Here is a 56,555-nt window from a genome sequence, read left to right as displayed (position 1 = left end):
GGCCGAGCGGGTGCTGACGGTGCAGTGCGACTCGACCGCCTGGGCGACCCAGCTGCGCCTGCTGGCGCCGCAGCTGGTCGCGCGGCTGAACCAGGACCTCGGGCACGGCACCGTGCGTCTGATCAAGGTCCAGGGGCCGACGGGCCCCTCGCGCCGGTACGGACCGCTGCGCGCGCCGGGCAGTACGGGTCCCGGCGACACCTACGGCTGACGGGCCGACGCCGGGCCGGCGGGCGGCCTGCCGCGGCTGCCGCCCACCGGGCGGTGAGGGGCGTCGAGCCGGTCCCGGACGACGCCGGACCCCCGGCCCCGCCGGCCCCGTCCACGGGCGTTCCCGACCCGAGCGGACACCGCCGTGCCGAACCGCCGGTCGTGACCGATCCGGGCGGCACCGGGACACCCGCGAACCCGGCGATCTCGAAGGTGCCGGACCCTCCTCGAACCCGACTGTGCCGACCCGGCCGACCCGGTCGGCCGGCCACGGCGGGGAAGGACCCTCCTCGAACCCTGCGTTCGTGATCGTGCCGGGCGGTGGACACGGTCGACAGCGACGGGACGGGCCGATGGCGGTGGATGAGCGATGGACGATTTCCGGCCGTCGTCCGCGGCGGGGCCGGGCCGTGCCGCGGACGGGTTCCGGGTGCGTACCACCCTCGTAGGGGGCAGGCGGCGGCCGATCGCCGCGCGCCCGGGCCCTTCACCGATCCCGCCCGTGGGTGACCCGCTGTTCCCCCGGGTCCGTGCCGGTCGGGACCCGGGGGGTGCCCGGTCCTTCGTCACCCCTTGCCGAGCGATCTCGGAAGCCATCGATATTTGCTGGTCAGAGGCATATCTGGGCCTGTTCGAAGGGGTCCTCGGCCACCCGGTGGGACGCTGTTCGGAGGGCTCCCGCCGACCGTCTCGGGTGACCGCGCGCGACGGCGGACGGCGACCTGAGCGGTCGGTAGCCGAGGCTTGACACCCGGAAGGGCTGAGTGCCGCTGTGAGCCTCTTTGGGCCCGGGTCCGCATATGGGGAGTCGGGCGAGACCGGTTCAGGGCGGCACATGCGGACTCAGGTACCGCCAAACCCCCATCACTGTCAGCGCTACCGGTAGACTGGAAGCTAATCCCGCCCCACTAGTGGGACGCACCGAGCAACGCTGACCAAGGCTTACCACCGCAACACGCCGCAGCCGCTCCGGCCACCCGCCGGGAGTTCGGCTTGTGCTGTGCCAGAAAGGGCGCTTCGTGGCCGATTCCGGCAACCCCAACGAGAACATCCCGTCCACCGACGCCGGCGCGAACGGCGAGGTCACATCCTCGTACGACGCCAGTGCCATCACCGTCCTCGAGGGTCTGGACGCGGTCCGCAAGCGACCTGGCATGTACATCGGCTCGACCGGTGAGCGTGGACTCCACCACCTCGTGTACGAGGTGGTGGACAACTCGGTCGACGAGGCGCTGGCAGGCCACGCGGACACGATCGAGATCACGATCCTCCCGGACGGCGGTGTGCGCGTCGTCGACAACGGCCGCGGCATCCCGGTGGGCATCGTCGCCTCCGAGGGCAAGCCGGCCCTCGAGGTCGTGCTGACCGTGCTGCACGCGGGCGGCAAGTTCGGCGGCGGCGGCTACGCGGTCTCCGGCGGTCTGCACGGCGTCGGCGTCTCCGTCGTCAACGCCCTGTCGAGCAAGATCTCCGTCGAGGTCAAGACGGACGGCCACCGGTGGACGCAGGACTACAAGCTGGGCGTCCCGACGGCCCCTCTCTCCCAGCACGAGGCCACGGACGAGACCGGCACGTCGGTCACCTTCTGGGCCGACGCGGACATCTTCGAGACCACGGAGTACTCCTTCGAGACGCTCTCGCGGCGTTTCCAGGAGATGGCGTTCCTCAACAAGGGCCTGACGATCAAGCTCACCGACGAGCGCGAGTCGGCGAAGGCCACCTCCGGGGCGGACGAGGCGGGCGCCGACGAGAAGGCCGAGGTCAAGACCGTCACGTACCACTACGAAGGCGGCATCGTCGACTTCGTGAAGTACCTCAACTCCCGCAAGGGAGACGTGGTGCACCCCACCGTCATCGACCTGGAGGCGGAGGACAAGGACAAGGCCCTGTCCCTCGAGGTCGCGATGCAGTGGAACAGCGGCTACAGCGAGGGCGTGTACTCCTTCGCCAACATCATCCACACCCACGAGGGCGGTACGCACGAGGAGGGCTTCCGTGCGGCGCTGACCTCGCTCATCAACAAGTACGCGCGCGACAAGAAGCTGCTGCGCGAGAAGGACGACAACCTCACGGGCGACGACATCCGCGAGGGTCTGACCGCGATCATCTCGGTCAAGCTGAGCGAGCCTCAGTTCGAGGGCCAGACCAAGACCAAGCTGGGCAACACGGAGGCCAAGACCTTCGTCCAGAAGGCGGTCTACGAGCACCTCAACGACTGGCTGGACCGCAACCCGAACGAGGCCGCGGACATCATCCGCAAGTCCATCCAGGCGGCCACCGCGCGCGTGGCGGCCCGCAAGGCGCGTGACCTCACCCGCCGCAAGGGCCTCCTGGAGTCGGCGTCCCTGCCGGGCAAGCTCTCCGACTGCCAGTCGAACGACCCCATCAAGTGCGAGATCTTCATCGTCGAGGGTGACTCCGCCGGCGGCTCGGCCAAGTCCGGCCGCAACCCGCAGTACCAGGCGATCCTCCCGATCCGCGGAAAGATCCTCAACGTCGAGAAGGCGCGGATCGACAAGATCCTGCAGAACCAGGAGATCCAGGCACTGATCTCCGCCTTCGGCACCGGAGTCCACGAGGACTTCGACATCGAGAAGCTCCGCTATCACAAGATCATTCTGATGGCGGACGCCGACGTCGACGGACAGCACATCAACACCCTGCTGCTGACCTTCCTGTTCCGCTTCATGCGGCCCCTGGTCGAGGCCGGGCACGTGTTCCTGTCCCGCCCGCCGCTCTACAAGATCAAGTGGGGCCGGGACGACTTCGAGTACGCGTACTCGGACCGTGAGCGCGACGCGCTCATCGAGCTCGGCCGCCAGGCCGGCAAGCGCGTCCGCGAGGACTCGATCCAGCGCTTCAAGGGTCTCGGTGAGATGAACGCCGAGGAGCTGCGCATCACGACCATGGACCAGGAACACCGCGTCCTCGGCCAGGTCACGCTCGACGACGCCGCCCAGGCCGACGACCTCTTCTCCGTCCTCATGGGCGAGGACGTCGAGGCCCGCCGCGCGTTCATCCAGCGCAACGCCAAGGACGTCCGCTTCCTCGACATCTGAGTCGGTCTCAGCTGACCGCGTCAGAAAGGATCTTCACCAGCAATGGCCGACGAGAGCATTCCCAGCATTCCCGAAGAGAGCGATATCGCGCTGCGCATCGAGCCCGTCGGGCTCGAGACCGAGATGCAGCGCTCGTATCTCGACTACGCGATGTCCGTCATCGTCTCGCGCGCCCTGCCGGACGTGCGGGACGGTCTCAAGCCCGTCCACCGCCGCGTCCTGTACGCCATGTACGACGGCGGCTACCGGCCCGAGAAGGGCTTCTACAAGTGCGCCCGCGTCGTCGGCGACGTCATGGGCAACTACCACCCGCACGGCGACTCCTCGATCTACGACGCGCTGGTCCGCCTCGCGCAGCCGTGGTCGATGCGCATGCCGCTGGTGGACTCCAACGGCAACTTCGGATCTCCCGGCAACGACCCGGCGGCCGCGATGCGGTACACCGAGTGCAAGATGATGCCGCTGTCCATGGAGATGGTCCGCGACATCGACGAGGAGACCGTCGACTTCACGGACAACTACGACGGCCGCTCCCAGGAGCCGACCGTCCTGCCGGCCCGTTTCCCGAACCTGCTGATCAACGGCTCCGCCGGTATCGCGGTCGGCATGGCGACCAACATCCCGCCGCACAACCTGCGCGAGGTCGCGGCCGGCGCCCAGTGGTACCTGGAGAACCCGGACGCCTCCCACGAGGAGCTCCTGGACGCCCTCATCGAGCGCATCAAGGGACCCGACTTCCCGAGCGGCGCGCTCGTCGTGGGCCGCAAGGGCATCGAGGAGGCGTACCGCACGGGCCGTGGCTCCATCACGATGCGCGCGGTCGTCGAGGTCGAGGAGATCCAGAACCGCCAGTGCCTGGTGGTCACCGAACTCCCGTACCAGGTCAACCCCGACAACCTCGCCCAGAAGATCGCCGACCTCGTCAAGGACGGCAAGGTCGGCGGCATCGCGGACGTGCGGGACGAGACCAGCTCGCGCACCGGCCAGCGGCTCGTGATCGTCCTCAAGCGGGACGCCGTCGCCAAGGTCGTCCTGAACAACCTGTACAAGCACACCGACCTGCAGACGAACTTCGGCGCGAACATGCTGGCGCTCGTCGACGGTGTGCCGCGCACGCTCTCCCTGGACGCGTTCATCCGCCACTGGGTGACGCACCAGATCGAGGTCATCGTCCGCCGGACGAAGTTCCGGCTGCGCAAGGCCGAGGAGCGCGCGCACATCCTGCGCGGTCTCCTGAAGGCCCTGGACGCCATCGACGAGGTCATCGCGCTCATCCGGCGCAGCGACACCGTGGAGATCGCGCGAGAGGGCCTGATGGGCCTCCTGGAGATCGACGAGATCCAGGCCAACGCGATCCTCGAGATGCAGCTGCGCCGGCTGGCCGCCCTGGAGCGCCAGAAGATCATCCAGGAGCACGACGAGCTCCAGGCCAGGATCCGCGAGTACAACGAGATCCTCGCCTCGCCGCTGCGCCAGCGCGGCATCATCAGCGAGGAACTGGCCGCGATCGTCGAGAAGTTCGGCGACGACCGCCGCTCCAAGCTGGTGCCCTTCGACGGTGACATGTCCATCGAGGACCTGATCGCCGAAGAGGACATCGTCGTCACCATCACGCGCGGCGGCTACATCAAGCGCACCAAGACGGAGGACTACCGCTCGCAGAAGCGGGGCGGCAAGGGCGTACGCGGCACGAAGCTGAAGCAGGACGACATCGTCGACCACTTCTTCGTGTCGACGACGCACCACTGGCTGCTGTTCTTCACCAACAAGGGCCGGGTCTACCGCGCCAAGGCCTACGAGCTCCCCGACGCCGGCCGTGACGCGCGTGGACAGCACGTCGCCAACCTGCTGGCCTTCCAGCCGGACGAGGCGATCGCCGAGATCCTCGCGGTCCGCGACTACGAGGCGGCGCCCTATCTGGTGCTGGCCACCAAGGGCGGACTGGTCAAGAAGACGCCGCTCAAGGATTACGATTCGCCCCGTTCCGGGGGTGTCATCGCGATCAACCTGCGCGAGACGGAGGACGGATCCGACGACGAACTGATCGGAGCCGAGCTCGTCTCCGCAGAGGACGATCTGCTTCTGATCAGCAAGAAGGCGCAGTCGATCAGGTTCACCGCGACGGATGACGCCTTGCGGCCGATGGGCCGTGCGACCTCGGGCGTCAAGGGCATGAGCTTCCGCGAGAGCGACGAGCTTCTCTCGATGAATGTTGTTCGACCCGGTACGTTCGTGTTCACTGCCACAGACGGTGGGTACGCGAAGCGGACCGCCGTCGACGAGTACCGCGTCCAGGGTCGCGGCGGCCTCGGCATCAAGGCCGCCAAGATCGTCGAGGACCGCGGCTCCCTCGTCGGCGCGCTGGTGGTCGAGGAGACCGACGAGATCCTCGCCATCACACTGTCCGGTGGTGTGATTCGTACGCGAGTCAACGAGGTCAGGGAGACGGGCCGTGACACCATGGGCGTCCAACTGATCAACCTGGGCAAGCGCGATGCCGTGGTCGGCATCGCTCGTAACGCCGAGGCCGGCCGGGAGGCGGAGGAGGTCGACGGTGACGAAGCCGTGGACGAGACCGCCGAAGGTGTCGAGGCCGTCGGTACGGAAGAGGGCGAGCCGTCCTCGGCCGAGTAGCGCGAGGAGTGAGTCGTCGTGAGTGGAGCCACGGGCGCCGGATCGACCGGTACGGAAACGGACGGCGGCCGTGGCACCGCCATGAACGGGACTGACTCCCATGACTCTCATGGATCCCAGGGGGGAACTGTGACCGACACCCGAGGCCAGCAGGCCCAGCAGCACGCGGGCGGGCAGGCGGCCCCGGTGGCTCCGGGCGTGCCGCCCGTGACGCCGTCGGCGGCGCCGTCACCGCTGCCGGGCGAACGGCCGGGGCAGCAGCCCGCGCAGCCGTACCACCCGCCGCAGGCCTACCCGGCGCAGCAGCAGCCGGCGGGCGCGGTCCGCCGGCCGCGCACCGGCGCGCGGACGACGCCGCGCGTGCGCAAGGCGCGGCTGCGGGTGGCCAAGGCCGACCCGTGGTCGGTGATGAAGGTCAGCTTCCTGCTCTCCATCGCGCTCGGCATCTGCACGATCGTGGCGGCGGCGGTGCTGTGGATGGTCATGGACGCGATGGGCGTCTTCTCGACGGTCGGCGGCACGATCTCCGAGGCGACCGGGTCGAACGAGTCCAACGGCTTCGACCTCCAGTCGTTCCTCTCGCTCCCGCACGTCCTGATGTTCACGTCGGTCATCGCGGTCATCGACGTGGTCCTCGCGACCGCCCTGGCGACCCTCGGCGCGTTCATCTACAACCTCTCCGCCGGTTTCGTCGGGGGTGTGGAACTGACCCTCGCAGAGGACGAGTGAGGGCGCCTTCGAACGCCCTCCGACTATCGATTTTGGGACTGGCCGCGTCGTGCGCTAATCTTCAGAGGTCAGCGCGCGGGACACACACCGCAGAGCGCGGCGGGGCTATAGCTCAGTTGGTTAGAGCGCATCCCTGATAAGGATGAGGCCACAGGTTCAAATCCTGTTAGCCCCACCAGCACGAAGACCCCCGGTCCACTCGGACCGGGGGTCTTCGTCGTTCACCGGCCCTGGCCCTTACCTCCGAGGTCATTGTGGTGCCCCGGCGCTCCTGGCTACGTTCTCGTCGTCCTGCCGGAACGAACGAAGGAGCCGGACGTGCCCGCATACGGGTTCGCGCACTTACGTGACCGCCGTCACCACCCGGACATTCTCGAGTACCTCGAAAGGATCCAGCGCACCCTCGAACCGTTCCACGGCCGCTTTCTGATCCACGGCCCGCCGACGGCGGTGGTGGAGGGCAGCTGGCCGGGCAGCATGGTGCTGATCGAGTTCCCCGGCATGGCCGAGGCCCGCGCCTGGTACGAGTCCGCCGAGTACCGGAAGATCCTGCGGCTGCGGGCCGACCACATCGACGGGGACCTCGTCCTGGTCGAGGGCGTCGGTCCCGGGTACGACCCGCGTGAACGTGCCGAGAAACTCCGGGCGCAGACGCCCGGGGAGCCCGCCTGAACCGCGGCGCACGGGCTCCGGGCACGAAGACCCCCAGCCGATGCGGGGCGGGGGTCTTCGTCGTCATGGGGGCCTCAACGGCCGTGATCGGCCGTGGCCGGCCGGTCGCCGGGCCTGCGGTCGCCGGGCAGCCGGTGCGCGGTCTCCTCCGGGACGCGAGCGTGGAGGTCCGGCGGCGGGCCCGCGGCGGCGGGCCGGTTGCCGTGGGCTCCGGCGGCGCGTTCGGCGACCCGGTCCGCCAGCCACATGGCGAGCAGACCGATCCCCACCCCGCACAGCGTCCACAGCACCCGGTAGCCCTCGGCCGCACCGCCGGAGTGCTGCGGAAGCTCCACCAGGACGAGCGCTCCCGCGGTGACGGCCGCGGTGCAGTACGCGGGGTTCCGGAAGCGGATCGCCGCCCCGTGCGCGAACAGGACGAGCGCCACCGCTTCGAGGCCGCGTTCGACCGCGAACAGCCTGATTCCGTGCTCGCTCGGCGGCGCCAGCAACAGCAGCGTGGCGACGGCGGCGCCGATGAGCGCGCCGGTCAGCCGCTGGGCGCTGACGATCGCGGTCTGCTCCGGGCTCGGCTTCATCGCGATCACGGCCGCGATCGGGATCCAGCCGCCGTGCGACAGGTCCGGTCCGTACGCGAGTGCCACGGTGCCGGCGACGGCCAGGGCGCGGATCACCGCGAACCGGATCAGTGGCAGGTCCGGTTTCTTCCACGACGTGTCCCCCGGAAGCTCCGCGAGGGGCCGGGGCCGCTCGGTGCGTCCGCGGATCAGCCACCGGGCGAACGCCGCCACGAGCCACAGCGCCGCTCCTCCGGTCCAGGCGAGCACCTGGGCCCAGGTGCGGCTGGTGATGAGGTCGGATGCGTGGAGGCCGGACTCCAGCCCGATCGCGACGACGAACCAGGCGCCGAGGAGCCAGGCGTTGACGCATCTGCGGGTCCCGGACACGGCGGCCAGTCCGCCCGCCAGCGTGACCCCGAACGCGGCGAGCGCGAGCCCGCCCCAGTCGTCCGTTCCGATGCCGAAGGCCAGCGCGGTCACCCCGGAACCGATCAGAGCGAAGACCGCGATGTCGAGCGCTCGGCGCCCGTAGCCGCCGCCCGGATCGGCCAGGGCCGCGAACAGCAGCCCGAAGAGCGCGCTGAGCAGGTACTGCTCGCAGCCGATCGCCCAGAAGGCGAACAGCGGCACCAGCGCGACGTCCAGGAACATCACCGCGCCCGGCCAGTCGGGCCCGGCGGGGTTGTGCTCGAACACTTTTGACAGCCGGCTCCCGGCCTTCCCCCTGCGAACGGGCTGTGCTGCTCGACTGCTCTCACCGGTCACGGCCGCCCTGCCTCACGTGAATGTCGGATATGTAGATTTCTGCGATGAATTCTCCGTCCCGAGTCGCGTCCGAGGCCGAAGCGACCCGCCGTGGAGCCGCCGAGAGGGGCCGTCCCCGGTACCGGGGCTTCTCGGACCCGGTGTGCCGAAATCCGGTGGGCCGAAATACCGAAGGCCCGGCGACTCTTCCGAGTCGCCGGGCCTTCGCCCTGGGTGCTTTGTACGCAAGTTCGCCGCTACGTCAGGGTGATGGTGAGGGGGGCCGGGCCGCGTGCCGCGAAGTGCGCGGAGGGCCGAGTGAAGGGGGCAGGGGCCGCGGGAGCGGGACGGGCGGCCTGGCTGCGAGGCCGGGAAACGGCCGGGGCCGTGAGGCCCGAGGGGGACCGGAGGCCGCGTCGGGTCCAAGGGGAGCCGAGGGCCGCGGATTCGGGGAGGAGCCGAGGGCGCGGGGCCATGAAGGAGCCGAGGGCTGCGGGTCCGTGGAGGAGAGCCGAGGGCTGCGGGTTCAGGCGGCGGCCGGAGGCGTGAGGGTCATGAGGCCCGAAAGGGCGGTGCCGGTCCCGGTGCCCGGGCCGGAGTCCGTCCCGGCGTCTGGGCCGGTGACCGGCTCAGCGCTGGAGCTGTGCCGCGGGTGTGAGGGCCCCCAGGGGCTCCGTGTCGGGCTCCGCGGGGATTTCGGGCCCGGAACAGGCGCCGGGTTCCGCGAGGCCTTCCGGGCCGCTCGGAGCGGCGGGGTCCGCCGTGTCGTCGCCCGCCGGTGTGCGGTGGCGGCAGGCCGGCGAGGAGCCGTGCGCCTCGGCGTGGATGCGTTGCTTCATCGTGGGGGGCAGGGCCCGGCTGTGGGACCAGGCCCGGGTGGCCGGGGCCGGGACGGTCGCCGGGGCCGCCACCGAGGTCTCGGTGTTGCGGGCCGGTCCGGCCTGCGGTACCGCGGCGGCCGCGGCGGTGGTGACGAGTCCGAGCGTCGTGCACAGCGCCAGGAAGGCGGTGACGATCGCGCTCCACAGCTTCATGACCTTGTTCTGGGTCACGGCCCCTCACTTTCGGGTCAGGCGATTTGCGTACTTTCCTCATGATCTGTATGTGGGCCGTGAAGTGGTGGATCTGAGTTCGTGGCGCGTTGATGTTCGGATGAACACCACCCGGATGGTCGCAAGTGATCGGAAAAGTCCGTAGATGCCCTTGAAAGTCGCAGCTTGTGACGTGTGATCACCGTGAGATCGGAGCGGTCGCTTCCCGTTCCACCACTGGGCCCGGGGCCCCGGTCGAGGGCCGATCCAGGTCACCGATCGATATCGGTCGGTGTGTATAGTCGGGCGCCAGAAGTCCCCTACGTCAACGAAGGACGAGGTCGCGCGGTGAAGAAGCTTCTCCTGGTCGCACTGGCCGCCATCGGCGGGCTCCTCGTGTACCGCCAGATCCAGGCGGATCGCGCCGAGCAGGATCTGTGGACGGAGGCGACCGACTCCGTGCCCACGGGTTCGTGAGGATCGACAACAGTCTCGGAGCAGACCCCGGCCGCCTCGCGGTCGGGGTTTTGTGTTTCCCGGAACCCACCGGGTCACGAGGGCACGTTGAAGAGGACGCGTTCACGAAGGCGCGTTCACGAAGGCGAGCGAATCGGTTGCCCAGGCGAAAATGACGGCGATTCGGCCGCTTCCTTTCGGACGCTCGCCCCGATAGCCCGGTGCCGCGGTGGCCGAAGAGGCAGGATGGTCCGCGCCAGGGGGGCTACGACGAGGGGTGGCGCGTGATGGGGCGGCGCACGGAGGGCCTGCGTGCCGGAGGCCGGTGCGCGAGGTCGTGGCACGGCCGGATGCTCGTGGCCACGGCAGCGGCGGCCGTGCTGTGCGCGACCCTCGCACCCGCGGGCCGCGCCGCCGCTTCCGGGTCCGCCGGCGCACGGACCACCGCCCGGAGCGCGGGGGCGGCCGCCGACGGTACGCCGGGGCCGTACGCCTTCGCCGAGGACGCCGTCACCGTCAGGGGCACGACCGACACGACCGACTCCGTGCTCCTGCGGCCGGGCCGGACGTACAGGAGCTCCGTCGGAGTCGCGGGAAGGGGCGGCAGGCTGTATTACCGTCTCGAACTCGGCACCGCCTCCGCGACGTACGTCTCCGCCACCGCCGTCCCCCGGCCCGGCGCGACGGTCTCCTACTCGGACGGCCTCAAGGTCTCCCTGCAGGACGCCAACGGCCGCAACTGCTCCTTCACGGGCACCGTCCGCTTCGGCGCCACCCAGAGCCCGCACCCCATCGCAGCCTGGGCGTCCCGCGAGGCGAGCGGCCAGCAGTACGCCTGCAAGACGGCGGGAACGTACTACATGGTCGTCGAACGCACCGGAGCGGCGGCCGCGTCGAGCGGTACGACGGCCTCCTCCGGCACGGAGCCGTCCGCGTCCCGCCCGTGGGACCTGGAACTCGGCTATGTGTCGGAACCCGCTCTGAAGAAGGCCTCCGGTCCGACGAGCGCTCCACAGGCCTGGAACTCGGCGTCGCCCGAGGCCCTCGTGGGGGACGCGAAGCGCCGCGGCGGCGGCGCGGGGTTCAGCGGGGCCGCCCCGCTCGGACAGGGAGTCTGGAAGGACGGCATCAGCCCGGGGCAGACCCTCTTCTACAAGGTGCCCGTCGACTGGGGACAGCAGGTCTACGCGACCGCGGACCTCGGCAGCGCGGGCAGCGGGGAGGGCTCGGTCGGCACCGCCCTCGTCATGTCCCTCTACAACCCGGTACGAGGCATCGTCGACAGCGTCGGCTCCGGATACGACGGCAGCCAGCGTTCCGCCGCGCTCGACCCCCTGCCCCCCGTCGCCTACGAGAACCGCTTCGCGCTCAACGACCGTGTGAGCGGGATGCGGTTCGCCGGTTCCTACTACCTCGTGGTCCATCTCGCGGCCCAGGTCGCCGACCGCTTCGGCGACGGTCCGTTCGGGCTGACCCTGCGGGTGCGCGTTTCCGGAGCCGCGGGGACGGGGCCCGCCTACGCGGGGACACCGTCGCCCAGGGACGTGTTCACCGTTCCGGCGGGCGGCTCCGGCAGCGCGCCCGGCGAGGGACCGGCGGACGGCGCCGCGGACACCGGGAACGGCGGCGGGGACGCCGGCCGCGGCGGAGCCATGAAACTCCTCGCCGCGGGCGGCATCGGTACCGGAACCCTGCTGGTCCTCACGCTCGGGCTGTGGACGGTGATCGCGCGCCGCCGCGCGGTACGGACCGCCCGGCCCGGCCCGGAGGACGCGGACACCGCCTCGGCCTCGCTGCCGATGCCGGCCCCTTGGGAGCACGGAGCGACACGGGGCCGGTAGGAGCGGCCTGCGCCGCTTCCGCGTCCCTCCCCGGAGATCAGACCCGGGCCAGTGCCCAGAAGCCCACCGCGAAGCAGGCCAGGGCGAGCAGCAGCATCGGCACCGCGACCGCGGCGGGAGGACCCGGACGCGGCCGCGCGCGCCTTCTGCGGTGTCCCGGGCCCGCAGGGGGAACCTGAACGGACCGAGCGGTGTACGAGGCGGTTGCGGCGTACGGGTGCTGCGGCATCGCGGCAGGCGGGACGGGGGACTGCTGGGGGGAGGGCGCGTACGCGGGAAGGGGCGCTGTCGGGGGAGTCGGGGTCGGGGTCGGGTCGAAGGGCGGCGGACGCAGCGGCGCGGACGACGGCGGCGGGAGCGGGACCGAGGCGGGGGGAGTGGTCGCCTGCGCGTCCGGCCAGGTCTCCTGGGGCCGCGGGGTGCGGGGGTACGGGGACCGGTCGCGGGAAGGCTCGGTCCCCGGTTGCCGCCGGGGATCGGCGGCGGCCACGGGCCGCGGCGGAGGCAGATGGAAACTTCCGGTGTCCGACATCGAGGACGGCCGGGGGGCGGAACCGCGGGCGGGGTCCCGGGGGGTGGCGTCCGGTGCGGCAGGAGAGCGGTCGTCCTCGGACCCGGGCCGATCCTGTACGTCGTCGGGCGCGACCGGAGGCCGTACGTGCTCAAGGCCCGGCTCCGCGACCCCTTCCGTGAAGCCCGGTCGGGCCCGTGGGCCGTCCTTGGCGGGCCGTCGCTCCGCGGTGCCCTGGGCCGGGTCCCGCTGCGCGCCGACGGGACGGGAGGCCGGGAGCAGACTCCCGGCGTCGAGGGCGCGATGCCCGTCACCGGTGCCGGGGTCGCCGTGCCCAGCCCCAGCCCCAGCCCCGGCTCCGGCCTCGGCCCCGGCTCCGGCCTCGGCCCCGGCTCCGGAAACGGACCGGGTGCCGCCCGGAGCGCTCTTCCGCGACTCCAGGGACTCCTGCAACTCCCGGGGTTTCTCCGGGGCGTTCAGCCCCGTACCGGGCGCGGAGAAGGACCCCTCGTCCGGTACGGGGGCGAACGCCGGGGCCGGAAGGACGACGGAGCCGCCCGAGCCGTCCGGGCCGGGGCTGTGCAGTGAGCCGGAGTCGGGGCCGAGGCCTGGTCCGGGGAAGGTTCCGGGGCTCGAACCGGAACTCGGGTCGGGGCCGATCACGGAGGCGGCGGCCGTCGTGTCCGGAAGTCCGCGGGAGGACAGGGTCCGGGAATCCCCTGGCGAGGCTCCCCCCGTGCGCAGGGGCCCCATGGGTCCGAACCCCTCGGGCAGCGGCCCCAGTTGGTCGAAGACCTCGATCAGTTCGTCGTCGGGTCCGGGCTCCGGCAGCAGCTCGACAGCCGCGGCGAGGGCCTTGCGCGCCCCTGTGGCGGTGCGGAAGCGGGCGTGCGGATCCGGTTGGAGGAGCATCGCCACGACCTGCCACAGAGGCTCGGGTATGCCCCGCGGCGCGGACGGCGTGCCGTACTCGGCGAAGTACTCGATCAGCGCCTTGGCGTCGGGCTTGGCGCCCTCCAGGAGGTACAGGGCGACCAGGCCGACGGCGAACAGGTCGGCGGGAAAATCGGGATCGGAGCCCAGCATCTGCTCGGGCGCGAAGTAACCCGGCGTTCCCACCACGTAGTTGGTCTCGGTGAGCCGTGGTTCGCCCAGCCGCATGGCGATGCCGAAGTCGGACAGACGCAATCGCGGCCGGCCCGTGCCGGTCGCTTCGAGCAGCACGTTGGCGGGCTTGATGTCCCGGTGCACCACCCCCTCCGCGTGCACCGCGGTGAGGCCCGCGAGGAGCTGGTCGGTCAGGGTGCAGACGAAGGAGGGGGGCAAGGGGCCGTAGTCGTTGACCAGATGGACCAGGGAGCCCCCGGCGACCAGATCCATGGTGAACAGGACCTTGTCGTCGTCGGCGGCCCAGCTGGCGGGAGCCAGCACATGAGGATGGTCGATCCGCAGAGCCTGTTCCCGGACGAAGCGCAGCAGTGCGTGCGCGTCGCTCTGCTGGAGCACCTTGGCGGCCACATAACGGCGCCGCCTGTGGTCCCAGGCGCGCCACACCGCACCGACTCCCCCGCGGCCGATCGGGTCGACCAGTTCGTACCGGCCTGCGAAGACCTCACCCATGGTCGTACGTCGCTCCCCTTCGGCGGTCGGACGGGAGACCTCTTCCGAGGTGCCCGGCTGCATGACGTGCGGCGGCCGGAAGGCGTCACTGCCTCCGGCGCCGGGCGGTCGGCGGCCGGGCTCGGCTCAGCTCTGGTGGGACTGGTAGTGCGCGACCGCGTCGGACGTACGGCCGGCGCCGTAGACCCGGAGGAACTCTGCCAGCTCCGGGTGGGTCGGGGCGAGAGTGTCCGCCGCGTCGATGATGTCCCCGGCGGCGGCCACCGAACGCAGCAGCGACTGGATCTCGCGGACCACCCGCTTGACCGTCGGCGCTCCCGAACTGGTCGTGGACTGCGTGGTGTTGCTGAGCACCGATCCCCCCTGGGACTTCTTGATCTCGTCCATCCGCTCGGTCGCCTCGGCGGCGCTGACGCTCCCGTCGGCGACCTGCCCCGCCAGGTCCTGCAGGAGCTGGACGCGCTGGACCACCGCGGGATTGCCGATCTTGGCCCGCTGACCGCTCATCAGCTGCGACAACATGGGTGCGGACAGGCCCAGCACCCCGGCAAGACGCGCCTGGTTCAGACCCAGGTCCTCTATGAGCCTACGGAAGAGCGCCCCCAGCGGCTCCCCGTACCAGTTCCGCTGCAGCTCCCGGGCTCTCGCGGTTGCTTCCTGCTGTGCGGCGTCCATTGCGTCTCCCCATCGCTTCCCCAAGTACCGCGGTTCGCGACAGCGAACCACGTCGAGCATCTTACGGAGAGTGGTCGTCCACGGGGACCCCCAATATTTTGCGAGATCCCCTGGGTGACCCGGTACTCTGGTCTGCGGCGCCCGTCGACAGATGGTTCCTGTGGTCGGACGCTCCTCTTACGGGGCCTTAGCTCAGTTGGTAGAGCGCTGTCTTTGCATGGCAGATGTCAGGGGTTCGACTCCCCTAGGCTCCACACACCGGACCGGCCAGACGCCCATTGCGGCGGCTGGCCGGTTTTCGTATGTCCCCCTTCGTCCGCCGCGCGCCCCTGGTGGGACCGCGCCTGGACCGGGCGGGACCGAGGCGGGGGTGCTCCAGTGACGTGAGTCACAGAAGCGACTTTGCAGACATTGCAGTTCTTTGCGCAAACGTCTTGGCCCGCATGTGGTCCGCGGGCCCGCCGTGCGGGCGGTCGCTGCGGCGCCGAGGGGCCGGCGGAGCCGTCGGGACCCTTGTGTGAGCTGGCGAGCGGGCCGCCGGGTGACCGGTTCGACGCATTCCGTCAACAACATCTCCATGGATGCTGCACATGAAGGCCGTTGCAAACGTCATCGCGAGGCGCTGGGGTAAATCCCCCGTGGAGTGTTCGCGGTCCTCGTGCCGCTGTTCCACGTGAAACATCGCCGCGGGGCAGGAGACCGTCAAGTCTCCTGCCCCGCGGCGATGTTGGGCCGGTTCAGCGGCGGTCGTCGCGCTTTGCGGCCTTCTCCTCGGCTTCCTTGGCCTGGACCTCGGGGTCCAGGTCGGACTGGCCACTGCCGTCGACCGACGACAGGCGCCCGGTCTCGGGCACCTCGGTCGCGGCCGGAGGCTCGACGAGCCAGTCGGGATTGGCCTGCTTGTCCCACCACTTCCAGGCGGCGAAAGCGCCGCCCGCCAGCAGCCCCAGCGCGGCCAGCCCCTTCACGAGTCGGCCGGCCCTCGCCCGCCGCTCGTGCTTGCGGAGCAGCTTCTGGATCTCCTGCGGTGTGACCTGGCCGCGCAGGGCAGCGATCGCCGCCACACCGCGCGCCGTGGCCTCGTCCCGGACGGGCTGGGTGGCGGCCACCGCCTGCTCGATCTTCGGCTTCGAATAGTCGGCGGCCTGGCGGGCCGCCCTTCGGGTGCGGACGGCCGCCTCCTGGGCGACCTGGTCGACCTTCGGCGGTACATGCGTACGGGCCTGCTCAAGGCGCGGCGCGAGATGGACGTCGTACTGGACGCGGGCCTGTTCGGCGGCCTGCGACACCTTCGGTGCGAGCCGTACACGTGCTTCGCTCGCGTAGTACGAGGCCCTGTCCTTGGCCGTGTCGGCGTAAGGCGCCACCACTTCCGCGGCGTGCAGCACGCTGTCCTTCGCCGAGCCGGTCGCGGCGCGCACGCTGTCGATGCGGGTCACGGGTTTCCTCCTCCTCGGTGGCGTACGTCGGGGGTACCAGGTACCCCCAAAGACACACAGTTCACCTTTCCACCCCTAGGGGGATCATGCCCGCCCAAGGGGTCCGGGGCATGTGAGGGCGGGCATCCGTGTCACGGGTGCCGACTCCCGGAGACTCCCGGGGCGGAGCCGGTCAGGTGTCGATCAAGTCAGATAGCGGATCAATACGGGGCAACGGGAGCTTGTCGTCGACAATGTCACGGATCGCCTCGTCCCGCCCCCGTCCGGCGCGACTCGACGGGATTTTCTGTCCGTACGACTTTCTGTACGCAGGACGTCCTTATCGCTGAGTCGCTCCCCGAGCCGTTCCGTGAGCGGTTTTCCGAGCCGTTCCACGAGTCGCCGTCCGCACGCGCGTACGGCGGTGGCGGTCGGGGGTCGAGCGGCCCGGTCCGTGCGAGGATCGGGCTGTCAAGAGAAGGCAACGGAAGGCACATCGTGGCCGAGCAGCTTTACGCCACCCTGAAGACCAGCCAGGGCGACATCGACATCCGGCTCCTGCCGAACCACGCGCCGAAGACGGTCCGGAACTTCGTCGAACTCGCCAAGGGTGAGCGCGAGTGGGTCAACCCCGAGACGGGTGTGACGTCCATGGACAAGCTGTACGACGGCACGGTCTTCCACCGGGTGATCAGCGGCTTCATGATCCAGGGCGGCGACCCGCTGGGCAACGGCACCGGCGGCCCCGGCTACCAGTTCGGGGACGAGTTCCACCCGGACCTCCGCTTCGACAGGCCCTACCTGCTGGCCATGGCCAACGCCGGACCGGCCACCAACGGATCGCAGTTCTTCATCACCGTCGCCCCGACGGCCTGGCTGACCCGCAAGCACACCATCTTCGGCGAGATCACGGACGCGGCCAGCCAGAAGGTCGTGGACGCCATCGCCGGCACCCCGGTCAACCCCCGCACGGAACGCCCCGTCGACGACGTCGTGATCGAGTCGGTCGTCGTCGGGACCCGCGAGCGCTGAGCCGGCGCGGGGCTCCCCGTCCTCGTGCCCGGAGCATCCCGCAGGGAACCAAACGCCCCGTTCATCCGTAAGGATGGACGGGGCGGTGCGTTGCACCGGAACCAGCGTGACCGTGTGCGAGCCGCCGTACGCAGATTGAGGGGACCCCATGGACCAGCAGCCGCCCGGCAGCCCGCAGGGCCCGCAGGATCAGGGACCGCAGGACGCCCGGAGCCTGCCCGGCTGCTACCGGCACCCGGACCGCGAGGCCGGCGTTCGCTGCACCCGCTGCGAGCGCCCGATCTGCCCCGAGTGCATGGTCAGCGCCTCGGTCGGCTTCCAGTGTCCCGACTGCGTCCGCGGCGGCTCCGGCACCGGGCACGCCCCGGCGGCCAACCAGCCCCGCACCCTGGCGGGCGGCACCGTCACGTCGGACCCCCGGCTCGTCACCAAGGTGCTGATCGGCCTCAACCTGGCCATCTACCTCATCCAGGTGTCCCTGGGCGACGCCTTCACCGACAGGTTCGACCTCTTCGGCCGCGCCTTGCTCTCCGGCGAGGTCCAGGGGGTGGCCGAAGGCCAGTGGTACCGCATGGTGACGTCGATGTTCCTGCACGCCGTCGCCATGCCCCCGATGCACATCATCTTCAACATGGTCAGCCTGTGGTGGATCGGCGGTCCTCTGGAGGCGGCCCTCGGCCGCGCCCGCTTCATCACCCTGTACTTCGTCTCGGGCCTCTCGGGCAGCGCGCTCACCTATCTGCTCGCCGGCCCCAACCAGCCGTCGCTCGGTGCCTCCGGCGCGATCTTCGGCCTGTTCGGTGCCACCGCCGTCCTGATGCGCCGGCTCAACTACGACATGCGCCCGGTCATCGGCCTGCTGGTGATCAACCTGATCTTCACCTTCGGGTGGAGCAACATCGCCTGGCAGGCGCACATCGGAGGTCTGTTCGGCGGTTTGGTCGTCGGCTACGCGATGGTCCACGCGCCGCGCGAGCGGAGGAACCTCGTCCAGTACGGGGTCTCCGGGCTGATGCTGCTGGCGGTGGTCGTCACGACGCTGCTCAGGACGGCCCAGCTCACCTGAGGGAGCGGGTTCGGCTCCCCCGATGGGGTGTGCTCGGCTCACCTGAGAGAGTGCCCGGCTCACCTGAGAAGTGATGTTGTCCACAGTCCGCGGCCGATCTTGTGCACGAAGTGCGGGAACAGCTGTGCCCCCTGTCACTGACCCGAGTTTTCCCAGGTCGGACAGGGGGCGAACAGATTTGCGGGGGGCGGTGGACCAGTCACACCGGCGTCAACCGCAGATTAGTTATCCACAGATCGTCTTTCTTTTCCACCTGTGGACAAGTGTTGTGGATAACTCAGTGGACAGCTGTGGGCAGAACTCGTGCCCGCGCCGCTTCCCGGTGGGTGAAGACGGTCACTTCCACTGCGTGGAGACGCCGAATCCGGCCGCGATGAAGCCGAAGCCGACCACGATGTTCCAGTTGTCGAGCGCGTCGATCGGCAGGGTGCCGTCCGTCACGTAGAAGACGACGATCCAGGCGAGACCGATGAGGAACATGGCCAGCATGGCCGGTGCCACCCAGGTGTTGCTGGTCAGCTTGATGTTGGTCGCCTGCTTCGCCGGGGGCGGCGTGTAGTCGGCCTTCTTGCGGATACGTGACTTCGGCACGAGGGTCTCTCCTGTCGATGCGCTGCGTGGCCGCGCAGGGAACTGGGGCGGGCTCCGGGGCAGCGTACAAGGGGACACTGAGCGCTCCCCCGGGCGTCCGTTAGCGTAGTGCTTCCGCGGCGCCGAAGGAGATAAGGGTACGTTGAGCAATTCTGCCGACTCCCCCGGGACGGATTCCAGTCCTGGCGGTACGCACCGTTTCCGGCCGGTACGTGTTCTCACGGTGGCCGTCTTCGCCCTCGCGGGCCTGATCTTCTTCACGAGCTTCGACACGGCCAAGGGCACGAACATCCGTACGGACTCGTCCCTGCTGAAGCTCTCCGACCTGATCCAGGAGCGCAGCCACAAGAACGCGACGCTGGACGAGTCCAACGGCAGTCTGCGCCGTGATGTGGACGGCCTCGCCGCCGGCGAGGACGGCAGCAGCGCGGCCGGGGACGCCCGGCTCGCGGCGCTGGAGAAGAACGCGGGCACCCGGAAGGTCAAGGGCGAGGCCGTCACGGTCACGCTCAACGACGCGCCGCCCAACGCGACGGCGAAGCTTCCCGGCTACCCCGAGCCGCAGCCCGACTACCTCGTCATCCACCAGCAGGACCTCCAGGCGGTGGTGAACGCCCTGTGGCAGGGCGGTGCCAAGGGCATCAAGGTGATGGACCAGCGGCTGATCTCCACCAGTGCCGTGCGCTGCGTCGGCAACACCCTGATCCTGCAGGGCCGCGTCTACTCGCCCCCTTACAAGATCACCGCCGTCGGGGACCCGGCGAAGCTCCAGAAGTCGCTCGCCGCCTCCCCGTCGATCCAGAACTACATGGTGTACGTCAACGTCTACGGGCTCGGCTGGAAAGTCGAGGAGAACGGGACGGTGACTCTTCCGGGCTACTCGGGCACAGTGGATCTCCACTACGCGAAGCCCGTGGAGTAGCCGCCGGACCTCGCGGAGCAGTGGGCGAAGCCTGTGGAGCGAGCTGCCGCCGGGGGGCCTTGTGTCGGTGCGAGTGGTCGTCAGGACGATCAGTGAGCTGTGCCTGACCATCGGCACCGTGATCGTGCTCTTCGTGGTCTATGTGCTGTTCTGGACCGGGGTCAAGGCCGACAGCGCGATGAACCACCAGATCGAAGTGCTCCAGAAGCAGTGGTCGAAGGGTGCGGTGACCCCGTCGCCGGAGCCTCGGTCCGGCTCCTCGGGAGGCACGGACAGCGGCGGCACGGACAGCGGCGGCGCGGTGGCGACCGGGAGTCCGAAGGCGCCCGGCCCCTACAGGTACGGCGGCCCGTTCGCGGTCATGTACATCCCGCGTCTTGGTTTCACGTGGAACAAGCCCGTGCTCGAAGGCACGGCCACGCAGGTGCTGAAGAAGGGGCTCGGCCACTACCGGGGGACCGCCCGGCTCGGCCAGGAGGGCAACTTCTCGGTCGCAGGTCACCGGCGTACGTACGGTGATCCGTTCAAGGACTTTCCCGAGCTCCGTCGGGGTGACGCGGTGGTGCTGACGGACGGGACGACCTGGTTCACGTATCGGATCGACAAAGGGCCCTACAAAACCGTCCCCTCCGACGTTGAGGTGATCGACCCTGTGCCACGTAAGTCGGGGTATAAGCGTCCGGGGCGGTATCTCACGCTGACCACGTGCGATCCGGAGTGGGGGCACAGCCATCGGTTGATCGTGTGGGCACACCTCGATTCCACACAGCCTGTGGAGGCAGGGAAACCGGCGGCTCTGCGCCGTTAGTCTGTTGGCGTACGGCGACGGAAGGGACGGCATGTACGGCTGGATCTGGCGGCATCTGCCGGGGAGCGTATGGGTGAGGGCGCTGATCTCACTCGTGCTCGTCCTGGCGGTGGTCTACGTGCTCTTCCAGTACATCTTCCCGTGGGCCGAACCGCTGCTGCCCTTCAACGATGTGACGGTGGACAACCAGTGAGCACGCGCATCCTCGTTGTGGACAACTACGACAGCTTCGTCTTCAACCTGGTCCAGTACCTGTACCAGTTGGGCGCGGAGTGCGAGGTGCTGCGCAACGACGAGGTGTCGACCGCGCACGCCCAGGACGGTTTCGACGGTGTCCTCCTGTCCCCGGGGCCCGGCGCTCCCGAACAGGCGGGTGTCTGCATCGACATGGTCCGGCACTGCGCCGCGACCGGGGTCCCCGTCTTCGGTGTCTGCCTCGGGATGCAGTCGATGCAGGTGGCGTACGGGGGTGTGGTCGACCGGGCGCCCGAGCTGCTGCACGGGAAGACCTCGCTCGTGGAGCACCAGGGCAAGGGCGTCTTCGCCGGACTGCCGTCGCCCTTCACGGCGACCCGCTACCACTCGCTGGCGGCCGAGCCGGACACGGTCCCGGCCGAGCTGGAGGTCACCGCCCGAACGCACGACGGAATCGTCATGGGTCTCAGACACCGTGAACTGCCCGTCGAGGGCGTGCAGTTCCACCCGGAGTCGGTGCTGACCGAGCACGGCCACCGGATGCTCGCCAACTGGCTGCTCGAGTGCGGTGACAAGGTGGCCGTCGCGAGGTCGGCGGGGCTCGCCCCGGTGGTGGGCAGGGCCACGGCGTGACCGCGCTGCGCCCCGAGCGCGACAGCTCCCCCTATGGCGGCGAGGCCGCGTACGGGGGCGCCGGCGCGTTCGAGGCGACGGTCGGAGGGCTCGCGGACCCGCTGACGGATCCGCTTCCCGGCCAGGGAGGGGCCGTACAACAGCAGGGCTACGGCCACGCCGGGTACGGAACCGACTGGTACGCCGCCCAGCAGCAGGAGCAGGCGGCTCTGCTGCAGGCCGCGCAACTGCAGGCCGCTCAGGCGCAGGCGGCTCAAGCGCACGCTCAGGCTCAAGCGCACGCTCAGGCCCACGCTCAGGCACAGGCCCAAGCGCAGGCGCAGGCGTACGCCGCCCAGGCCCAGGCGGTCGCGGCGCAGGCTCCGACGCAGGCGATGTCCTCCACCCCGGCGTCGGCGCCGTCGTACGCGGACGAGTACGAGCGGGCGTACGCCCCGCCGTACCAGGAGCCGGCGATCCCGCACCACCGCGGTGGACCGGCGGCCGCTCCCGTGGCCGCTCCGCTGCAGGAACCGGTCGCGCCGAGGCCGCCGCTGGACGACGAGACGGTCGCGTTGCTCCTTCCCGGGTCGCCCGCGAGGGCGGCGCGGCGGCGTGCGGGCACGGTCGGCAGCGAGGCCGGCCCGGAGTCCGGAGGTCGTGCGGCCCGCCGTAAGGCCGCCAGACGCCACGGAAGGACCGGAGGGGCACAGGAGCCCCAGGAGTCCCTGGAGGCGGCCCAGGAGGCCGTTGGGGGCCCTCGGAGCCGGATGGACGCCCGGCGCGCGGCACGGGCGTCGAAACCCGGCGCGGCGGTTCTCGTGAGCCGGATGGTCGGCGAGGTGTTCATCACCACCGGTGTGCTGATGCTGCTGTTCGTGACCTACCAGCTGTGGTGGTCGAACGTGCGGGCGCACGAGGAGGCGGGCAGCGCGACGAGCAGCCTTCAGCAGGACTGGGCGAGCGGCAAGCGCAATCCGGGGACGTTCTCGCCCGGGCAGGGCTTCGCCATCCTGCACATTCCGAAGCTGGACGTGGTCGCGCCGATCGCGGAGGGCATCAGCAAGACGAAGGTGCTCGACCGCGGCATGGTCGGCCACTACGGGGAGGCGCCGCTCAAGACGGCGATGCCCGACGCCAAGACCGGCAACTTCGCGCTCGCCGGGCACCGCAACACCCACGGCGAACCGTTCCGGTACATCAACCGCCTCAAGCCGGGCGACGAGATCGTCGTCGAGACCCAGGACGACTACTACGTCTACAAGATGACGTCGATCCTTCCGGCGACGAGCCCGAGCAACACGACCGTGCTCGATCCGATCCCCAAGGGTTCGGGTTTCACCGTCCCGGGCCGCTACATCACACTGACCACCTGCACACCGGAGTTCACCAGTAAGTACCGGATGATCGTCTGGGGCAAGATGGTCGAGGACCGGCCGCGGAGCAAGGGCAAGCCCGATGCGCTGATGGGCTGAGGACGGACGCCGGCGCCGTGACGGACGGATGCGGCGTGCGGTGCGCGTGACGTGTACGAGAAACAACCTGAGACAGACCAGACGGGGCAGATGAACAGTGGCAGCGAGGACCGACCACGACGAACGCGCCGGATCGCAGGCCGGGTACACGGGCTCCGGTGATCTGCCCGGCGGGCGCCGGCGCATGGGATGGTTCGCGATGACGGTCAGCGTCTTCGGCGAACTCCTCATCACGGTGGGGCTGGTGCTCGGTCTGTTCGTCGTCTACTCGCTGTGGTGGACGAACGTCGTGGCCGACCGCGAGGCGCACAAGCAGGGTGACAAGGTGCGTGACCACTGGGCGCAGGCTCCGAGCGGTCCGGGCGCTCTGGACACCAAGGACGGCATCGGCTTCCTGCACGTCCCGGCGATGAAGAACGGCGAGGTGCTCGTCCAGAAGGGCACGGCGACGAAGGTCCTCAACGAAGGTGTCGCCGGCTACTACACGGAACCCGTCAAGGCGTCCCTGCCGATGACCGGCAAGAACGGCAACTTCACGCTCGCCGCCCACCGGGACGGCCACGGCGCCAAGTTCCACAACATCGACAAGATCGGCAAGGGCGACCCGATCGTCTTCGAGACCCGGGACAAGTGGTACGTCTACAAGGTCTTCGACATTCTCCCGGAGACCTCGAAGTACGACGTCAAGGTCCTCCAGACGGTCCCGAAGGAGTCCGGCAGGACGAAGCCGGGCCACTACATCACCCTGACGACCTGCACCCCGGTGTACACCTCCCGCTACCGCTACGTGGTGTGGGGCGAGCTGGAACGAGTGGAAAAGGTCGACAGCGCCCGGACACCTCCGAAGGAACTGCGGTAGCGGGCAAGCCCGTTGTGCTTAAGATGCACAGGGCCCGAAGCCGCAACTTTCTCTTGCGGCTTCGGGCCCTTTCTGCTGCTTGGTGACGCCTACCGCAGGCTTGCCAGCGGAACGCCCGCACTCCACTTCTCCAGACGGGAGCGGTCCACGAGCGTGACGCCGTGGGTCTCCGCGATGGCACGCGCGTCGGGCGTGAAGGACGTCGTGGTGACGAAGAGGGCTACGTCGGCCCTGTGCTGGACGAACGAGGCGCCGAGGAACTTCTGCAGTTCACCGCTCCACACCGGGCGGTAGGGCGCGAAGCTCTTGCACTGCGCGACGACCGACCGGCCGTCGGCCGTGTGCGCCGTGACATCCACTCCCCGGTCGCCGGGGCGGCCGTGCACGACGACGTGGGTGCAGCCGTCGCGGTGCAGGAGGTCGGCGACGTGGTGCTCGAACTCGCGCCAGTTCATGGCGTCGATGGACGCCATGATTCCCGTGTACCGGCGCGGACCTCCCGTGCGTTCGAGTTCGGTGATGCGGGTGTCGTGGTCGCACAGCCGCCGCTCGATCCGCTGGACGTCCTCACGGAGGGAGACGAGTTCCTGACGGTGTTCGCCCGAGGTCTCGATCAAGGCGTTGAACATGGGGACGACGGTCTTGCCGAGGATGTGGGTGATGCGCTGGTCGATGCGGTCGTCGAGTGAGCGGGTTTCCCTGTGGGGCGGGTTGTCCACAGGCTGTGTGCGGACCAGGTACTCCATGTCGAGGAGGTACGTACGCACCTGACGCGCGACTTCGCTGTCCCGCAGCAGCATGGCGACGTTGAGGACGGCCCGGCGGGAGAAGAGAGCCAGAGACCTGGTGCGCGACTGGATCCCACTGAGGTTCTTGAAGGACCTCAGTTCATCGCCGGTCAGCAGACGATAGCCGTTGGTCTCCAACTCGGCTCGGTGGTCCTTGGCGAGGGATTTGACCGCTTCGAGACCCACCTCGAAATACGCCGCCACCATCGCCGTCGTCACGTGCATGCCGTCCGGCAGCAGAGTCAGTGCCTTGACCCTGTCGAGTACTTCCGTGCGCTCCAGCGCGCTTTCCCGCAGTGTTCTCGATTCCAGCAGAGCCGATTCGTTGATCACGTGCTGCCCCTTCCGCCTGTGTCGCGGCCTTGCGGCCGGGGGCAGTGCTCCGATTTCCCACCCCGTGTGATCAACGAGTCGTGAAGTATGAAGAAACGGTCGAATATCGCACACCAGGTCGTCGGTGCGAAGCAACGGAAAGGGCCCCGGCACTCAAGAGTGCCGGGGCCCTTTCCGTTGCTTCGGTTGCCCGGGTGGGCGGTTCCTGGGCGGAGGTTATCCGTTGTTCCCGCCGAAGAAGCCGCCGCCGTTGTTGTTGCCGCCGTTGTTGTTGTTGCCGAGCTTCACCGTGGTCAGCGTGACCGTGGTGTTGTCCGGGCTGTCGACGGGGCTGTTGGCGTTCGGGTCCTGGCGGATCACCGTCGCGTCGTCGCTTCCGTCGCTGCCCGGCTGGAACTGGATGTTGTTGAAGCCGGCGCCCTGCAGGATCTGCCTCGCCTCGGCCACCGTCTTGCCGACGACGCTCGGCACCGTCGTCTGCTGCTTGGCCTTGCCGATCTGGATCTGCACCTTGGAGCCCGGGTCGGCCTGCGTGTTGGCCGTCGGGGTCGTCTGGATGACCTTGCCGACGAGGTTCGGGTCGTCGGTGTCCGTGTCGACGCACTCGCCCACGAGGTTGTTGGCCGTCATTTGCGTCTTGGCCACGTCGCAGCTCTGGCCGGCGACGTCCGGGACGGTGGACTGCTTCTTCTCCTTGGAGATGGTCAGGGTGATGGTCGAGCCCTTCTCCACCTCGTCACCGAGACTGGGGTTCTGCTCCAGGACCTTGTTCGGGGCCTCCTCGGACTCCTCGAACTTCGTCTTGACCGTGAACCCGTACTTGTCGGCCCCGAGGATCTTCGTGGCCTCGTCCAGGGTCTTGCCCGTGACGTTCGGGACCACCACCTTCGGCGCCCCGGTGGACACGACCACATTGATCGTGTCGCCCTTCTTCACCGTCGAGCCGAACGTCGGGCTCTGGGAGCAGATGTTGCCCTTGGGCTCCTTGTCGCACGGCTTGCGGGTGGGGGAGAGCTTCAGGTCGCGGTTGTCCGCCATCTGTCGGGCGTCCGACAGCGTGTGGCTCACGAAGTTGGGGACCTTGAACGAGTCGTTGCCCGTCCCCTTGCCCGAGAACGCGTACTTCCCGATCAGGATCGCGCCGATGAGCACCAGGACACCCGCGACGACCAGGAGGATCGTCGAGGTGTTGCTGTTGTTCTTCTTCTGGCGGCGGCGGTCGGGGCGGTCGTCGTAGCCGTAGCCGCCGTCGTCCGGGTTCATGGGCGGCAGCATCGACGTGGCCTGGGCGTCCGCGGAGCGCAGGGCCGTGGTCGGCTGGTCGTCGCCGTAGCCGCCGTAACCGACCGAGCCCATGGCGGCGCTGGCCGCGACGGGCTGGCCGTCGAGGCAGGCCTCGATGTCGGCGCGCATCTCGTCGGCGGACTGGTAGCGGTAGTCCGGGTCCTTGACGAGCGCCCGCAGCACGATCGCGTCCATCTCGGGCGTGATCTCGGGGTCGAAGACCGACGGGGGCTGGGGCTCCTCGCGGACGTGCTGGTAGGCGACGGCCACGGGGGAGTCGCCCACGAAGGGCGGGCGCACCGTCAGCAGCTCGTACAGCAGACAGCCGGTGGAGTAGAGGTCCGAGCGGGCGTCGACCTGCTCGCCCTTCGCCTGTTCCGGCGAGAGGTACTGGGCCGTACCGATGACCGCGGCCGTCTGCGTCATGGTCATGCCGGCGTCGCCCATGGCGCGGGCGATGCCGAAGTCCATGACCTTGACCTGGCCGTTGCGCGTCAGCATGACGTTGGCGGGCTTGATGTCGCGGTGGACGATGCCGGCGCGGTGCGAGTACTCCAGGGCCTGGAGGATGCCGATGGTCATCTCCATGGACCGCTCGGGCAGCAGTCTGCGTCCCGAGTGCAGCAGCTCGCGCAGCGTCGATCCGTCGACGTACTCCATCACGATGTACGGGATGGAGGTGTTGTCGATGTAGTCCTCACCCGTGTCGTAGACGGCGACGATCGCGGGATGGTTGAGAGAGGCGGCCGACTGGGCCTCCCGGCGGAAGCGGGCCTGGAACGACGGGTCGCGTGCGAGGTCGGCCCGCAGCGTCTTCACCGCCACGGTACGGCCGAGCCGGGTGTCATGCGCGAGGTAGACCTCCGCCATGCCACCACGGCCGAGCACGTGGCCCAGCTCGTACCGGCCGCCGAGGCGACGCGGCTCTTCCATAGCTACCTACCAGCCCTCTCCGTCGGTCCCGACCGCACCTTTGTGTGGTCCGGCGGTGTGCTGTCCGGGCATACCGTACCCGGATCGCTTCCTGTGACCTGGCCTAGACCGTCACCCGTGACAGGACCGGTATCGCAACGTGCACCGATGTGATGGGGACGTGAGCGGGGTCACTTCTTGCTGTCGATGACTGCCTTCATCACGTCCCTTGCGATGGGGGCGGCCAGACCGCCACCGGTGATGTCGCCGCGGTTGGCGCTGCCGTCCTCGACGACCACCGCGACGGCGACCGGAGTGCTGCCGTCGGGGAGCTTGGCGTAGGAGATGAACCACGCGTACGGCTTCTCGCTGTTGGCGACACCGTGCTGGGCGGTACCGGTCTTGCCGCCCACGGTGACACCGGAGAGCTGCGCCCTCTTGCCCGTGCCCTCCTTGACGACCGTCTCCATCATCGACTGCAGGATCTGGGCGTTGGACTCGGAGAGCGGCTGGCTGAGCTTCTCGGGCTCGGTCTGCGAGATGACGTCCAGGCTGGGTGCCTGGAGCTTGTCGACCATGTAGGGCTTCATGAGCGTGCCGTGGTTGGCCACGGCGGAGGCCACCATGGCCATCTGCAGCGGGGTCGCGGCCGTCTCGAACTGGCCGATGGAGCTGAGCGCGGTCTGCGCGTCGTCCATCGACTTGGGGAAGACGGAGGCGTTGGAGCGCACCGGGGTGAGCTGCTCGGAGTTGAAGCCGAACTTCTCGGCCTCCGACAGCATCTTGTCCTTGCCGAGGTCGGCGCCGATCTTGCCGAAGACCGTGTTGCAGGAGAACTGGAGCGCCACGCGCATGGTGGCGTTCTTGCAGGGGATGTTCCCCTCGTTCTTCAGCTCGGTCCGGGTGCCCTTCAGGATGTACGGCAGCGGGGTGTCGGTGTGCTGGTCGGCCGCCGTGTACAGGCCGTTCTCCAGGGCCGCGGCCGCGGTGACCACCTTGAAGGTGGAGCCCGGCGGGTAGGTCTCGCGCAGCGCCCGGTTGAGCATCGGGTCGTCGGGGTCGTTCTTCTTCTGGAGCTTGTTCCAGGCCTTCGCGTCGGTGTTGGTGTTCCCGGCGAAGGTGGAGGGGTCGTACGAAGGGGTGGAGGCCAGTGCCAGGATCGCGCCGGTCTGCGGGTTGATCGCGGCGACGGCGCCCTTGCCCCGGCTCAGCAGGCCCTTGTAGGCGGCCTTCTGCGCGGCGGCGTTGAGGGTGGTGACGACGTTGCCGCCCTGCTTCGGCTTGCCCGTGATCATGTCGAGGGTGTTGCGGAAGAAGAGCCGGTCGTCGTTGCCGGTGAGGATGCCGTCGTCGAGCTTCTCCAGCTGGGAGGCGTCGAAGGCCTGCGAGGCGTACCCGGTGACCGGCGCCCACATGGCGCCGTCCTTGTAGGTGCGCTTGTAGACGAAGTCGTTGATGCCGTTCTTCTTCGACTTGGCGTACCCGGTGATCGGGGTGCCGTCGACGACGATGTCGCCGCGCGGGGTGGCGTACCGCTCGATGGCGACGCGGCGGTTGTGCGGGTCGGAGCGCAGGGTGTCCGACTGGACGTACTGGACGTAGTTGTCGCGCAGCAGCAGGGCGAGGACGAGGAGCCCGCAGAAGATCGCGATCCGGCGCAGGGGCTTGTTCACGGGCGGACCACCTGGGTCATCTCGGCGTCGGGGCTGGGGGCGGGTGCGGGTGCCGGGCGCCGGGCGGTGTCGCTGATGCGGATCAGGATGGCGATCAGGGCCCAGTTGGCGATGACGGAGGAACCGCCGGAGGCGAGGAACGGCATGGTCATACCGGTCAGGGGGATCAGGCCCATGACGCCGCCGGCGACCACGAAGACCTGGAGTCCGAAGGCGCCGGACAGTCCGACGGCGAGCAGCTTGCCGAACGGGTCGCGGGCGGCGAGGGCGGTGCGGATGCCGCGCTCCACGATCAGACCGTAGATCAGCAGGATCGCCATGATGCCGGCCAGACCGAGCTCCTCGCCGAAGGTGGCGAGGATGAAGTCGGAGTTGGCGGCGAAGCGGATGAGTTCGGAGTGGCCCTGGCCGAGGCCGGTGCCGAGGGTGCCGCCGGAGCCGAACGCCCACAGTGCCTGCATGGCCTGCTCGGAGTGGATGATGCCGTCGTGGACCCCGGCCTGGCTGAGCAGGTACTCGTGCATCGGGTCGAGCCAGGCCTGCACACGCGTCTTGACGTGCGGTTCGAAGCTGGCCACGCCGACGGCGCCCGCCGCGGACATCAGCAGACCGAAGACGATCCAGCTGGTCCGCTCCGTGGCGACGTACAGCATGATGACGAACATTCCGAAGAACAGCAGCGACGTACCGAGGTCGGTCTCGAACACCAGGATGAGGATCGAGATGAACCAGACCACGAGGATCGGGCCGAGGTCGCGGCCGCGCGGCAGGTACAGGCCCATGAAGCGACGGCTGGCCAGGGCCAGCGCGTCGCGCTTGACCATCAGGTAGCCGGCGAAGAAGACCGCCAGCACGATCTTCGCGAACTCACCGGGCTGGATGGAGAATCCGGCGACCGAGATCCAGATCTTGGCGCCGTAGGTGAGGTCGGCGCCGAGGCCCGGTACCAGCGGGAGCAGCAGCAGGACCAGGGCGCCGACCATGGAGATGTAGGTGTAGCGCTGCAGGACGCGGTGGTCCTTCAGGAAGAACAGCACGCCGATGAACAGGGCGATGGCCAGCGCGGTGTACATCAGCTGGCGCGGTGCCGCGTTGCCCGCCTGGTTGATCGACTGGAGCAGCTTGGACTGGTCGAGCCGCCAGATGATCACCAGGCCGAGCCCGTTGAGGAGCGTGGCCAGCGGCAGCAGCAGCGGGTCCGCGTAGGGGGCGAACTTGCGCACCGCGAGGTGGGCGACGCCGGCCAGCAGGCCGAGGCCCAGGCCGTAGCTCAGCAGGCCGGTGGGCACCTTGTCGTCGATGGCCAGGCCCACGTTGGCGTAGGCGAACACCGGGATGACAACGGCGAACACCAGCAAGGCCAGTTCGGTGTTGCGTCGGCTGGGTGCGCCGATCGATCCGATCGTGGACGTGTGGTGCGTCGGCGTGTTCGTACTACTGCTCATCGTGTGACAGGGCCCCTCACGGCTTCTTACTGCTTACCGCACAGCGAGACCAGCTTCTGCTCCTCGGTGGAGAGGCTGGGGCCGGGTGTGGGAGTGGGTGCGGTCGTGGACTTGGAGGACGAGGGTGCCGAGCTCGACGGGGTCGGGCTCGGGCTGGACGTGGCCTTGGACGTCAGAGAGGTCTTTGTGGTTCCCGTGGTTCCGTTGGCCTTGGCCGAACTGGGCTTCGCGCTGTTCTGGCTCTCGGCGGCGCGGCGCTGCGCGTCCTTGCGGCAGGCGGACGCCTGCACGGCGAGTTCGTCGATCTTGGCCTGCGCGTTGGCGAGGCCGCCTTCGGCGATGGTCGCCTTGACCTGCTTCTGCTGGTACGGCGGCAGGTACTTGAGTTCGATCTCGGGGTGGTTCTTCTCCACCTTCGAGAGCGAGACCCAGGCCAGGTCCTGGCTGATGCCGCGGTAGAGCGCTACGTGGTTGTCCTGGGCGCCGACGTAGTACTGCGTCTGCGTCCAGCGGTAGCCGCCGTACAGGCCGCCGCCGATGACGGCGAGCGTCAGGACGACGTAGAAGGATCTCTTCAGCCAGCGGCGTCCGGTGCGCGGCTTCACGAAGTCCTCGTCCGTGTAGTCGCCGAAGCTGCTGGTGGAGACGTAGCCGGTGGTGTCGCCGCTGCCGGGCGGGCCGAACTCGCCGCCGCCGCCCTGTCCGGGCACGGGCCGGCCGAGACCGGAGGCACGGCCGGCGGGGGTCTGCATGGCGCCGTTGTCGTGCAGCTGGTGCTGGTTCTCGGCGACCGCGCCGACCACGACCGGGGTGTCGGAGAGCTGGGCGGCGAGGGTGTCGCCGTGGTCGATGTCGAGGACGTCGGCCACGATGACGGTGATGTTGTCCGGGCCGCCGCCGCGCAGCGCGAGCCGGATGAGTTCCTCGACGGTCTCCTGCGGGCCCTGGTAGCTGGCGAGGGTGTCTTCCATCGTCTGGTGGGAGACGACGCCGCTGAGGCCGTCGGAGCAGATCAGGTAGCGGTCGCCGGCGCGGACCTCGCGGATCGAGAGGTCGGGCTCGACGTGGTCGCCACTGCCCAGCGCGCGCATCAGCAGGGAGCGCTGCGGGTGGGTGGTGGCCTCCTCCTCGGTGATGCGGCCCTCGTCGACGAGGCGCTGCACCCAGGTGTGGTCCTGTGTGATCTGCGTCAGCACGCCGTCCCGCAGCAGGTACGCGCGGGAGTCGCCGACGTGGACGAGACCGAGCCGCTGGCCGGTCCACAGCAGGGCGGTGAGCGTGGTGCCCATGCCCTCGAGCTGCGGGTCCTCCTCGACCATCATCCGGAGCTGGTCGTTCGCACGCTGCACGGCGGTGCCGAGCGAGGTGAGGATGTCGGATCCGGGTACGTCGTCGTCGAGCGCGACGATGGTGGAGATCACCTCGGAGCTGGCGACCTCACCGGCGGCCTGGCCGCCCATCCCGTCGGCGATCGCGAGCAGGCGGGGACCGGCGTAGCCCGAGTCCTCGTTGCCCTCGCGGATCATGCCTTTGTGCGATCCGGCGGCGAAGCGCAGTGACAGACTCATGCGCACCTCGCCCGTCGGCTCCGGGTACATCCGCACGGTGCCCACCCTCCGGTCGGGAGCGCGCCGGGGTCCCTTGTGTGGACCGCCGTTGCGTGCTCGCTCCGCTCGCTCATTGTCGTACTACTTCCGCAGCTCGATGACGGTCTTGCCGATGCGGATCGGCGCGCCCAGCGGAACGGGCGTCGGAGTCGTCAGCCGGCTCCGGTCGAGATACGTGCCGTTGGTGGAGCCGAGGTCCTCGACGATCCACTGGCCGTCCCGGTCGGGGTAGATCCTGGCATGCCTGCTGGACGCGTAGTCGTCGTCCAGCACGATGGTGCTGTCGTGCGCCCGTCCCAGGGTGATGGTCTGCCCCTGGAGGGCCACGGTGGTGCCCGTGAGGGTGCCCTCCGAGACGACGAGTTTGGACGGTGCTCCGCGGCGCTGCCGACCGCCGCCGGCGGGCGCCTGTTGCTGGCGCTGCTGCGGTGGCGCGGCTTGCCGCGCGGCCTGCTGGGGCCTCGCGGCTTCCCTGCGCGAGCCGCGCTGTGTGACACGCGTTCCGAACAGGTCGCTGCGGATGACCTGCACGGCCACGATCACGAACAGCCACAGTACGGCCAGGAAACCCAGCCGCATGACCGTGAGGGTCAGCTCTGACATTGCCCCCGCTTCACCCTTCGGCTTGCCGGTAAATGATGGTGGTGCTGCCCACGACGATCCGCGAGCCGTCGCGGAGCGTAGCGCGGGTTGTGTGCTGCCCGTCCACCACGATGCCGTTGGTGGACCCGAGATCCTGGATCGTCGAGGGCGTTCCGGTCCGGATCTCACAGTGCCGGCGCGATACGCCGGGGTCGTCGATCCGCACGTCGGCTTCGGTGCTGCGGCCCAGCACCAGCGTCGGGCGGGAGATCTGGTGGCGTGAGCCATTGATCTCGACCCAGTGCCGCATTCGGCCGCCCGCCGCCGGGCCGGCCGGGGGCCGGGCACCCATGGGTGCCATGCCCGGACGGCCGCCGGGCGGCGGCGCGGACGGCATGGGGGGAGCGGCCGAGGGCGGGTAGCCGTAGCCACCCTGGGCTCCGCGGGGGCCTGCCGGGGCGGGGCCCGCGGGGGCGCGCTCGGGGGACTGCTGATTGGTGGAGGAGGCGAGCGTACGGCTGCGGACCCGGTACAGGCCGGTGTCGAGGTCGTCCGCCTTCTCCAGGTGGACCTTGATGGGGCCCATGAAGGCGTAGCGCTGCTGCTTGGCGTAGTCGCGGACCATTCCGGCGAGTTCGTCGCCGAGCTGGCCGGAGTAGGGGCTGAGCCGCTCGAAGTCCGGTGTGCTCAGTTCCACGATGAAGTCGTTGGGGACGACGGTCCGGTCGCGGTTCCAGATCGTGGCGTTGTTGTCGCACTCGCGCTGCAGCGCTCCGGCGATCTCCACGGGCTGGACCTCGGACTTGAACACCTTGGCGAAGGTGCCGTTGACCAGACCTTCGAGACGCTGCTCGAACTTCTTCAGGACTCCCATGGGGCACCTCCTCCGTCGTTGCCGTCCTGGTACAGCTTGCTGTCGTCTTCCTGGCCCTGCTGGACCAGCCGGCCTAGTCGGCCTTGCTGGTACTGCTTACTGATCGTATCCACGCGTCGGGAAATCGGCTGGTTCCCCCTGTCGGCACGGTCGACGGGTTGTCGACGCCTTCCGAAGTCCCCTCCCGAAGTTCCCTGGGAGGCCCCTCTTCGAACTCTTCCCGGCACTGCTTCTGCCATGGATCGTAGAGGCGCTCCAGGACCAGTGTCCCGCACCTGACTGTGCAGCCCGTCCGACTCCTGTGGAGATGCGCTGGACCGGTACGAGGTTGATACGTGAACCGGTTCTGTCTGAAACGTGTGACGTACGCCGGGGCGCGGGCGAGGGGGCGGGCCTGCGCGGGGTGCGGAGCCGCTCGGGCCCGCCGGCCGGGCGGGGCAGGGGCGCCGGGCCTGCGGGTGCGGGGGACGGCCGGGTGTGCGGGGCGGGCGGGAGGGCCGGGGAAAGGGATGTGATTCCACCCCTGACAGCGTGCTAATCTTCTGCATGTCGGAAGGCGCCCGCGGCGAAAGCGGGAGACGGAAGACACACCCAATGCGCGGGTGGCGGAATAGGCAGACGCGCTGGATTCAGGTTCCAGTGCCCGCAAGGGCGTGGGGGTTCAACTCCCCCCTCGCGCACCAGATGAACGGGTCTCTCCCGGTGACGAAAGTCGCGGGAGGGGCCCGTTCCTCGTTGTTGTGGCCGGTCGCGGCCGGGACGGCGATACGACAGGGCCCCGTCGGTGAGGTATCTCACTGCCGGGGCCCTGCTTTTCGGAGCTGTCGGCCGGTCCTCGACCCGGTGCGGGGGCGAGGACTCCGGGAGGGCCGGCCGGCCTTCGTCGGATGGTTCGGGGTGTCCGGCGTCCGATGTCCGGTGCCTGGTCCGGGGACTTCGGGCTTCCGTCCCGGGTGGGTGCGACGGCGGGGACGCCCATCGCCCGGCGCCGGTGTCCCGGGCCGCTTCCGGATCTTGCTGTGGTTGGTGCGGGCGAACCGGAAGGCCGGGAGGCTGGGAGGGCCGTCCGCGTGGTCGTTCCCCGGATACCGCGACGGCGCCTCGGACAATGCCGTGAGCCGGTGGCCTCGACGTCCTCGGCCAGTGGATTCTTTGCCCATCCGTTGCAGCCCTCGACACCGTCGCGGAGCCGAAAGCGGATCTTCTGCCGCTTTGGGCGGTGCCGCTTCTCCGGCCGCCCGAGGCCGGCGGCCGGACGTGCGGCGTCCTGGAGCGCGGAGTTGTCGTACGCGCGGTCGCCGACGTCGCGTCCGGTACCTCGACGAGCGCCGCGCAGACCGGCGGCGGGGCGGGACTGGGTGGGGCGGACTGACGGGGCGTTCGCGAAGGCACGGGCGCCGGGCGCCGTCGCTTCGTCGACGGACTACTTGCTGATCGCGAAGCGCATCAGGGCGTGCTCGTCCCCCTGCTTGATCTTCCCTGTTGAATTGATCACTTCGAGCTTCCAGCCGGCGTCGACCCGCAGCGCCTTCGCCACGGCACAGCCGTTGTCCTGGGTGAGCAGGCTGGGCCATATGTCGGCGACCTGCTGGGAACTTCCGCCGCTCGCGTCGTACACCTTGAAGCTGATGTTGCGCGCCTTCTCGAAGGCGCTGCCCTTCTTGTACGCGGCGGCGACGAACACGATCGACGTGATGTGGGGCGGGATCCGCGCGAACTCGACGGTCACCGTCTCGTCGTCGCCGTCCCCGTGTCCGGTCTGGTTGTCGCCGCTGTGGACCAACGAGCCGTTGCCCATGGGGTCGAGCGAGTCGAGGCCGGCGAGGCGCACCGGGTCGCGGCCCTGCATGGCGATGGCGATCAGGTCGAGATCGGTACCCGTCTTGCGGCGCAGCTTGCCCAGCACTCCACCACTGCTGCCGGCCGTGGGGTCCCAGGACACACCGATGGCCAGATGGGTCACTCCGTCCAGGTCTGCGGGGCCGTCTTCCTTGGTGAGCGTGATCATGTCCGGTCCGTCCTTTCGATCAGGGCTACAACACGCAGAGTGTGCCTGGGCCTTCGTCGGTTCCACAGGTCTGGGGCGGCTTTCGCCGACTTTGCCTGTGCCGCCTCGTCGCGGTCGCCTCGCGCGTGACGGCGCCGGGTGCCGATCGGCGGGCGGAGGGCGGGCGGAAGACGGACGGAGGGCTGATGGAAGGCGGGCGGAAGGAGCCTGAGCGGCCGTCGGTGCCTTCGGACGGCGTCCTGGCCGAGAACGGGGAGAGCCGGTCGACGCTGATCGAGGAGGTGCTCTACGGCTGAGCCCCGCAGGGCGGGTGTCCGCCCTGCGGGGCTCTTGCCGTCGTGCCGCCGGGCCGCGTCCGATGGGTGGAGCGGCCGGCTGCCGACTGCCGGGGCCGTGATCAGGCGGCGAAGCGCGCCGCGAGCTTCTTGGCCCGGGTGGCCGCGTCGTCGAGGGCCTTGCTCCGGGACGCCTCGAAGAGCGGGACGAGGTCGGTCATCGCCGGGTTGTGCGGGGCCATGGTGAGCTCCGGGACGATGAATTCGGTGTCGAGGCCGAGCATGTCGCGCAGTAGGGCCTCCAGGTAGTTCTGCACGTACTCGAAGCCCTCGCGCGGAGTGCCCGGCGCGTACGAGCCGCCGCGGCTGGCGACGACGGTGACCGGGATGCCCTTGACCTTCGAGTCCTCCGTCATGGCCGTGCGCCCGACGAGGACGACGTTGTCCAGCCACGCCTTGAGGGTCGAGGGGATGGAGAAGTTGTACATGGGGGCGCCGATCAGGATCGCGTCCGCGTTCTCCACCTCCTCGATCAGCTTCAGGCGGGCGGCGAAGGCCTCGGCCTGTCCCGGGGTGTGCGTGTCCGGGGCGGCGAAGCCGGCGGTGTGGGCGTCGGCCGTGATGTGCGGCACGGGCTGCGCGTCGAGATCCCGGTAGACGACCGTGCCGTCGGGGTGCTGCTCCTCCCAGGCCGTACGGAAGGCGTGCGTCACGGCACGCGAGGTGGAGGCGCCGTCCGGGGAGACGGACGAGTCGATGTGGAGGAGGGTGGCCATGACGATCTCCAGACAAAAGGTGTGTAGGGGGTCGGGCGCCGGAGCCGGCGGCGAGGCCGGGCCCCGGGTGGAGGCGTGAACGGGGGCGCGGTGTGGACCGGGTCGGGGTGCGATCCGGGCCGGGGCAGGGCTGTCCCGGGAAGCCGAGTCACCCGAGAGGGCTTCTCTTTCGTTCCTAACTAGAGATAACACAGCTACTTACTTTTTTTCATCCCCTTGTAGGGACGCAGTACCCTGGGCTCATGGCAGAACCGGGAAGCCACGACGCGGGGCCGTGCCAGAAGGTCGACGACGGCATGACCCGTGTCTTCGCCCTGCTCGGAAAGCGCTGGACGGGCCTCGTCCTGGCGGTCCTCATGCAGCAGCCCGCCCACTTCGCCGACCTGCGCAGGGCGATCCCCGGCATCAGCGAGCGGATGCTCTCGGACCGGCTCACCGAACTCGGCGCGGCCGGCCTGGTCGTGCGCAAGGTCACCGAGGGCCCCCCGCTGCGGGTCTGCTACGCCCTGACGGAGACGGGAGCGGCGCTGGAGCCGGCCCTCAAGGAGCTGGGTGCCTGGGCGGAGAGATGTCTGCCCGAGAGCGGGACCTGCCCGGAGCGGCTGCGGTAGCCGACGGGTGTGTTCGCGGCCTCCTCCCCGGACGCCCGCGGAGTTGTCCACAGGGCCTGACGCGTTTTCCTGGCCGGCTGTACGGTCAGCACGAATTGGTGTTCGTGCGCGGGGGAGGCGGTCGTGATGACCGAGGTCGGTACAGCGGGGTCGGAGCGGCAGACGGTTGCGGCGGGACGGGCCGGGCTGGTCGAGCAGACCGGTCCGGTGCGGCAGGAGCACCTCGGCGGTCGGCCCGGGGACGCGTCCGCGCCGGAGTCCGGGAGGCGGTCTTCGCCCGAGGGCGGGCCGGCGGCCGAGGCGTTCGGGGCCCGGGGCTTCGCGGTTCCGGGGTTCTCCGCCTGGCCGGTGAAGGGCTCGCCCAAGGAGGAGGGGAAGGCCCTGCGCGGGCGGGTCCCGCGCGCGGCGCACGCCGAGCTCCTGGTGGACGCCGGCCGGCCGGACGCCGTGACCGCGGTCGAGGAGTCCAACCGGGGCCGGATCCCCGAGCTCACCCCGATACGGGTCGGCAGGATGGCGGCCACGCCCTTCGCGTTCCTGCGCGGCAGCGCCGGCCTCATGGCGTACGACCTCGCGCGCACCCCGATGACCGGCGTCGGCGCCCAGATCTGCGGTGACGCCCACGCGGCGAACTTCGGTCTGTACGGGGACGCGCGCGGCGGCCTGGTCATCGACCTGAACGACTTCGACGAGACGGTGTACGGCCCCTGGGAGTGGGACCTCAAGCGGCTCGCCACCTCGCTCGTGCTCGCGGGCCGGGAGGCCGGAGCCGACGAGGACACCTGCCGTGACGCCGCGCGTGACTGCGTCGGCGCGTACCGCCGCACCATGCGCCTGCTGGCGAAGCTGCCGGTGCTGGACGCCTGGAACGCCATCGCCGACGAGGAACTCGTCTCGCACACGGACGCCCATGACCTGCTCGGCACTCTGGAGCGGGTCTCCGAGAAGGCGCGGGCCAACACCAGCGGACGGTTCGCCGCCAAGTCGACCGAGGCCGTGGAGGGCGGCGGCCGTCGCTTCGTGGACGCGGCACCCGTGCTGCGCCGTGTTCCCGACACGGAGGCGGCCGCGGTCGCGGCGTCCCTGGAGCACTATCTGACGACGCTCTCCGAGGACCGCCTTCCCCTGCTCGCCCGTCACGCGGTGCACGACGTCGCCTTCCGCGTCGTCGGTACCGGCAGCGTCGGCACCCGCTCGTACGTGGTGCTGCTCCTGGACCACCGCGGCGAGGCCCTGGTCCTCCAGGTCAAGGAGGCCCGCGCCTCGGCGCTGCTCCCGCATCTGGCGACCATCGGCCATCCGATGCCCGAGGTGGCCCACGAGGGACGTCGTGTCGTCCTCGGCCAGAAGCGCATGCAGGTCGTCAGCGACATCCTTCTCGGCTGGACCTCGGTCGACGGCCTCCCCTACCAGGTGCGCCAGTTCCGCAACCGCAAGGGCAGCGTCGACCCCGCGGCCCTGCCCGCCGACCACATCGACGACTACGGCCGCATGACCGGCGCCCTGCTGGCCCGCGCCCACAGCCACAGCGCCGACCCGCGCCTGATAGCCGGGTACTGCGGCAAGAACGAGGAGCTGGACGAGGCCGTCGCCTCCTTCGCCGTCGCCTACGCGGACCGCACGGAGGCCGACCACGCGACCCTGATCGCGGCGGTCCGCAGCGGACGGATCGCTTCTGAACCGGGGGTGTGAACCGGGGGAGAGCCGTGCCGGTGCAGGGGGTAAGGGCAGGGGCAGGGTCCCGGCCGATGCCGATGCCGATGCCGATGCCGATGCCGAGGTCGGGTCCGAGCCGAGCCGGGTCGGACCCGGTGCCGGCGGTGGGGCCGGTTCCGGGTGCCGATCCCGGGGTCGGGATGATCGGGGTGGTTGGGGTCATTGGGGTCGTTGTGGCCGGTCAGGTGGCTGTAGGGGCGGGGAAGACAGTGAGCCCCGGGGGAGTGTGGCCTACGCTGGTCGGGTGACGACCCCGGAAGCCGATCAGAGCCAGCCCGAGCCCGCCTTCGAGGGGGCCCGGGAACACTCCGGTGCCCCGGAGGACGGGACGCCCCACGCCTCCCCCGGCGCCGAGGGCCGCAGCGCCGACGCGCAGGGCACGGCGGGCCCGGAGGGCGCGGACGCCCCTTCCGACGCCCCGTCCAGCGCCCACTCCGGGTCCCGGACCGCGGGGCAGGGCGAGGAGCGGTCCGACGGGCACGGCGAGGCTCGGGCCGATGAGGGCCGGAGCCAGGCTCCGGCCGAGGAGGACCGGCCCGAGGCGCGCCTCGAGCGGGCCGTGCGAGCGGCCGAGCAGGCGTTGATCGAGTTCGAGATCGCCGTGGAGACCTTCCGCGTCGAGGTCGACAACTTCTCCCGGCTGCACCACCAGAAGCTCGGTCCGATGTACTCCCGGCTCGATGAGCTGGAGGCCCAGATCGCCGAGGCGCGTGCCGCGCGCACGGGCGACCCGGAGGACATATTCAAGGCGCACGAGGCACGGGCGCGGGTCATGCCCATCCCCGGTGTCGAGGAGCTGTTCCACGGCTGGATGGACTCGGACGGCCTGTTTCCCGAGGCTGTGGCCATGCTCACGGACCAGCCCGTACGGCCTCCGCAGCGGGTGCGTCCCAGCGAGGAGGCCCGCAAGCTCTTCCGTGAGCTGGTCCGCAAGGCGCACCCCGACCTCGCCCAGGACGACACGGAGCGCAAGCGGCGTGACGAGTTCATCTCCCGTGTGAACATCGCGTACGCCAGGGGCGACGAGGCGTTGCTGCGGGAGCTGGCCGCGGAGTGGGCCGCGGGTCCCACGCCCGCGGAGTGGAAGCCGAGCCGCAGCGAGGAGCTCTACGCCCGCCTCGAATGGCTCTCGCAGCGCAAGGAGATGCTCACCCTCGTCGCCCGCGAGCTGGAGGAGAGCGCCATCGGCGCCATGCTCAAGCTGGCTCCGGAAGACCCGGACCATCTTCTGGAGGAGATCGCCGAACAGCTGCTGGCGCAGGTCGGCGAGCGCGAGCACGAGCTGGCGACGCTGATCTCCGAGGCTCCCTGAGCTTCGCGTCGGCGCGGTCGGGTAGCGTCGGAGGCATGAGTTTCGGAGCTGGTGTGCCCACCGTCGGGGTCGACGGTCTCGCGGTCGACGACTTCCTGCTGGACGTCCGGGAGGACGACGAGTGGGAGGCAGGTCACGCCCAGGGGGCGCTGCACATTCCCATGAGCGACTTCGTCGCCCGGTTCGGCGAGTTGACCGAGGCGGCCCCGCAGGACGGCCGGGTCAACGTGATCTGCCGTTCCGGCGGCCGTTCGGCCCAGGTCACCATGTATCTGGTCCAGCAGGGCATCGACGCCGCGAACGTCGAGGGCGGCATGCAGATCTGGGAGGCCGCCGGCCGCCCGGTCGTCAACGACAAGGGCGAGCCCGGCTTCGTGCTGTAGCCCGGCCCGCCCGACCCGGGGATTGCCTGGAGGCCGGGGGCCTGTCAGCCCAGGGAGTGCGCCGCCAGCAGATCGCCCAGGGCTTCTTCGTGTGCCGCCGCCGGGCCGAGTGACAGTTCCAGGTGCTTGGCCCAGGCGTGGTACCGGTGCAGCGCGTACTCGGTGTCGGCGCCGAACCCTCCGTGCAGATGCTGGGCGGTCTGGACGACCCGGCGTACTCCTTCGGACGCCCAGATCTTGGCGACGGCCACATCGCCGTATGCCGGGAGCGCGCCGTCGGCTCCCGTGCCGATCCGCCATGCGGCCTGCCAGAGCGTCGCCTCCATCGCGCGCAGGTCGATGTAGCGGTCGGCGGCCTGGACGGCGACCGCCTGGAACGTGGCGACCGGGAACCCGAACTGCTCCCGCTCGCTCGTGTACGTGCTCGTCATCCGGAGCACTTCCTCCCCGAGCCCCAGCGCCAGGGCACACGTGCCGGTGGTCAACAGGTCACGCAGCCACTCCCACGCGCCCGGAGCGTCGATGACGTCCCGGGCGGCGATGCGGGCGGACTCCAGCCGCAGTTCACCGAGCCGCTCACCGGTCGTGGAGATCTGCTCGGCGATCACGACTCCTTCGTGGCCGCGGGGAACCGGCGCGAGGACGGTCCGGCCGGCGTCCGTGTGCGCGGGCACGACGACGAAGTCGGCGTCCAAGGCCCAGGGAACAGCCGTCTGCACCCCGTCCAGCACCCATCCCGTGCCGTCCTGCCGCGCTGTCACGGCGCGTTCGGCCGGGTCGTGACCGGTCCTGCCGTTGGCGGCGACGGTCAGCACGAGTTCGCCCCGGCCGGCCCGCGCCGGCAGCTCCGCCCTCGACTCCGCGCCGCCGTAGCGCTGTACGGCCGCCGTCGCCGCGCTGCTCTCCAGCAGTGGCACCCGTGCCAGCACCTTCGCGGACTCCCGCAGCACGAGACACAGCGCGACCGCGTCGAGGCCCGCCCCGCCGGCCTCCTCGTCGAGCAGCAGGCTCAGCAGATCCGCGTCGGCGAGCTTCGCCCACAGGGGCCGGTCGAAGTCCTCGGCGACGGCGCCCGCGGTGAGCGCGGGACTGGGCACCCCGTCGGGGGAGACCCCGGCGAACACCGCCCGCGCCGCCTCGACCGCCGCCTGCTGCTCCTCGGTGAAGGTGAAGTCCACGATCCCGTCCTCCCGCGCACGCACCGGACCAACGACCAGACGGAAAGCCTGATCTGACGGTGCGTCAAGATAGAACAGGTTCTATGAGAAGGGAACGGCCGGTGACCGGCCGCTCCTTCTCAGCGGTCGAAGTCCAACTCGACCTTTTCCGTGGCGGGATGGGACTGGCAGGCCAGTACGTACCCGGCCTCCGTCTCCTCCGGTTCCAGCGCGAAGTTGCGGTCCATCCGCACCTCGCCCGAGACGAGGAACGCCCGGCAGGTGCCGCACACGCCGCCCTTGCAGGCGTAGGGCGCGTCCGGACGGTTGCGCAGGACCGCGTCCAGCAGCGACTCGCCGTCCTGGACGGGCCAGGTGCCGCCGCGTCCGTCGAGCCGTGCGGTCACCGTGCTGTGCGCGGGAGCCGGTATCGCGGAAGGAGTCGTGGCGGCGGCGTCCACGTGGAAGATCTCCTCGTGGATGCGTGCCCGGGACACCCCGAGCCCGCGCAGGGCCCGCTCGGCGCCTTCCACGAGCCCCAGCGGCCCGCACAGGAACCATCCCGCCACCCGGTCCACGGGCAGCAGTGCCGGAAGCAGTCCGGTCAGCCGCTCCTGGTCGAGCCGTCCGGTCGGCAGCCCGGCCTGCTGCTCCTCCCGGGAGAGGACCGTCACCAGCTGGAAGCGCTGCGGATAGCGGTCTTTGAGGTCGGCGACCTCCTCGAGGAACATCGTCGAGGCCGCCGTACGGTCGCTGCGGATCAGGCAGAACCTCGCGTCCGGCTCCCGTGCCAGCAGGGTCGAGACGATCGACAGCACCGGGGTGATCCCGCTGCCGCCCACCACCGCCGCGTACAGGCCGGCCGAGGGCTCCAGCGTGAAGCGTCCCGCCGGAATCATCACCTCCACCTCGTCGCCGACGGCGATCTCCTTGAGCGCGTACGTCGAGAACGCGCCTCCCTCGACCAGACGCACCCCGACCCGCAGGGTGCGCGGTGCCTCGCCGTCGGGGGCCGGTGCCGGTGAGCAGATGGAGTACGTGCGGCGGATCTCCGTGCCGTCGACCGTGCGGCGCAGTGCCAGATGCTGGCCGGCCGCGTGCCGGTAGTCCTCGCGCAGGTCCGCGGGCACCGCGAAGGTCAGGGCCACGGAGTCGTCGGTGATCCGGTCGACCGCGGCCACCGTGAGCGGGTGGAAGCGGGCCATCACAGCTCCTTGAAGTGGTCGAACGGTTCGCGGCAGGACAGACAGCGGCGCAGCGCCTTGCACGCGGTGGAGGAGAAGCGGCTGAGCAGCTCGGTCTCGGCCGATCCGCAGGACGGGCAGCGGACGGGCTCGGGCTGCGGCCCGTCCGTGACCGTCCGCGTCGGACCCAGGTCGAGGGACACCGGGCCCGCGGGACGGCCGCCGCGCGGCGGTGCTATCCCGAACTCCCGCAGTTTTCGGCGGCCTTCGTCGGAGATGTCGTCCGTCGACCAGGCGGGGCTGAGCACCGTGACCACGGACACCTCGCGTACGCCGTGCTCGTGGAGCACCCGCTCGATGTCCATGGACATGGCCTCGACCGCCGGACAGCCGGTGTAGGTCGGGGTCAGCTCGACCTCGACGCTGTCCGTGCCCCGGACGTGGACGGCACGCAGCACACCGAGGTCGTCCAGGGTGAGAACGGGCAGTTCGGGATCGGGAACGGAGCCGGCCAGCCTGCGCAGCTCCTCCTCCAGGGCGGTGGTCGTCACCATGACGCCCCCGGGTGGCTGCGGTGCAGGTGCTGCATCTCGGCGAGCATCCGTCCGAAGGACTCGGTGTGCAGACCCTGGCGTCCGGCGCCGGCGCTCCACGCCCCGGTCTGCGGCCCCTCGGGAACCGTCAGCGTGGCGCGGCGCAGGGTGGCTCCGACGGACTCCAGCCAGGCGGTCCGCATCCCGTCCCAGTCGACGTCGACGCCGTCGAGCGGCTGGAACATCTCACCGGTGAAGCGCCACAGGGCCTGGCACGCCCGGCTCATCCGCTCGTGGCTCTCGTCCGTGCCGTCGCCGAGGCGCAGCGTCCACTGCTCGGCGTGGTCCTGGTGGTAGGCGACCTCCTTGACGGCCTTGGCGGCCAGGGGAGCGAACTCGCTGTCCCCGGACGCCAGGTGCGCGTAGAGGAGCCGCTGGTAGGTCGAGAAGTAGAGCTGCCGGGCGATGGTGTGCGCGAAGTCGCCGTTCGGCTGCTCGACGAGCTGGAGGTTGCGGAAGGCGCGCTCCTCGCGGAGATACGCCAGCTCGTCCTCGTCGCCGGCCAGGGACAGCAGGATCCGGGCCTGGCCGAGGAGGTCCAGCGCGATGTTGGCCAGGGCGACTTCCTCTTCGAGGACGGGCGCGTGGCCCGCCCACTCCCCCAGCCGGTGCGAGAGCACCAGGGCGTCGTCGCCGAGGGCCAGGGCGGCCGCGGTGTTCACGGTGAGCGTCACAGGTGCTTCACCCCTTCCGGGATCTCGTAGAACGTCGGGTGCCGGTAGGGCTTGTCGGCGGACGGTTCGAAGAACGGGTCCTTCTCGTCGGGCGAGGACGCGGTGATCGCCGCCGAGGGGACGACCCAGATCGAGACGCCCTCGCCGCGGCGGGTGTACAGGTCGCGGGCGTTGCGCAGCGCCAGCTCGGCGTCCGGCGCGTGCAGGCTGCCGGCGTGGGTGTGCGAGAGCCCGCGGCGCGAGCGCACGAAGACCTCCCACAGCGGCCAGTCGGTGTTCGTCATGCTCGGGTCGCTCCTGTCTCACCGGTCGTGCTCGTCGAGCCGACGGCCTCGCTCGTGTGCTTGTCCGCGTAGGCCGCGGCCGCCTCCCGCACCCAGGCGCCCTCCTCGTGGGCGCGCCGGCGCTGGGTGATCCGCTGGTCGTTGCACGGGCCGTTGCCCTTGAGGACCTCCCAGAACTCCGTCCAGTCGATGGCGCCGAAGTCGTGGTGTCCCCGCTCCTCGTTCCACACCAGGTCGGGGTCGGGCAGGGTCAGGCCGAGCGATTCGGCCTGGGGCACGGCTATGTCGACGAAGCGCTGGCGCAGTTCGTCGTTCGAGTGGCGCTTGATCTTCCACGCCATCGACTGGGCGGAGTGCGAGGACTCGTCGTCGGGCGGGCCGAACATCATCAGGGAGGGCCACCACCAGCGGTCGACCGCATCCTGCGCCATCGCGTGCTGTTCGGGGGTGCCCTGGCTCAGTGCCAGCAGCAGCTCGTACCCCTGGCGCTGGTGGAAGGACTCCTCCTTGCACACGCGGATCATGGCGCGCGCGTACGGGCCGTAGGAGCAGCGGCACAGGGGGACCTGGTTGGTGATCGCCGCGCCGTCCACGAGCCAGCCGATGGCGCCGACGTCCGCCCACGTCAGCGTCGGGTAGTTGAAGATCGAGGAGTACTTCTGCCGGCCGGAGTGCAGCTTGTCCAGCAGCTCGTCGCGGCTGACGCCGAGCGTCTCGGCCGCGCTGTACAGGTACAGCCCGTGCCCCGCCTCGTCCTGGACCTTCGCCATCAGGATCGCCTTGCGGCGCAGCGAGGGCGCGCGCGTGATCCAGTTGGCCTCCGGCTGCATGCCGATGATCTCGGAGTGGGCGTGCTGCGCGATCTGGCGGACCAGGGTCGAGCGGTAGGCGTCGGGCATCCAGTCGCGGGGCTCGATGCGTTCGTCGGCCGCCACCGCGGCGTCGAAGACGACCTCGTATGCCGCTGTGCGCGCCGCTTCGTCGGCGGCTTCGTCCGCCTGTGTGCGGGCCGTGTGGTGCGCTGATGCTGTCGCCATGCGGTCCCCCTCGACCTCTCGCTCCCGACCGACCGATCGTTCGGTCCATTCGCAACAATGGTCGGTCGAGCGCCGTACGGTGTCAACCGCTGTGGATAACCTCGTGCGCGTCGGCGTGGCCGTTGTGCCCCATGGGGCTGTGCCGGACGGCGGGCTCTGAGTACGGTTCGCTTGCGATCGTCGTGGTGCTGCAGGACGTGGGGGTACGGTGCCCGCAGTCCGGCGACCGGCAGTCGGATCCGGGATCGTGGATCGGGGCGGGATGGACGCGAGGGACGAGGGCTCGAAGCGGGAGCCGGGTTCGGTCGCGCCCGAGGGCGGCGCGCCCGGCGGTGCCGCGGGCGGTGCCACCGGCGGTACGCCGCTGCCCGGCCCGCGGCCGGCGGGTGAGGCGGCGGCCGGTGAGCGGCCCACCAGTGGTGCGCGGACCGTCCGTCCGCGGCCCGGGGCGGAGGCTTTCCCGGAGCCAGGGGACGACGATCCCGGAGACGACGAGCGCGAGGGCGCCGAGTCCGAGGGTGCCGCTTCCGCGGGGCGGGTGGAATCCGCGTCCGAGGACGTCGCCGATCCGGGCACCGAGCCGGCCGGCACCGAGCTGACCGGGACAGAGCCTGGCGAGGCCGAGCCGGCTGGAGCCGAGCCTGGCGAAACCGAGCCAGACGGAACCGAACCGGCCGGAGCCGAGCCTGCCGAAACCGAGCCGACTGGAGCCGAACCGGCCGGAACCGGGGCGGTGCCTCCCCCGCGGTCCGGCGCGACCGCGTTCCCGGAGCACCCCGGGGAACCCGGCTGTCCGGGGGACGCGACTCCCGCCGGCCTCGCGGCCCTCCCCCTGCCTCATCAGATCGCCGCCGCCCTCGCCCTGGCCCTCGTGGCCGTCGTCGCCTGTGTGCACCTCGGCATGGTGTTCCTGCACGTCGCGCCCTCGAACACGGTGACGAAACAGCACGGCCGCGCGATCGACGACTGGATCTACCCCGAGTTCGAGCAGAACTGGAAGCTCTTCGCTCCCAACCCGTTGCAGCAGGACATCGCGGTCCAGGTCCGCGCCCTGGTGCGCACGGCGGACGGCATCAGCCGGGAGACCGGCTGGTACGACCTGTCAGCGCTCGACGGACAGGCCATCGACGGAAACCCGCTGCCGAGCCACACCCAGCAGAACGAACTGCGCCGCGCCTGGGACTTCTACGTCGGCACGCACGACGGCGAGAACCGTCCCGTGGGCCTGCGCGGTGACCTCTCGGAGAGCTATCTGCGCCGCATCGGCGTGCTGCGCCTCGACCGCGAGCACGCGGGCGGCGAGGGCGCCGTCGTCGAACGTGTCCAGTTCCGCTCGCTGACCACCGACGTGCCGCCTCCGCGGTGGAGCGACGAGAAGGTGTCCGACCGGCCCGCCGTCCGTGAGCTGCCCTGGTGGGCCGTTCCCGGCAGCGACCGCGCGGACGGACCGACGGAGGCGAGCGCCCGATGAACCGATTCGCTCCGACGGTCGCGCGGGGCATCGCCCGGGTCACCGAGTCCGCTCTCGGCCCGTACCAGAGCGCCGTGATCCGTATCGGCTTCGCCGCCACCTGGCTGCTGTTCCTGCTGCGCGAGTACCCCCACCGCCAGGAGTTGTACGGGCCCGACGCACCCTGGAGCTGGGACCTGGCCCGGCAGCTCATGGCGAGCAACCACGCCTTCACGGTCCTGGTGTGGTCCCACAGCCAGGTCTGGTTCGAGGCCGTCTACGCCCTCGCCGTCCTCACCGCCGCCCTGCTGCTCGTGGGATGGCGGACCCGGGCGATGTCCGTGCTCTTCATGGTCGGCGTGCTGTCCCTGCAGAACCGCAGTGTCTTCGTCGGGGACGGCGGGGACAACGTCCTCCACCTGATGGCGATCTACCTGGTGTTCACCCGCTGTGCCCAGGTGTGGTCCCTCGACGCGCGGCGGGACCGCCTCGCCCGCGAGACACACGCGCGTGGCGATCGGACCGGGCCCGACCGGGTGGGCCCCGCGCTGTGGGCGGGACTCGGGATCGTGCTGGCGGTGGCGACGGGCGCCGGACGCATCGACGGGGGCGTCCTGGGCGGCTGGCTCACGGTCTTCTGGGGACTGTGGGCGGTGCAGGCCCTGTGGTGGGCGGTCGGCCGGTTCGCCCGCGCCGCGGAGCCGCGCATCCTGCTGGACGTCGTCGCCAACCTCGTGCACAACGCGGCCCTGATGATCATCATGGCGGAGGCGTGCCTGATCTACGCGACCGCCGGCTGGTACAAGATCCAGGGTTCGCGCTGGCAGGACGGCACCGCCGTCTACTACCCGCTCCACCTGGAGTCCTTCTCCCCGTGGCCGGCGCTGTCCGACCTGCTGTCCGCGCACGGAACGATCGTGATGCTGGTGACGTACGGGACGGTCCTCGTACAGGTCGCCTTTCCCTTCACCCTGTTCAACCGGCGGGTCAAGAACGTCCTGCTGGCGGCCATGATGACCGAGCACGCCGTGATCGCGGTGGTCCTCGGGCTGCCGTTCTTCTCGCTCGCGATGATCGCCGCGGACTCCGTGTTCCTGCCGACGTCCTTCCTGCGGCGCCTGGGCGGACGGGCCACGCGCGCGCGTGACCGGCTGTTTCCCGGCGGCGGCCGGGAGGTTCCGGGGCCCCGGGAGCCCGGACCGGGCGTTCCGGAGGAGCCCGAGCACCCGCACGTAGGCTTCACCGCATGAACGACCCGGTACGCGTCTGGCGCCAGCTCTTCGACGACTCCGTCCTGCTCGACGGCTTCCACGCCCTCAAGCACGCGGTGCGCTTCGGGGCGCGCGTCCCGGTCGCCGTCACGACCGGCCGGCCGGCGGTCCTCGAACTGGCCGACGAACTCGCCCCCGACGTACGCGCCGCTCTCGACGAACTGCTGGCCGAGGTCCCGGAGGCGGTGTTCGCATCCCTCGTACCGCGTCCGCACCCCACCTCGGTGGCGGCTCTCGCCGTACGTCCCTCCCGCGCCGCCAACCTGGAGACGCTGGCCCGGGCGCCGCGCAGCGCGCCCGTGGTCGTCCTCGACAATCCGCGCAACCTCGGCAACGCCGGTGCGGTGATCCGGCTCGCGGCGGGTTTCGGCGCGACCGGCGTGGTCACGACGGGCACGCTCGACCCCTGGCACCCCACGGTCGTACGCGGCGGGGCCGGGCTGCACTTCGCGACCGCCGTGGAACGCCTGACGGTGGACGAGCTGCCGGCCGGCCCGGTGTTCGCGCTCGACCCCGAGGGCGAGGACATCCGGGGGACGAAGCTTCCCGACGACGCCCTGCTCGCCTTCGGCTCGGAGCGCAGCGGGCTGTCCGCCGAACTGCGCTCCCGGGCCGACCACCTGGTGTCACTGCCGATGCGCCCCCAGGTCTCCAGCTACAACCTCGCGACCAGTGTGGCCATGACGCTGTTCCACTGGAGCGCCGCGGGGGGCGCACCGGCGTAGGGGTGCCGTCAGGGCCGGACGACACCCCAGGGGGCTCACGCCTCGCGGCGTACCTCGATCACCCGGAAGCGGTTCGCCACGAACGCGCCGTCGCACAGTGCCGCGTTGGCCGCGCCGTTGCCGCCCGAGCCGTGGAAGTCCGAGAACGCGGCCGTCTGGTTGACGTAGACCCCGCCCGTGAGGTTCAGGGAGAGCTGGGCGCACTCCTCCAGGCAGGCCTCCTGCACCTCGCGCTCGAACGCCTCGTCGGTGGTGTACGCGCCGACGGTCATCGCGCCCTTGTCCCGGGTGGTGCGCCGCAGCAGCTCCACGGCGTCGGCGGCCGAGTCGACCGCGACGGCGAAGGAGACCGGGCCGAAGCACTCGCTCATGTAGGCGGCCTCATCGTCGCCTCCGGCGTTCTCCCAGTACTTGCGCGCGCCGTCGAGCTTCACGATCAGCGGTGAGCGCACGACGGCACCCGGGAACTCCGGGTTCTCGATCTGCCGTGAGGGCAGGGCCACCTCGCCGAGTCCGGCGGCGGCCTCCAGCCGGGCCTTCACGTCCGGGTTCACGATGGCGCCGAGCAGGGCGTTCGCGCGGGCGTCGTCGCCGAGGAGTCCGCCGACCGACTTCGCGAGATCGGCGGTCACCTCGTCGTAGGACTTGTGGCCCTCGTCCGTGGAGATGCCCTCGCGCGGGATCAGCAGGTTCTGCGGGGTGGTGCACATCTGGCCGCTGTAGAGCGACAGGGAGAAGGCCAGGTTGGACAGCATCCCCTTGTAGTCACCGGTGGACTCCACGATCACCGTGTTGACGCCGGCCTTCTCCGTGTAGACCTGCGCCTGGCGGGCGTTGGCCTCGAGCCAGTCGCCGAAGGCGGTGGAGCCGGTGTAGTCGATGATGCGGATCTCGGGGCGGGTGGCCAGCGTCTTCGCGATGCCCTCGCCGGGACGCTCGGCGGCGAGCGCCACCAGGTTCGGGTCGAAGCCCGCCTCGGTCAGCACCTCGCGCGCGACCTGCACGGTGAGCGCGAGCGGGAGCACCGCGCGCGGGTGGGGCTTCACCAGGACCGCGTTGCCGGTGGCCAGCGAGGCGAACAGGCCCGGATAGCCGTTCCACGTCGGGAAGGTGTTGCAGCCGATCATCAGCGCGATGCCGCGCGGGACGGGGGTGAACTGCTTGGTGAGCGCGAGCGGGTCGCGCTTGCCCTGGGGCTTGCTCCACTCCGCGGTGTCGGGGGTGCGGACCTGCTCCACATAGGCGTAGGCCACCGCCTCCAGGCCGCGGTCCTGTGCGTGCGGGCCGCCCGCCTGGAACGCCATCATGAAGGCCTGGCCGCTGGTGTGCATGACCGCGTGCGCGAACTCGTGGGTGCGGTCGCTGATCCGCTTGAGGATCTCCAGACAGACCGCGGCGCGGATCTCCGCGCCCGCGTCGCGCCAGGCGCGCTGTCCCGCGCGCATGGCGGGCAGCAGGACGTCGATGTCCGCGTGCGGGTAGGTGACCCCCAGCTCGATGCCGTACGGCGAGACCTCGCCCCCGACCCAGTCGTCCGTGCCGGGCTGGCCCAGGTCGAGACGGGTGCCGAGGAGGGCGTCGAAGGCGGCTTTGCCCTCGGCCATGCCCAGGCTGCCGTTCTCGCCGTACGCCTTGGGATGCTCGGGGTGCGGGGACCAGTACGCGCGGGTGCGGATCGCTTCCAGCGCCTGATCCAGGGTGGGCCGGTGCTGGGTGATCAGCTGGTGCGCGGTGAGTTCGGCGGCCATCAAGGACCAACTCCTTGTCTCAAGAGCTCCTCGTCGAGCTCGCGAGCTGGGCAGGAATGGACAGTCAGAGTTAGAGTAACCGAACGATCGGTCGGGACAAGGGGGTCCGCCGCATCTGTGGAAAACGGCGTGCGGGAGGATCGCGCACATGACAGCACTCGACCTCAGCAGCCCCGTGGCAGTCGTCGGCACCGGCACCATGGGCCAGGGCATCGCCCAGGTCGCGCTGGTGGCGGGCCACCCCGTGCGGCTCTACGACGCCGTTCCCGGGCGTGCCGCTGCGGCGGCCGAAGCGATCGGCGCCCGTCTCGACCGGCTCGTCGCGAAGGACCGGCTCACCGGCGCCGACCGGGACGCCGCGCGCGAGCGGCTCCGGCCTGCCGAGAGCCTCGCCGACCTCGCGGACTGCGCGCTCGTCGTCGAGGCGGTCCTCGAACAACTCGACGTCAAGCAGAAGCTGTTCGGCGACCTCGAGGACGTCGTCGGGGACGACTGCCTGCTGGCCACCAACACCTCCTCGCTGTCCGTCACGGCCATCGGCGGCGCGCTGCGCAACCCAGGCCGTTTTCTCGGGCTGCACTTCTTCAACCCGGCGCCGCTGCTGCCCCTGGTGGAGGTCGTCTCCGGGTTCGCGACCGACGTCACGTCGGCCACGCGCGCGTACGAGACGGCCCGCGCCTGGGGCAAGACGCCCGTCGCCTGCGCGGACACGCCCGGGTTCATCGTCAACCGCATCGCCCGGCCCTTCTACGCCGAGGCGTTCGCGGTCCACGAGTCCCAGGCGGCCGACCCCGCCACCATCGACGCGGTCCTGCGCGAGTCCGGCGGTTTCCGGATGGGAGCCTTCGAACTCACCGACCTGATCGGCCAGGACGTCAACGAATCCGTCACGCACTCCGTGTGGCGGTCCTTCTTCCGGGACGTGCGCTTCACGCCCTCGCTCGCCCAGCGGCGGCTCGTCGAGTCGGGCCGGCTCGGCCGCAAGACGGGACACGGCTGGTACGACTACGGGGACGGTGCCGAGGCCTCCGAGCCGCACACCGCGGAGAAGGCGCAGCCGCCGGCGTACGTCGTCGCCGAGGGCGACCTGGGCCCCGCCGCCGACGTCCTCGCCCTGATCCGCGAGGCGGGCATCCAGGTCCGGGAGGACGAGGAGGACCACGGCACCCGTCTGGTGCTGCCGAGCGGCGGGCAGCTGGTCCTCGCCGACGGCCAGACCTCGGTCGAGTTCCGTGACGTCGTCTACTTCGACCTCGCGCTCGACTACCGCAAGGCCACCCGGATCGCCCTGTCGGCGTCCCAGGACACCGCCCCCCAGACCCTCTCCGAGGCCATCGGCCTCTTCCAGGCGCTGGGCAAGGACGTCAGCGTGATCGGGGACTGCCCCGGCATGATCGTCGCCCGCACGGTGGCCCGGATCGTCGACCTCGCGTACGACGCGGTCGCCAAGGGCGTGGCCACCGAGGAGGACATCGACACCGCGATGCGCCTCGGCGTCAACTACCCGCTCGGCCCCTTCGAGTGGAGCCGCAGGCTCGGCGCGAGCTGGTCGTACGACGTCCTGGACGAACTGCACGTGCGCGACCCCTCAGGGCGCTACGCCCCGTCGCTGGCGCTCTACCGCCACGCGTACGCCACCGAGAAGCGGGAGGGCACCCAGTGACCACCGCCAAGCGGGACACGTACACCCCCGAGACGCTGCTCTCCGTCGCGGTCCGGGTCTTCAACGAACGCGGCTACGACGGCACTTCCATGGAGCACCTCTCCAAGGCGGCCGGCATCTCCAAGTCGTCGATCTACCACCACGTCTCGGGCAAGGAGGAGCTGCTGCGGCGTGCGGTGAGCCGGGCTCTGGACGGCCTCTTCGAGATCCTCGACGAGGAGCACGCGCGCGTGGGACGTGCCGTGGAGCGCCTGGAGTACGTGGTGCGGCGCATGGTCGAGGTACTCACGTCCGAGCTGCCCTACGTGACGCTGCTCCTGCGGGTGCGCGGCAACACGGACACCGAGCGGTGGGCCCTGGAGCGGCGCCGGGACTTCGACCACAGGGTCGCCGAACTCCTGAAGGCCGCGGCCGCCGACGGGGACGTACGCGGTGACGTGGAGGTCCGGCTCGCGACCCGGCTGGTCTTCGGAATGATCAACTCGCTCGTGGAGTGGTACCGCCCCGACGCCCGGGGCATGGGCGCGCGGGAGGTGGCCGACGCCGTGGTGGTGCTGGTCTTCGGGGGGCTCCGGCAGGAGCCGTGAGGCCGGCCGCCGGGCCGGTGACGCATGGGCCGGGCGGGCCTCTTGGGCCCCAAGGGCTTGTGGTGCCGAGGCGGAGCGCTTCAGGGCTGAAGTGCTGCGGTCCCGGGTCCGGCGGGGATCCGTGGGGCCGGGAGGCCCGGCGGCGTCAGCCCTCCGGCTCCAGGTCCTCCTCCTCGAACACCAGCAGCGTCCTGCTGCTGAGCACCTCCGGGATGGCCTGGAGCCGGGTGAGCACCAGTTCGCGCAGCGCCCGGTTGTCCGGCGTGTGCACCAGGAGAAGGACGTCGAAGTCGCCGCCCACCAGGGCGATGTGCGAGGCCCCGGGCAGCACCCTCAGCCGCTCCCGCACCGTGCGCCAGGAGTTCTGCACGATCTTGAGGGTGATGTAGGCCGATGTGCCCTGCCCCGCGCGCTCGTGGTCGACGCGCGCGCCGAAGCCGCGGATCACACCGTCCTCGATGAGGCGGTTGATCCGTGCGTAGGCGTTGGCCCGCGAGACATGGACCCGCTCGGCCACGGAACGTATGGAGGCACGGCCGTCCGCCTGCAGCATGTGCAGGATGTCCTGGTCGATCGCGTCGAGCGGACGGGCGGGCGGCACGGAGGGTCCGGCCTCCGGCGGCTCGGCCATTTGTTCAGGTGCCATGTCCCCCCGCCTCCCTACCATGGACGTACTGCATCCATCTGAGGCTGCGCAGAACCGTTTGTCCACAGCCTGGCGGCGCCTGTAGCCAAAATGTGCCGACGACCGAACAATCGGTAGGTGGGACACGTCACATCCGTGCCGCGTCCGAAGCCGCTCCCACGAGGAGGTGCCGTCATGACGGTCATGGAGCAGCGAGGGGCCTACCGGCCCACGCCGCCGCCCGCCTGGCAGCCCCGCACCGACCCCGCGCCGTTGCTGCCCGACGCGCTGCCCCACCGCGTCCTCGGCACCGATGCCGCCGCCGAGGTCGACCCGGCCCTGCTGCGCCGTCTGCACACGGAGCTGGTGCGAGGCCGCCGGTACAACGTCCAGGCCACCGCTCTCACCAAGCAGGGCCGTCTCGCCGTGTACCCGTCCAGCACCGGGCAGGAAGCCTGCGAGGTCGCCGCGGCGCTCGTGCTGGAGGAGCGCGACTGGCTCTTCCCGAGCTACCGCGACACCCTCGCCGCCGTCGCCCGCGGCCTCGACCCCGTCCAGGCCCTCACGCTCCTGCGCGGCGACTGGCACACCGGTTACGACCCGCGCGAGCACCGGATCGCGCCCCTGTGCACCCCGCTCGCGACCCAGCTCCCGCACGCCGTGGGCCTCGCGCACGCCGCCCGCCTCAAGGGCGACGACGTGGTCGCGCTCGCCCTGGTCGGCGACGGCGGCACCAGCGAGGGCGACTTCCACGAGGCGCTGAACTTCGCCGCCGTGTGGCAGGCCCCCGTCGTCTTCCTCGTGCAGAACAACGGCTTCGCCATCTCCGTCCCGCTCGCCAAGCAGACCGCCGCCCCGTCGCTGGCCCACAAGGCCGTCGGCTACGGGATGCCGGGACGCCTGGTCGACGGCAACGACGCGGTGGCCGTGCACCAGGTCCTCGGCGAGGCCATCGCCCACGCCCGTGCGGGCGGCGGTCCCACCCTCGTCGAGGCCGTGACGTACCGCATCGACGCCCACACCAACGCCGACGACGCCACCCGCTACCGGGGCGACGCCGAGGTCGAGGCCTGGCGCGCGCACGACCCCGTCGCCCTGGTGGAGCGCGAGCTGACCGAGCGCGGACTGCTCGACGAGGCCGCCCTCCAGGCGGTGCGCGACGACGCCGAGGCGATGGCCGCGGACCTGCGGGAGCGCATGAACCAGGACCCGGTGCTCGACCCCATGGACCTGTTCACCCATGTGTATGCCCGACCCACTCCTCAACTGCTTGAGCAGGAGAGCCAGTTGAGAGCGGAGCTGGACGCCGAGGCGGACGGCACGCTCGGAGCGGGCCCGCACGGCCCGGAAGGAGCCGGGCGATGACCACGGTTGCCCTCAAACCGGCCACCATGGCGCAGGCGCTCGGGCGCGCCCTGCGCGACGCCATGGCCGCCGACCCCTCCGTCCACGTCATGGGCGAGGACGTCGGCACCCTCGGCGGCGTCTTCCGGGTCACCGACGGGCTCGCCAAGGAGTTCGGCGACGACCGCTGCACGGACACCCCGCTCGCCGAGGCGGGCATCCTCGGCGCGGCGGTCGGCATGGCCATGTACGGCCTGCGGCCGGTCGTGGAGATGCAGTTCGACGCGTTCGCCTACCCGGCGTTCGAGCAGCTCCTCTCGCACGTGGCGAAGATGCGCAACCGCACCCGGGGCGCCATGCCCCTGCCCATCACGATCCGCGTCCCCTACGGCGGCGGCATCGGCGGCGTCGAGCACCACAGCGACTCCTCCGAGGCGTACTACATGGCGACCCCGGGCCTGCACGTCGTCATGCCCGCGACCGTCTCCGACGCGTACGGACTGCTGCGGGAGGCCATCGCCTCGGACGACCCGGTGGTCTTCCTGGAGCCGAAGAGGCTGTACTGGTCGAAGGACTCCTGGAACCCGGACGAGCCGTCGGCCGTCGAGCCGATAGGCCGCGCGGTGGTGCGGCGCGAGGGTCGCAGCGCCACGCTGATCACGTACGGACCGTCCGTGCCCGTCTGCCTCGAAGCCGCCGAGGCGGCGCGGGCCGAGGGCTGGGACCTCGAAGTCGTCGACCTGCGCTCCCTGGTGCCGTTCGACGACGAGACGGTCGCGGCGTCGGTGCGGCGGACCGGACGAGCCGTCGTCGTGCACGAGTCGAGCGGGTTCGGCGGACCGGGCGGGGAGATCGCGGCCCGCGTCACGGAGCGCTGCTTCCACCACCTGGAGGCGCCGGTGCTGCGCGTCGCCGGGTTCGACATCCCGTATCCGCCGCCGATGCTGGAGCGGCACCACCTGCCCGGCGTCGACCGGATCCTGGACGCCGTGGGACGTCTGCAATGGGAGGCGCAGGGCTGATGGCACAGGTGCTGGAGTTCAAGCTCCCCGACCTCGGGGAGGGACTCACCGAGGCGGAGATCGTCCGCTGGCTGGTGGAGGTCGGTGACGTCGTCGCCGTCGACCAGCTCGTCGTCGAGGTCGAGACGGCCAAGGCGATGGTCGAGGTCCCCTGCCCCTACGGCGGTGTGGTCACCGCCCGCTTCGGCGAGGAGGGCACGGAACTGCCCGTCGGGGCACCGCTGCTGACCGTCGCCGTCGGCGCCCCGGCTGTGGGCGAGGACGCCGGGACAGGTCAGGACGACCGGAGCGACGAGGGCTCGGGGAACGTACTGGTGGGCTACGGCACGGGAGCGCCCCCGGCGCGGCGCCGGAGGGTACGCCCCGCGGGCGGTGCCCCGGCCGGCGGGCCGTCCGGCGCCCCGGCCCCGGCGGACAGGGGTATTTCACCCGCCCGGCCGGGCCGCCCCGAACCCGTCGGTGCCGCGGCTGTGGCACGGACCGCCCGGAACGGCGTCACCCCGGCGCGGGGCGACGGCCCCGTGCCCGTCATCTCGCCCCTGGTGCGACGGCTCGCCCGGGAGAACGGCGTGGACCTGCGGGAGCTGGAGGGCTCCGGTCCCCAAGGGCTCATCCTGCGGGCCGACGTCGAGTACGCGCTGCGTGCGGCGGCGACCGGCCGGCTCCGGCCGTCCGGCACCGCGACGCCCTCGTACGACGGCCTCACCGAACAGGCGACCTCGTACGCGGACATCGCCTCGGTCGTGCCCGGTGCGGCCGGTGTCTCCCGGGGCTCGGCCCCGCAGGGCGTCCGTGTCCCCCTCCGGGGCGTCCGCGGCGCCGTCGCCGACAAGCTCTCGCGCAGCCGGCGCGAGATCCCCGACGCGACCTGCTGGGTGGACGCCGACGCCAC

The 56,555-nt window shown here is 70.5% G+C and carries 52 protein-coding genes and 3 tRNA genes (2 of these 55 only partly in view); 31 read left to right on the top strand and 24 right to left on the bottom strand.

The window, feature by feature from the left end:
• The 6 genes from ACH4S8_RS23310 to ACH4S8_RS23285 form a co-directional block, all read left to right on the top strand.
• On the top strand, positions 1–211 hold the final stretch of the coding sequence (locus ACH4S8_RS23310) for a DUF721 domain-containing protein (RefSeq protein WP_398396990.1). The gene continues 356 nt to the left of window position 1, outside the view; the window shows 211 of its 567 coding nt (coding positions 357–567); its start codon lies beyond the left edge, outside the window; the stop codon is at positions 209–211.
• Between the two features lie 994 nt (positions 212–1,205).
• Positions 1,206–3,269: a DNA topoisomerase (ATP-hydrolyzing) subunit B gene (gene gyrB / locus ACH4S8_RS23305; protein ID WP_398396988.1), complete on the top strand. Its 2,064-nt coding sequence runs from the start codon at positions 1,206–1,208 to the stop codon at positions 3,267–3,269.
• A gap of 42 nt (positions 3,270–3,311) precedes the next feature.
• Positions 3,312–5,903: a DNA gyrase subunit A gene (gene gyrA / locus ACH4S8_RS23300; RefSeq protein ID WP_398396986.1), complete on the top strand. Its 2,592-nt coding sequence runs from the start codon at positions 3,312–3,314 to the stop codon at positions 5,901–5,903.
• A gap of 18 nt (positions 5,904–5,921) precedes the next feature.
• Positions 5,922–6,632, top strand: a complete 711-nt coding sequence (locus tag ACH4S8_RS23295; protein WP_398396984.1) for a DUF3566 domain-containing protein — start codon at positions 5,922–5,924, stop codon at positions 6,630–6,632.
• Between the two features lie 101 nt (positions 6,633–6,733).
• Positions 6,734–6,810, top strand: a tRNA-Ile gene (locus ACH4S8_RS23290).
• A 140-nt stretch (positions 6,811–6,950) separates the two neighbouring features.
• The gene (locus ACH4S8_RS23285) at positions 6,951–7,304 is read left to right on the top strand and encodes a DUF1330 domain-containing protein (protein WP_398396981.1); all 354 of its coding nucleotides are present in this window, start codon (positions 6,951–6,953) and stop codon (positions 7,302–7,304) included.
• A 74-nt stretch (positions 7,305–7,378) separates the two neighbouring features.
• Here ACH4S8_RS23285 and ACH4S8_RS23280 read toward each other — a convergent pair whose 3' ends face one another.
• Positions 7,379–8,560 (bottom strand): FUSC family protein, encoded by a 1,182-nt coding sequence (locus tag ACH4S8_RS23280; RefSeq protein ID WP_398396979.1) that lies wholly within the window; start codon positions 8,558–8,560, stop codon positions 7,379–7,381.
• 677 nt (positions 8,561–9,237) lie between these two features.
• Entirely contained in the window at positions 9,238–9,660 is a 423-nt protein-coding gene (locus ACH4S8_RS23275; RefSeq protein ID WP_398396977.1) for a DUF6344 domain-containing protein, read from the bottom strand.
• Between the two features lie 327 nt (positions 9,661–9,987).
• On the opposite strand from ACH4S8_RS23275, the gene ACH4S8_RS23270 reads away from it, so the two are divergent.
• Both ACH4S8_RS23270 and ACH4S8_RS23265 read left to right on the top strand, forming a co-directional pair.
• A complete protein-coding gene (locus ACH4S8_RS23270; RefSeq protein ID WP_003999697.1) occupies positions 9,988–10,116 on the top strand; it encodes a DLW-39 family protein in 129 nt (42 codons plus the stop codon).
• 266 nt (positions 10,117–10,382) lie between these two features.
• Positions 10,383–11,936, top strand: a complete 1,554-nt coding sequence (locus tag ACH4S8_RS23265) for a hypothetical protein (protein ID WP_398396975.1) — start codon at positions 10,383–10,385, stop codon at positions 11,934–11,936.
• 37 nt (positions 11,937–11,973) lie between these two features.
• Here ACH4S8_RS23265 and ACH4S8_RS23260 read toward each other — a convergent pair whose 3' ends face one another.
• Entirely contained in the window at positions 11,974–14,067 is a 2,094-nt protein-coding gene (locus tag ACH4S8_RS23260) for a protein kinase (RefSeq protein ID WP_398396973.1), read from the bottom strand.
• Positions 14,068–14,193: 126 nt separating this feature from the next.
• Complete coding sequence (locus ACH4S8_RS23255; protein ID WP_037614940.1) at positions 14,194–14,742, bottom strand: transcriptional regulator; 549 nt, start codon at positions 14,740–14,742, stop codon at positions 14,194–14,196.
• 181 nt (positions 14,743–14,923) lie between these two features.
• On the opposite strand from ACH4S8_RS23255, the gene ACH4S8_RS23250 reads away from it, so the two are divergent.
• Positions 14,924–14,996: transfer RNA gene (locus ACH4S8_RS23250), tRNA-Ala, on the top strand.
• 483 nt (positions 14,997–15,479) lie between these two features.
• Here the strand turns inward: ACH4S8_RS23250 and ACH4S8_RS23245 are convergent.
• Positions 15,480–16,181 carry a DUF5324 family protein gene (locus ACH4S8_RS23245; protein WP_398396970.1) on the bottom strand — a complete coding sequence of 234 codons (702 nt, stop codon included), beginning with the start codon at positions 16,179–16,181 and terminating at the stop codon, positions 15,480–15,482.
• A 477-nt stretch (positions 16,182–16,658) separates the two neighbouring features.
• Here ACH4S8_RS23245 and ACH4S8_RS23240 point away from each other — a divergent pair, with 477 nt between their 5' ends.
• Together ACH4S8_RS23240 and ACH4S8_RS23235 are read left to right on the top strand one after the other, a co-directional pair.
• Positions 16,659–17,192, top strand: coding sequence for a peptidylprolyl isomerase (locus tag ACH4S8_RS23240; protein ID WP_398396968.1), 534 nt, complete (start codon positions 16,659–16,661; stop codon positions 17,190–17,192).
• Positions 17,193–17,340: 148 nt separating this feature from the next.
• Positions 17,341–18,258, top strand: a complete 918-nt coding sequence (locus ACH4S8_RS23235) for a rhomboid family intramembrane serine protease (protein ID WP_398396966.1) — start codon at positions 17,341–17,343, stop codon at positions 18,256–18,258.
• Positions 18,259–18,594: 336 nt separating this feature from the next.
• Here the strand turns inward: ACH4S8_RS23235 and crgA are convergent, their stop codons facing one another.
• A complete protein-coding gene (gene crgA, locus ACH4S8_RS23230) occupies positions 18,595–18,849 on the bottom strand; it encodes a cell division protein CrgA (protein WP_326786732.1) in 255 nt (84 codons plus the stop codon).
• Between the two features lie 142 nt (positions 18,850–18,991).
• Between crgA and ACH4S8_RS23225 the strand changes: the two genes are divergently transcribed.
• From ACH4S8_RS23225 to ACH4S8_RS23200, 6 genes are all read left to right on the top strand, one after another.
• On the top strand, positions 18,992–19,771 hold the full coding sequence (locus tag ACH4S8_RS23225; RefSeq protein WP_398396964.1) for a DUF881 domain-containing protein: 780 nt from the start codon (positions 18,992–18,994) through the stop codon (positions 19,769–19,771).
• 67 nt (positions 19,772–19,838) lie between these two features.
• Positions 19,839–20,579, top strand: a complete 741-nt coding sequence (locus tag ACH4S8_RS23220; RefSeq protein WP_398397360.1) for a class E sortase — start codon at positions 19,839–19,841, stop codon at positions 20,577–20,579.
• A gap of 31 nt (positions 20,580–20,610) precedes the next feature.
• Positions 20,611–20,772, top strand: coding sequence for a hypothetical protein (locus ACH4S8_RS23215; RefSeq protein ID WP_037614928.1), 162 nt, complete (start codon positions 20,611–20,613; stop codon positions 20,770–20,772).
• The gene (locus ACH4S8_RS23210; protein WP_103554275.1) at positions 20,769–21,407 is read left to right on the top strand and encodes an aminodeoxychorismate/anthranilate synthase component II; all 639 of its coding nucleotides are present in this window, start codon (positions 20,769–20,771) and stop codon (positions 21,405–21,407) included. The genes ACH4S8_RS23215 and ACH4S8_RS23210 overlap by 4 nt, the downstream gene beginning before the upstream one ends.
• A complete protein-coding gene (locus tag ACH4S8_RS23205; RefSeq protein ID WP_398396961.1) occupies positions 21,404–22,861 on the top strand; it encodes a class E sortase in 1,458 nt (485 codons plus the stop codon). Before ACH4S8_RS23210 ends, ACH4S8_RS23205 begins: the two co-directional genes overlap by 4 nt.
• A 97-nt stretch (positions 22,862–22,958) precedes the next feature.
• Positions 22,959–23,720: a class E sortase gene (locus ACH4S8_RS23200; RefSeq protein ID WP_398396959.1), complete on the top strand. Its 762-nt coding sequence runs from the start codon at positions 22,959–22,961 to the stop codon at positions 23,718–23,720.
• An 89-nt stretch (positions 23,721–23,809) separates the two neighbouring features.
• Here ACH4S8_RS23200 and ACH4S8_RS23195 read toward each other — a convergent pair whose 3' ends face one another.
• The 8 genes from ACH4S8_RS23195 to ACH4S8_RS23160 all read right to left on the bottom strand — a co-directional run bounded on the left by ACH4S8_RS23195 (position 23,810) and on the right by ACH4S8_RS23160 (position 33,331).
• Positions 23,810–24,841 (bottom strand): restriction endonuclease, encoded by a 1,032-nt coding sequence (locus tag ACH4S8_RS23195; RefSeq protein WP_398396957.1) that lies wholly within the window; start codon positions 24,839–24,841, stop codon positions 23,810–23,812.
• A 216-nt stretch (positions 24,842–25,057) separates the two neighbouring features.
• Complete coding sequence (gene pknB, locus ACH4S8_RS23190; RefSeq protein ID WP_398396955.1) at positions 25,058–27,058, bottom strand: Stk1 family PASTA domain-containing Ser/Thr kinase; 2,001 nt, start codon at positions 27,056–27,058, stop codon at positions 25,058–25,060.
• A 170-nt stretch (positions 27,059–27,228) separates the two neighbouring features.
• A complete protein-coding gene (locus ACH4S8_RS23185) occupies positions 27,229–28,710 on the bottom strand; it encodes a peptidoglycan D,D-transpeptidase FtsI family protein (RefSeq protein ID WP_398396953.1) in 1,482 nt (493 codons plus the stop codon).
• On the bottom strand, positions 28,707–30,155 hold the full coding sequence (locus tag ACH4S8_RS23180) for an FtsW/RodA/SpoVE family cell cycle protein (protein ID WP_398396951.1): 1,449 nt from the start codon (positions 30,153–30,155) through the stop codon (positions 28,707–28,709). Before ACH4S8_RS23180 ends, ACH4S8_RS23185 begins: the two co-directional genes overlap by 4 nt.
• Positions 30,156–30,181: 26 nt before the next feature.
• Entirely contained in the window at positions 30,182–31,723 is a 1,542-nt protein-coding gene (locus ACH4S8_RS23175) for a Stp1/IreP family PP2C-type Ser/Thr phosphatase (protein WP_398396949.1), read from the bottom strand.
• Positions 31,724–31,843: 120 nt separating this feature from the next.
• Positions 31,844–32,365, bottom strand: coding sequence for an FHA domain-containing protein (locus ACH4S8_RS23170; RefSeq protein WP_361688401.1), 522 nt, complete (start codon positions 32,363–32,365; stop codon positions 31,844–31,846).
• 10 nt (positions 32,366–32,375) lie between these two features.
• Complete coding sequence (locus ACH4S8_RS23165) at positions 32,376–33,218, bottom strand: FhaA domain-containing protein (protein WP_398396946.1); 843 nt, start codon at positions 33,216–33,218, stop codon at positions 32,376–32,378.
• Positions 33,206–33,331 (bottom strand): hypothetical protein, encoded by a 126-nt coding sequence (locus ACH4S8_RS23160; RefSeq protein WP_339130476.1) that lies wholly within the window; start codon positions 33,329–33,331, stop codon positions 33,206–33,208. The genes ACH4S8_RS23165 and ACH4S8_RS23160 overlap by 13 nt, the downstream gene beginning before the upstream one ends.
• A 483-nt stretch (positions 33,332–33,814) precedes the next feature.
• Between ACH4S8_RS23160 and ACH4S8_RS23155 the strand changes: the two genes are divergently transcribed.
• A tRNA-Leu gene (locus ACH4S8_RS23155) sits at positions 33,815–33,901 on the top strand.
• A 536-nt stretch (positions 33,902–34,437) separates the two neighbouring features.
• Positions 34,438–34,590 (top strand): hypothetical protein, encoded by a 153-nt coding sequence (locus tag ACH4S8_RS23150; protein ID WP_398396943.1) that lies wholly within the window; start codon positions 34,438–34,440, stop codon positions 34,588–34,590.
• Between the two features lie 51 nt (positions 34,591–34,641).
• Here ACH4S8_RS23150 and ACH4S8_RS23145 read toward each other — a convergent pair whose 3' ends face one another.
• Positions 34,642–35,226, bottom strand: a complete 585-nt coding sequence (locus ACH4S8_RS23145; RefSeq protein WP_398396941.1) for a TerD family protein — start codon at positions 35,224–35,226, stop codon at positions 34,642–34,644.
• A gap of 397 nt (positions 35,227–35,623) precedes the next feature.
• A complete protein-coding gene (locus ACH4S8_RS23140) occupies positions 35,624–36,277 on the bottom strand; it encodes an FMN-dependent NADH-azoreductase (RefSeq protein WP_398396939.1) in 654 nt (217 codons plus the stop codon).
• Between the two features lie 242 nt (positions 36,278–36,519).
• Between ACH4S8_RS23140 and ACH4S8_RS23135 the strand changes: the two genes are divergently transcribed.
• The 4 genes from ACH4S8_RS23135 to ACH4S8_RS23120 all read left to right on the top strand — a co-directional run bounded on the left by ACH4S8_RS23135 (position 36,520) and on the right by ACH4S8_RS23120 (position 40,299).
• Positions 36,520–36,888 (top strand): winged helix-turn-helix transcriptional regulator, encoded by a 369-nt coding sequence (locus ACH4S8_RS23135; RefSeq protein WP_398396937.1) that lies wholly within the window; start codon positions 36,520–36,522, stop codon positions 36,886–36,888.
• Between the two features lie 126 nt (positions 36,889–37,014).
• Positions 37,015–38,580 (top strand): DUF2252 domain-containing protein, encoded by a 1,566-nt coding sequence (locus ACH4S8_RS23130; RefSeq protein WP_398396935.1) that lies wholly within the window; start codon positions 37,015–37,017, stop codon positions 38,578–38,580.
• A gap of 268 nt (positions 38,581–38,848) precedes the next feature.
• Positions 38,849–39,916 carry a hypothetical protein gene (locus ACH4S8_RS23125; RefSeq protein ID WP_398396933.1) on the top strand — a complete coding sequence of 356 codons (1,068 nt, stop codon included), beginning with the start codon at positions 38,849–38,851 and terminating at the stop codon, positions 39,914–39,916.
• A 35-nt stretch (positions 39,917–39,951) separates the two neighbouring features.
• A complete protein-coding gene (locus ACH4S8_RS23120) occupies positions 39,952–40,299 on the top strand; it encodes a rhodanese-like domain-containing protein (protein ID WP_398396931.1) in 348 nt (115 codons plus the stop codon).
• A gap of 44 nt (positions 40,300–40,343) precedes the next feature.
• Here the strand turns inward: ACH4S8_RS23120 and ACH4S8_RS23115 are convergent, their stop codons facing one another.
• From ACH4S8_RS23115 to paaA, 6 genes are all read right to left on the bottom strand, one after another.
• Positions 40,344–41,477 (bottom strand): acyl-CoA dehydrogenase family protein, encoded by a 1,134-nt coding sequence (locus ACH4S8_RS23115; protein WP_398396929.1) that lies wholly within the window; start codon positions 41,475–41,477, stop codon positions 40,344–40,346.
• A 119-nt stretch (positions 41,478–41,596) separates the two neighbouring features.
• Positions 41,597–42,661 carry a 1,2-phenylacetyl-CoA epoxidase subunit PaaE gene (gene paaE, locus ACH4S8_RS23110; RefSeq protein ID WP_398396927.1) on the bottom strand — a complete coding sequence of 355 codons (1,065 nt, stop codon included), beginning with the start codon at positions 42,659–42,661 and terminating at the stop codon, positions 41,597–41,599.
• Positions 42,661–43,194 carry a 1,2-phenylacetyl-CoA epoxidase subunit PaaD gene (gene paaD, locus ACH4S8_RS23105; RefSeq protein ID WP_398396925.1) on the bottom strand — a complete coding sequence of 178 codons (534 nt, stop codon included), beginning with the start codon at positions 43,192–43,194 and terminating at the stop codon, positions 42,661–42,663. The genes paaE and paaD overlap by 1 nt, the downstream gene beginning before the upstream one ends.
• Positions 43,188–43,907 (bottom strand): 1,2-phenylacetyl-CoA epoxidase subunit PaaC, encoded by a 720-nt coding sequence (gene paaC, locus ACH4S8_RS23100; protein ID WP_398396923.1) that lies wholly within the window; start codon positions 43,905–43,907, stop codon positions 43,188–43,190. Before paaC ends, paaD begins: the two co-directional genes overlap by 7 nt.
• Positions 43,904–44,191 carry a 1,2-phenylacetyl-CoA epoxidase subunit PaaB gene (gene paaB / locus ACH4S8_RS23095; RefSeq protein WP_103554257.1) on the bottom strand — a complete coding sequence of 96 codons (288 nt, stop codon included), beginning with the start codon at positions 44,189–44,191 and terminating at the stop codon, positions 43,904–43,906. The genes paaC and paaB overlap by 4 nt, the downstream gene beginning before the upstream one ends.
• Positions 44,188–45,228 carry a 1,2-phenylacetyl-CoA epoxidase subunit PaaA gene (gene paaA / locus ACH4S8_RS23090; RefSeq protein WP_398396920.1) on the bottom strand — a complete coding sequence of 347 codons (1,041 nt, stop codon included), beginning with the start codon at positions 45,226–45,228 and terminating at the stop codon, positions 44,188–44,190. Before paaA ends, paaB begins: the two co-directional genes overlap by 4 nt.
• Positions 45,229–45,490: 262 nt before the next feature.
• On the opposite strand from paaA, the gene ACH4S8_RS23085 reads away from it, so the two are divergent.
• From ACH4S8_RS23085 to ACH4S8_RS23075, 3 genes are read left to right on the top strand one after another with little or no spacing between them, the layout of a single operon-like run.
• A complete protein-coding gene (locus tag ACH4S8_RS23085; protein ID WP_398396918.1) occupies positions 45,491–46,699 on the top strand; it encodes a DUF5819 family protein in 1,209 nt (402 codons plus the stop codon).
• The gene (locus ACH4S8_RS23080) at positions 46,696–47,928 is read left to right on the top strand and encodes an HTTM domain-containing protein (protein WP_398396916.1); all 1,233 of its coding nucleotides are present in this window, start codon (positions 46,696–46,698) and stop codon (positions 47,926–47,928) included. Before ACH4S8_RS23085 ends, ACH4S8_RS23080 begins: the two co-directional genes overlap by 4 nt.
• On the top strand, positions 47,925–48,674 hold the full coding sequence (locus tag ACH4S8_RS23075) for a TrmH family RNA methyltransferase (RefSeq protein WP_398396913.1): 750 nt from the start codon (positions 47,925–47,927) through the stop codon (positions 48,672–48,674). The genes ACH4S8_RS23080 and ACH4S8_RS23075 overlap by 4 nt, the downstream gene beginning before the upstream one ends.
• A 35-nt stretch (positions 48,675–48,709) precedes the next feature.
• On the opposite strand, the gene paaN is transcribed toward ACH4S8_RS23075, so the two are convergent.
• Positions 48,710–50,422: a phenylacetic acid degradation protein PaaN gene (paaN, locus tag ACH4S8_RS23070; RefSeq protein WP_398396911.1), complete on the bottom strand. Its 1,713-nt coding sequence runs from the start codon at positions 50,420–50,422 to the stop codon at positions 48,710–48,712.
• A 148-nt stretch (positions 50,423–50,570) separates the two neighbouring features.
• Here paaN and ACH4S8_RS23065 point away from each other — a divergent pair, with 148 nt between their 5' ends.
• Both ACH4S8_RS23065 and ACH4S8_RS23060 read left to right on the top strand, forming a co-directional pair.
• A complete protein-coding gene (locus ACH4S8_RS23065; RefSeq protein WP_398396908.1) occupies positions 50,571–52,085 on the top strand; it encodes a 3-hydroxyacyl-CoA dehydrogenase in 1,515 nt (504 codons plus the stop codon).
• On the top strand, positions 52,082–52,672 hold the full coding sequence (locus ACH4S8_RS23060; protein ID WP_398396906.1) for a TetR/AcrR family transcriptional regulator: 591 nt from the start codon (positions 52,082–52,084) through the stop codon (positions 52,670–52,672). Before ACH4S8_RS23065 ends, ACH4S8_RS23060 begins: the two co-directional genes overlap by 4 nt.
• Positions 52,673–52,817: 145 nt before the next feature.
• Here the strand turns inward: ACH4S8_RS23060 and ACH4S8_RS23055 are convergent, their stop codons facing one another.
• Complete coding sequence (locus tag ACH4S8_RS23055; protein ID WP_385397672.1) at positions 52,818–53,303, bottom strand: Lrp/AsnC family transcriptional regulator; 486 nt, start codon at positions 53,301–53,303, stop codon at positions 52,818–52,820.
• Positions 53,304–53,492: 189 nt separating this feature from the next.
• Between ACH4S8_RS23055 and pdhA the strand changes: the two genes are divergently transcribed.
• The 3 genes in view from pdhA to ACH4S8_RS23040 are tightly spaced (each overlapping or abutting the next) and all read left to right on the top strand, a layout consistent with a single transcriptional unit that may run on beyond the window.
• Entirely contained in the window at positions 53,493–54,662 is a 1,170-nt protein-coding gene (gene pdhA / locus ACH4S8_RS23050) for a pyruvate dehydrogenase (acetyl-transferring) E1 component subunit alpha (RefSeq protein ID WP_398396904.1), read from the top strand.
• On the top strand, positions 54,659–55,663 hold the full coding sequence (locus ACH4S8_RS23045; RefSeq protein ID WP_398396902.1) for an alpha-ketoacid dehydrogenase subunit beta: 1,005 nt from the start codon (positions 54,659–54,661) through the stop codon (positions 55,661–55,663). The genes pdhA and ACH4S8_RS23045 overlap by 4 nt, the downstream gene beginning before the upstream one ends.
• Positions 55,663–56,555, top strand: partial view of a dihydrolipoamide acetyltransferase family protein gene (locus ACH4S8_RS23040; protein WP_398396900.1) — the 5' portion only. It continues 580 nt past the right edge of the window; only the first 893 of its 1,473 coding nucleotides appear in the window; its start codon is at positions 55,663–55,665; its stop codon lies off the right edge, out of view. Before ACH4S8_RS23045 ends, ACH4S8_RS23040 begins: the two co-directional genes overlap by 1 nt.

Source organism: Streptomyces sp. NPDC021080 (assembly GCF_044333225.1).
In the GTDB taxonomy this organism is placed as follows: domain Bacteria; phylum Actinomycetota; class Actinomycetes; order Streptomycetales; family Streptomycetaceae; genus Streptomyces.
Note: the sequence above shows the minus strand (reverse complement) of the source record. Positions and strands in the feature narration are given on the sequence as shown.

Excerpts from the sequence above, each read along its gene's own strand:
- gyrA (WP_398396986.1), top strand. The coding sequence starts at position 3,312 with ATGGCCGACGAGAGCATTCCCAGCATTCCCGAAGAGAGCGATATCGCG.
- ACH4S8_RS23265 (WP_398396975.1), top strand. The coding sequence starts at position 10,383 with ATGGGGCGGCGCACGGAGGGCCTGCGTGCCGGAGGCCGGTGCGCGAGG.
- ACH4S8_RS23260 (WP_398396973.1), bottom strand. The coding sequence starts at position 14,067 with ATGGGTGAGGTCTTCGCAGGCCGGTACGAACTGGTCGACCCGATCGGC.
- ACH4S8_RS23255 (WP_037614940.1), bottom strand. The coding sequence starts at position 14,742 with ATGGACGCCGCACAGCAGGAAGCAACCGCGAGAGCCCGGGAGCTGCAG.
- ACH4S8_RS23235 (WP_398396966.1), top strand. The coding sequence starts at position 17,341 with ATGGACCAGCAGCCGCCCGGCAGCCCGCAGGGCCCGCAGGATCAGGGA.
- ACH4S8_RS23215 (WP_037614928.1), top strand. The coding sequence starts at position 20,611 with ATGTACGGCTGGATCTGGCGGCATCTGCCGGGGAGCGTATGGGTGAGG.
- pknB (WP_398396955.1), bottom strand. The coding sequence starts at position 27,058 with ATGGAAGAGCCGCGTCGCCTCGGCGGCCGGTACGAGCTGGGCCACGTG.
- ACH4S8_RS23180 (WP_398396951.1), bottom strand. The coding sequence starts at position 30,155 with ATGAGCAGTAGTACGAACACGCCGACGCACCACACGTCCACGATCGGA.
- ACH4S8_RS23175 (WP_398396949.1), bottom strand. The coding sequence starts at position 31,723 with ATGAGTCTGTCACTGCGCTTCGCCGCCGGATCGCACAAAGGCATGATC.
- ACH4S8_RS23170 (WP_361688401.1), bottom strand. The coding sequence starts at position 32,365 with ATGTCAGAGCTGACCCTCACGGTCATGCGGCTGGGTTTCCTGGCCGTA.
- ACH4S8_RS23165 (WP_398396946.1), bottom strand. The coding sequence starts at position 33,218 with ATGGGAGTCCTGAAGAAGTTCGAGCAGCGTCTCGAAGGTCTGGTCAAC.
- ACH4S8_RS23145 (WP_398396941.1), bottom strand. The coding sequence starts at position 35,226 with ATGATCACGCTCACCAAGGAAGACGGCCCCGCAGACCTGGACGGAGTG.
- ACH4S8_RS23140 (WP_398396939.1), bottom strand. The coding sequence starts at position 36,277 with ATGGCCACCCTCCTCCACATCGACTCGTCCGTCTCCCCGGACGGCGCC.
- ACH4S8_RS23135 (WP_398396937.1), top strand. The coding sequence starts at position 36,520 with ATGGCAGAACCGGGAAGCCACGACGCGGGGCCGTGCCAGAAGGTCGAC.
- ACH4S8_RS23130 (WP_398396935.1), top strand. The coding sequence starts at position 37,015 with ATGACCGAGGTCGGTACAGCGGGGTCGGAGCGGCAGACGGTTGCGGCG.
- ACH4S8_RS23120 (WP_398396931.1), top strand. The coding sequence starts at position 39,952 with ATGAGTTTCGGAGCTGGTGTGCCCACCGTCGGGGTCGACGGTCTCGCG.
- paaE (WP_398396927.1), bottom strand. The coding sequence starts at position 42,661 with ATGGCCCGCTTCCACCCGCTCACGGTGGCCGCGGTCGACCGGATCACC.
- paaD (WP_398396925.1), bottom strand. The coding sequence starts at position 43,194 with ATGGTGACGACCACCGCCCTGGAGGAGGAGCTGCGCAGGCTGGCCGGC.
- paaB (WP_103554257.1), bottom strand. The coding sequence starts at position 44,191 with ATGACGAACACCGACTGGCCGCTGTGGGAGGTCTTCGTGCGCTCGCGC.
- paaA (WP_398396920.1), bottom strand. The coding sequence starts at position 45,228 with ATGGCGACAGCATCAGCGCACCACACGGCCCGCACACAGGCGGACGAA.
- ACH4S8_RS23085 (WP_398396918.1), top strand. The coding sequence starts at position 45,491 with ATGGACGCGAGGGACGAGGGCTCGAAGCGGGAGCCGGGTTCGGTCGCG.
- ACH4S8_RS23080 (WP_398396916.1), top strand. The coding sequence starts at position 46,696 with ATGAACCGATTCGCTCCGACGGTCGCGCGGGGCATCGCCCGGGTCACC.
- ACH4S8_RS23075 (WP_398396913.1), top strand. The coding sequence starts at position 47,925 with ATGAACGACCCGGTACGCGTCTGGCGCCAGCTCTTCGACGACTCCGTC.
- paaN (WP_398396911.1), bottom strand. The coding sequence starts at position 50,422 with ATGGCCGCCGAACTCACCGCGCACCAGCTGATCACCCAGCACCGGCCC.
- ACH4S8_RS23065 (WP_398396908.1), top strand. The coding sequence starts at position 50,571 with ATGACAGCACTCGACCTCAGCAGCCCCGTGGCAGTCGTCGGCACCGGC.
- ACH4S8_RS23055 (WP_385397672.1), bottom strand. The coding sequence starts at position 53,303 with ATGGCCGAGCCGCCGGAGGCCGGACCCTCCGTGCCGCCCGCCCGTCCG.
- pdhA (WP_398396904.1), top strand. The coding sequence starts at position 53,493 with ATGACGGTCATGGAGCAGCGAGGGGCCTACCGGCCCACGCCGCCGCCC.
- ACH4S8_RS23045 (WP_398396902.1), top strand. The coding sequence starts at position 54,659 with ATGACCACGGTTGCCCTCAAACCGGCCACCATGGCGCAGGCGCTCGGG.